Source organism: Anaerosalibacter massiliensis, assembly GCF_024623155.1.
Classification (GTDB): domain Bacteria; phylum Bacillota; class Clostridia; order Tissierellales; family Sporanaerobacteraceae; genus Anaerosalibacter; species Anaerosalibacter massiliensis.
Genome location: NZ_JANJZL010000010.1, coordinates 1 through 57,671, shown reverse-complemented (window position 1 = coordinate 57,671; position 57,671 = coordinate 1). Strand labels below are relative to the sequence as shown.

Below are 57,671 nucleotides of genomic sequence, written 5' to 3'. Positions count from 1 at the left end.
TTTTTTCAATTTCTTTAAATAATCTGCCCATATTTATATCTATATTTTTACTTCTGCTCAATATAAATTGGCATTTATCTTCATTTTCCATACCAAAAAGACAAATTATATTTTTATCTTCCTTTAGAATTGTAGTTATATAACTAATTTCTTTAAAGCTTTCCTCATTAAATATATTATATATGATTTTTACATTTCCAATATCTATTCTCTTTTTTAATAATTCCTTAGACATATATTTTAATAATTTTTCTTTTAAATTCCTATTTTCTTTCTTTAATTTTTCTTTTTCATAATATAAATTTTCCACTTTCTTATAGCTGTCTATATCTTTTGAGGATAAAAGAGTAGAAATATTATTTATACAATCATTTTTCCAAGTATAATCTTTTAAAGCTCTTTTTCCACATACAAATTCTACACGAATATTCCCTTTATATTTTTTCCAATTTCTTATTTTAATCATTCCAATTTCGCCAGTACTTCTGTGGTGAGTTCCAGAACAAGGGGAATAATCCATACCATCTATTTCTATAATTCTAATATCAGAATCTATATCTGGATCTTTTCTTATAGGAATTCTCTCCACGTCTCCCTTTCCCATAGTATAGGTTTTTATATCAAAATTAGAATATATAACATTATTTGCAAAGTTTTCTACTCGTATTACATCTTCTTTTTTTAGTTCGGCTATAGTAATGTCTATATAAACACAAGTTTTACCTATATAAAATCCTACTGTTTCAGCATTATATAATTTATAGAATATAGAAGAAATAAGATGTTGGCCTGAATGTTGCTGCATATAATCAAGCCTTGTATTCCAATCTATAGATAGCTGAACTCTATCACTAAAAATATTCTCTCCAATAACATGTACTATATCTTTTTCGTCTTCATAAACATCTATTACTTCTAACCCATTGATGGTACCTTTATCTCTAGGTTGTCCTCCTTTTAAATTTGGATAAAATATAGTTCTATCAAGTTTTAAATAAAATTTATTATCAATATATTGTTTATCTATAACTCTAGCATTAATTTCTCTTAAATAAGGATTTTCTAGATAAATTCTTTCTGTCATGATTTCACCTCATATACTTTTGATTTATTAATATTCTATCATTTTTTAAAAAAAAGAGTAGCTTTAAATCAATACTTCTATGATACAATTGAATTATATACTTATTTTTAAAAAGAGGATGAGGAAAATGGATATAAAATATAGTGGATATCTATATATAATAATTGGGATATTATTGCTTACATGGTCTTTAAATAGGACAAATAAGAGAAAAAAGAAATAAATATATATTTAATGACATACTATATTTTAAATTTTAGTTAAAGAGTATAATAAATGTGGAGAAGGGATATTCTTGAGAAGACCTTTTATAACCATTACTATTCCTATGGTTATAGGAATAGTATTTTTTTATTATTTCAAAATCCATATACATTTTCTATTAATTTTAATATTAGCAAGTATTCTATTATTTTTATTTTCTATTATATTTGGTTTTTTTAAAAGAGAATACTTAATCTTTATTTTTTTCATCATTGGTATATTTATAACTTATACGAGGTTTGAAAGTAGTGTATTAATAAAATTTGTTGATAAGAATATAGAACTAAAGGGAACTATAGAAGAAATTATATACAATGACGAAGATATGGACAAATATATTGTAAATGTGGAGAAGATAAAAAACTATAAATATAGTTTTTTTAACAATGAAAAAATGATTTTAAAAATTATTGGGAAAAAGGGATTTGAAATAGGTGATGAAGTTTCAGTTTTTGGAATATTAAAGGAACCTAAGAAAAATACAAATCCTAAACTTTTTAATTATAAATTATATCTTCAAACTAAGGGAATTTATACAACTATGACAGTTAAAGAACATGAAATAGAAAAATCAGGAGAAAAAGTTTTACCTTGGCATATGAAGATGAAATTAAACTTTAGAAATAATGTAGAATTAGTTTGCAATACATATTTAAAAAAACAAAATAGTTCTATTATGAAGGCTATATTATTAGGAGATTCTTCTTATTTAGAAGAAAGAGATTATAATAAATTTAGAGATTTAGGTTTGTCTCATATTATGGCAGTATCTGGACTACATATAGGTATTATTTCTATATTTTTAATTACATTTATTTCTTATATAGGGATAGAAAGAAGAGCAAATACAGTTTTAACTTTAATAATAATTTGGATTTATGGATTTTTAATTGGATATCCTCCTTCCGTTTTAAGAGCCCTGATAATGTTTACTATATTATTTTATTCTAAAATTGCTTTCAGAAGATATGATTCATTGAATACTTTTCTTTTTACTATGTTTATAGTTTTAGTTATAAACCCACTATGGCTCTTTGATATTGGTTTTAAGTTGTCTTTTGCAGCAACTTTTTTTATAACTTCTTTAACTCCAATATTTAGAAAAAAATTTTATCCCTATAATGGCAGGGTTATGACCTCTTTGTATGCAATATTGTCAGTACAAATAGGGTTAGCTCCAATACTTGTATATTATTTTAATAGTATATCTATAATTAGTATTTTAGGGAATTTTATACTAATCCCTTTATTATCAAAATCTGTAGTATTAGGATTTATATTACTATTGTTTTCATATTTTAGCAACGGAATTACATTATTTATTGGCAAATTATTAAATATATTATTAAATATAAATCATATTATATCAGAAGGGATATACGGACTTCCATTAGGTAAAATAAGACTTTTATCTCCTAGCATGACGGGAATAATTTCATATTATTTAATAATATTTTCTATGTTTAAAATAATTAAGTTAGATAAATTTAATTATTATATTAATAAAGTTATTATTGCTTATTTAATTTTTCTTATGCTATTTAATAGTGTTCTTCCCCTTGTAAATAACCAGATATACATTAGCTTTATAGATGTGGGGCAGGGGGATTGTATATTGATTGAAGATGGAAATAGTCATTATTTAATAGATACTGGAGGTAATGTTTTTGGTAATTTTGATATAGGAGAAAATATTTTATTGCCTTATTTAATTAAAAGAGGTATATTCACATTAGATGGAGTATTTGTAACCCATTTTCATGATGATCACTGTAAAAGTTTGCCTACGCTTATGGAAAATATAAATGTAAAAAAAGTATTTATAGGTCATGAAAATAAAGACAATAAATTATATAATAATATATTAGATGTTTCAAAGAAAGAATCTATTCCTATTTATAAATTAACTAAAAAGGATAAGATATATATAAATAAAAATTCATGTATAGAAGTTTTAGGTCCTACAGAAAAATTTTTGAAACAAAATGTAGGCGATGAAAACAATACTTCATTAGTACTTATGCTTAAAGCTTATGACAGAGAAGCTTTATTTACTGGAGATATTGAAGAAAAAGGAGAAATGCATTTATTAGAAAATAGTCAAAATAAAAAAGAAAAAATAGAATTTTTAAAAGTTCCCCATCATGGAAGTAATACTTCATCTAAAGAGGAGCTAATAAATTTTTTTAGTCCAGATTATGCTTTTATTCAAGTAGGTGAAAGTAATAGATTTAACCATCCTAGTGAGGAAGTTTTAGAAAGGTATGAAAAAAGAAATATTAAAATTTTTAGAACTGATGAATCAGGTCTTATTACTCTTAGTATAAGTCCTAAAAATTTTAATATATCTGTTTACAATAAAAATAAATTATCTATAGAAGATGTAATTCTAGAATATGGATTTGAAATTAATTATATCTTAATATATTTATTATTGAGTTATATTATTATAAAAAGAAATTCCTATTTATTTAAGGAGCTGAGTATAGATGAAATTTGAAGTTTTTTTAAAAGATATAAAGGAAGATAAATTAAAACCTGTTTATCTTTTTTATGGGGAAGAAGATTATTTAATGGACTATTCAATAGAAGCTTTAAAGCAGAAATATATTAATAAAGGGTTAGAAAGTTTAAATTATATATTATTGGATGGGGATATTATTGAAATGAAGGATATTTATGATGCTTGTGAAACATTGCCTTTCATGTCTGAAAAAAAGATAGTAATTATAAAGAATTTAGGTATATTCGGTAGTAAGACAAAAGGACAAGCAGCAGAATATTTTAATAATAAAAAAGATGAGTTGAAGAATTATATTCTAACATTAGAAGATTATATATGTCTTGTATTTTTAGAGAAGAATATCAATATTGATAAAAGAAAGGCTCTTATAAAAAGTATAAAGAAATCTGGAGAAATTATAGAATTTACAAAGCTTAAAGGCAGAGATTTAAATAATTGGATAAATAAAGCTTTCAAAAAGCATAAGAAGACTATATCATATCAAAATATAAATTATTTTATTCAACATTCTTCATATTTTGATAGGGATATGAAGAAGAGTTTATATGATTTAGAAAATGAAATAATTAAATTAGTTAATTTTACAGGAGATAGAAAAGAAATAACAGCAAAGGACATAGATGTAGTTATGGCTAAATCTTTAGATACGAATATATTTAATTTATTAAATAGTATTGGACAAAAAAATATAAATAATGCATTAATAGTTTTTAATGAAATGTGTATATCTAATGAACCAATACCTTTAATATTGCATATGATTATTAGGCAGCTAAGACTAATATTTATATTTAAATTATTAAAAGATAAAGGATATGATAGAAAGTCTACTATGGGTAAACTTAAAGTGGGTATTTATGAATATGAGAAGATTTCTAATCAAAGCAGGAACTTTTCTAATATTCAACTGGAAAAAGCATTGAAAATGTGCTTAGAATGTGATGAAAATATTAAAACTGGCATAATAGATGGAAAACTTGCTTTAGAAATGCTAATAGTAAAAATGTGTAGTTTATAAAATAAGATAAAAAAACTTCGGATCATAACCGAAGTTTTATATTACATAGCCTTATTTAATTTTTTTGTTAATTGACTGATTTTTCTAGAAGCAGTATTTTTATGGATAGTATTTTTATGAGTAGCTTTCTTTAATTTCTTATCCACAACTTTAAGTAATTTGCTAGCCTCTTCAAAATTGTTATTTTCTATTGCCTCATTAAATTTTTTGATATATGTTTTAATTTCTGTTTTTCTCATTTTATTTACTTCGGTTTTTCTTTGAGTAATACCAATTCTTTTCTTAGCAGATTTAATATTTGCCACAGTTTCACCTCCCAGCCTAACCAAAAATATTTTATCATGAAGATGGATAAAATGCAAGATAAAATAGTTTTTTAAATATTAGACATAATAAATATAATTAGGTTTTAAAGAGGAGGATGAAAAATGTTTCAAATAAGAACAGATTTAGCTATAGAATCTAGGGAACTTTATAAAGAAAAAACTAGTCAAGAAGTGCCAGGAGTTGAAGTAAATAAAGAAGAAAAAGATAATATTAGAATTACAAGAGTAAAAATATTGGATAAAATAGGAGCAGAAAAAATGGGTAAAGCTATAGGAAATTACATAACTATGGAAATACCTAAGCTAAAAAATCCAGATGAGGATTTAAAGGAAGAAGTAAGTATACAGTTAGCAAAGGAACTTAGAGATTTAATAAATAATGATAAAACGACTAAAACTTTAATAGTTGGATTGGGAAATTGGAATGTAACACCAGATGCACTAGGTCCTAAGGTAGTTGAAAGGGTTTTAGTTACAAGACATTTTTTTCTTGCATATAAGAAAGATGAAGATGAAACTATGGCAAATGTATCAGCTTTATCTCCAGGAGTTATGGGACTTACTGGAATAGAAACAGGAGAGATTATAAAAGGAGTTGTAGAAAAAACTAATCCAGATTTAATTATAGCTATAGATGCTCTAGCTTCTAGAAATATGGAGAGAGTTAGTACTACTATACAAATATCTGACACAGGAATAAATCCAGGTAGTGGTGTTGGGAATAAAAGACAAGGTTTAAATGAAGAATATTTAGGTGTTCCTGTGATAGCTATAGGTATTCCTACTGTAGTAGATGCAGCCACTATGGTAAATGACACTATGGATTTAATAATTAATTCTATGAAAAAAGAAGCAAAAATAGGTACTGAGTTTTATTCAATGCTGGAAGCATTGTCAGAAGATGAAAAATATGCTCTAATAAAAGAAGTATTAGAACCTTTTATGCCCAATACAATTGTTACTCCAAAAGAGATTGATGAACTTATAAACAATCTCTCAATAATAATAGCAAATGGATTAAATATATCTCTACATCCAGGAATAGATTTAAAAGATGTGAATAGATATATAAGGTAAGTCCTCAAGGGCTTACCTTATTTTAAATTTTTAAAAAACTTAAAAGCCGAGGAGTGCATTGATATGTGGGTGAAAACTCAAAAGACGAGAGTAGATTATTTAATATTTGCGTTATTATGTATGCTTATATTTTTTGTAGGTTCGACTATAGTTATGAAATTTGTAAAAAATAATAAGAAAAATTTAGCTTATAAAAATTTGGATAATGAAGAAGCAATTGAAGCTTTCAGTCAAGGGAAAGATATACTTAAAAATAAAGAAAAAGTTTTTTCAGCTATACTGTCTAATTCTAATTCTTCAATGGGTTTGCATTTTAAAGAAAATACTAAGAATAAAGAAGATATATCTTTCAATATAAAGGAAAATATTTCACAAATTTTTAATGTAGATGATTATATAAAGTCACAGTTTCCAGCTGCATTTACCTTTTTGGAAAAAGAAAAAGGTATATCTATGAAAGTTATGACAAAAATAGTTAGTAAGGATAAAGAAAAACCAGAAATTTTAGAAGATATTGTATTCATAGATGATATAATGGAAAAAGAAGAAGGAAAACTCCTAGAAGATGATAGTAAATTAAGTAAAAAGGATAAGGAAGGAATACCTGCTGCTGAGGGAATAAAGACTTTTAAAGTTAATAAAGAAGAGCCTTATATAGCAATATATCATACTCATGGAACAGAAGCATATTTGCCTATAAAAGAGAATCAATACCATACTCAAGATAAAAAATATAATGTTTTAACTATTGGAGAAATAATGGCTAATAATTTAGAAAAGAATGGACATAAAGTTTTACATATAGAAACTTTTCATGATATACCTTCTTATAATAAGTCTTATGCAAAATCATTAAATACTATAACTTCTAAAATGGAAGAACAGCAAAATTTAAAGGTAGTATTTGATGTTCATAGGGATGGAGTTTCAGATAATGCTAATTATAAAAATAAAGCTTTTTCTCAATCAAAAGTAAATATAGATGGAAAAGATGTAGCTACATTTTCATTAGTAATAGGACCTGAATCTCCAAATAAGGATGAAGTGCTAAAATTTGCTAAATATATAAAACAAGTTTCTGACAGCTTATATCCAGGTTTATGTAAAGGAATTATTGTGAAGCCTAAGGGAAAGTTTAATCAATTTGTATCAGATCATTCTGCATTGATAGAAGTGGGAAGCAATTTAAATACTATTGAAGAGGCAATGGAATCAGGAAATAAAATTGGAGAAATATTGAGTATAGTTATTGAGAATATTCAGGAATAGTTTTACTTTTTTAAAAAATGAAAAAGTGTTATAATATGATATACTGGATTTAGATTGGAGGTAATTTCATGGACGAAGATAAGAAAATGAAAGTAAAGAGGGAAGTTATGGAGTGGATAAAAAGTATAGTTTTTGCTATTATTGTAGCTGTTTTAATTAAAACCTTTATATTTAATACTACCTATGTTCTAGGAAATTCGATGTATCCTACCCTTCATGAAAGGGATAGACTTTTTACAAATAAAATAACTATGTATTTTTCTAGTCCAGGTAGAGGTGATATAATAGTGCTAAAGGCTCCAGATAATCCAGACAAAGACTATATAAAAAGAGTCATTGGTATAGAAGGGGATATAGTTGAAATTAAAAATGGTAAGGTATATTTAAATGGAAAATTGTTAGAAGAAAAATATATAGACAAAGATGCATATACCCATACCTATGATAAAAACTATTGGAGAGTAGAAAAGGGATATGTATTTGTATTAGGAGATAATAGGGAAGAAGGAGCAAGTAAAGATAGTAGAAGTTTTGGCATTGTTCCTGTAGAGACAATAAAAGGAAAGGCAAATTTTAGATATTATCCTTTCAGTTATAGATTTGGAAAGTTGAAATAGTATAAATTAGGAAAAATTGTTCATAATAATCATGGTGATTATTATGGAAACTAGAATGGAAAGAACAAAACGAAAGAAAAAGGAGAAAAGGAAAAGAATTTTTAAAAGATTAATTTTTTGCAGTTTATTTGTGCTACTTTATCTTGGACTAGTAGTAACGGAGAAATCAATTCAAGAATTGTCTGGTGAAAACAGTGGAAATATATTTTTTACTAAATTAAACAGTGGCGAATTTAATTTTAATTATTTCAAAAATATATTAAAAAAAATCTGTGAAAAATTGATTAAATGACCAGTTAAAACTGGTCATTTAATTTACATATGGTCGTTTTTTTGCTATAATTGTTTAAGATTATTTTCATACTCTAAGGAGGAAAATCATGCATAAAGATAAGCAGAAAAGAATAAGAAATTTTTCTATAGTAGCCCATATAGACCATGGAAAATCTACTTTAGCAGATAGATTAATAGAAAAAACAGGACTTATAACGGCTAGGGAAATTCATGAACAAATGTTGGACAATATGGAATTAGAAAAGGAAAGAGGAATAACAATTAAACTGAAAGCTATAAGGCTTATATATAAAGCTAAAGATGGAGAAGAGTATATTTTAAATCTAATAGATACTCCAGGACATGTGGACTTTAATTATGAAGTTTCTAGAAGTCTTGCAGCCTGTGAAGGTGCAGTTTTAGTTATTGATGCAACTCAGGGAATAGAAGCTCAAACATTAGCTAATGTTTATTTAGCATTAGATCAAGATTTAGAAATAGTTCCTATTATAAATAAAATAGATTTACCTAGTGCAAGGCCAGATGAAGTAAAAAATGAAGTTGAAGATGTAATAGGAATAGATTGCTCAGATGCTCCATTGATTTCAGCAAAAAATGGAATAAATATAGAAGATGTTTTAGAAAAAATAGTTTCAGATGTTCCAGCCCCAACAGGGGATATAGAAGGACCTCTTAAGGCGTTAATATTTGACTCATACTATGATAGTTATAAAGGGGTAGTAGCATATATAAGAGTATTTGAAGGTTCAATAGAGCCTGGTATGGACATAGAAATGATGTCTACTGGAAAAGTATATGAAGTTGTGGAAGTAGGTATTAATGCATCAAAACAAATATCGGTAGATAAATTAGAGGCAGGAGATGTAGGATATGTTACTGCAAGTATGAAGGATGTAAAAGATGCAAGAGTTGGAGATACTATTACAAGTCATAAAAATCCAGCAAATGCACCTCTTCCTGGCTATAAGGAAGTTGTACCCATGGTGTATTGTGGGATATATCCAGCAGAAGGAGAAGACTTTAATTCAGTAAGGGAAGCTTTAGAAAAACTACAGGTAAATGATGCAAGTCTCATATTTGAGCCAGAAACGTCTGTAGCTTTAGGTTTTGGTTTTAGATGTGGTTTTCTAGGGCTTCTTCATATGGAAATTATTCAAGAAAGATTGGAAAGAGAATTCAATTTAAATATTATAGCTACTGCACCAAGTGTAATATATAAAGTTAAAAAAAGTAATGGAGAAATATTGTCTATTCAAAACCCTACTAATCTTCCACCAGAATCAGAAATAGAATATATGGAGGAGCCTATTGTAGAAGCATCCATAATGACACCGTCAGATTATGTAGGTGCAGTAATGGAATTATGTCAAGATAGAAGGGGCACATTTAAGAATATGGAGTATTTAGAAGAAACAAGAGTGGTTATGCACTATGAGCTTCCGCTAAATGAAGTTATATACGATTTTTTTGATGCTTTGAAATCTAAAACAAGAGGATATGCATCTTTAGATTATGATCTAAAAGGATATGCACTATCAGAATTAGTTAAATTAGATATACTAATAAATGAGGAATTAGTAGATGCATTTTCAATTATAGTTCACAAAGACAAGGCTTATGAAAGAGGTAGAAGTATAGCTGAAAAATTAAAAGATGCAATACCAAGACATCAGTTTGCTGTACCTATTCAAGCGGCAATTGGCTCAAAAATAATAGCCAGAGAAACAGTGAGGGCATTAAGAAAAGATGTATTGGCTAAATGTTATGGTGGAGATATAAGTAGAAAGAAAAAGTTATTAGAAAAACAAAAAGAAGGCAAGAAACGAATGAGACAGATAGGAAGTGTAGAAGTACCTCAAGAAGCATTTCTATCTGTATTGAAATATGATGACAAGAAATGATGCACACAGCTTGTGTGCATTATATTTTGGAGGACTAGATATGGAAGAATTAGCGTTATATATTCATATCCCGTTTTGTAAAAGTAAATGTTATTATTGTGATTTCAATTCTTTTGCAAATAAGGACGAAATTATTTCAAAATATATAAAATACTTAATCAGAGAAATAAAATTATACTCAAGTACCATGAAAGATTATTATTTAAAGACTATATTCATTGGAGGAGGTACTCCATCTTTTATAGAAGGAAAATATATTTATGAGATACTAGAAGAAGTATATAAACATTTCAACATAGATAACTTAGAAGAATTGTCTATTGAGATAAATCCAAAAACAATAGATTTAGAAAAATTAAGAATATATAAGGATATAGGAATTAATAGAATAAGTGTAGGAGTTCAATCACTAAATAATAATATTCTTAAAAAAATAGGTAGAATTCACACAACAGAAGATTTTTTAAAAACTTATAAACTTTTAAGAAAGGTCGGATTTTCTAATATAAATGTAGATTTAATATCTGGATTACCAGATCAAACTGTAGAAAGTATCTTATCTAATTTAAAAATTGTAAACAATTTAGAAGTGGAGCATATATCTTTTTATAGTTTGATAATAGAAGAAGGGACTAAATTTTATACTTGGTATAATAAAGGTGAACTAATATTGCCAAATGAAGATGAAGAAAGAGATATGTATCACAAAGGAATTAAATATTTAAAATCTAAGGGTTATCATCATTATGAGATATCTAATTTATCAAAAGAGAAATATGAATGTATGCACAATTTGTTTTATTGGAAGCTAAAACCCTATATAGGTATAGGAATAGGAGCTCATTCTAATATTAGAGGATTAAGATATTGGAATACTGCAGATTTTAACAAGTATTTTGCTTATATAGATAAGGGGAGATTGCCTATAGAGGGAAATGAAACTATAGATAAAACTATGGAAATGGCAGAATATTTAATTTTAGGACTTAGATTAATAGATGGAGTATATAAAAAAGATTTTATCAATAGATTTAATATTTCTGTAGATGAAATATACGGAGAAGTTTTAAATAAACATTCAAATAATGGTCTTTTGACTATAGACGGAGATAATATAAGATTAACTGAGAAAGGCATAGATTTATCCAATCTAATCTTTGTTGATTTGCTTCCAGAATGAAAATAAATTTATAAAACCTATTGACAAAATTTAATAGTAATGGTAACTTTAAAACGTAAGCATTAGCACTCAACAAAGAAGAGTGCTAATAAAACCCTTTATTATAACTAAACCTTATTTAATTGGGGTGGTGAAATGTTAGATGAAAGGAAGTTAAAGGTTCTTAATGCTATAATAAATAGCTATATAATTAGTGCAGAACCTATTGGTTCTAGAACAATTTCTAAGAAATATGATCTTGGAGTTAGTTCAGCAACCATTAGAAATGAAATGTCAGATTTAGAAGATTTAGGTTATTTAAATAAACCTTATACATCTTCTGGGAGAGTTCCCTCAGATAAAGCTTATAGATTATACGTAGATACTTTGATAAATCAAATTAAATCTAAAAACTCATTAAATAATAATATAAGGATAAAAGTAAAGAAACATTTATTGAAAGAAGTAAGAGAAATAGATCAATTGATTCAAAATGCAGCAAAAATACTTTCAGGAATAACAAGTTATACTGCATTAGCTTTAGCACCACAGTTTAAGCAAAGTACTTTGAGACATATTCAACTTATATCTATAGATAACAATAAAGTATTAGTTGTTATAATAAGTGATTCTGGAATGGTTAAAAACACTATTTTTAGAGTAGAAAATAAAGTATCAGAAGAACAATTATCAATCATTTCTAATTTCTTAAATGACAAACTAAAAGGACTTACACTAGAAGAGATGAGTAATGAAATAGATACTGTAGTGTTTAAAGAAATATATGAATTTAAAAATATCATTAAAAATATTATACCTATTATCAATCAATCTATGGAGGAAATGGAAAGTGTAGAACTGTATGCAGATGGTATAACAAATATTTTTAATTTTCCAGAATACAGTGATCTAGCTAAAGCAAAGACTTTCTTATCATTTATAGAAGATAAAGATTCTGTAGCAAATATGATGTTAAATAATACATTTAAAGATTTTGAAATAAGTATAGGAAATGAAAATATTTGCGAAGAAATCAAGGATTGTAGTTTAATCACTGCTACTTATAAATTAAATGGTAAGACTATAGGAAAGATAGGTGTAATAGGCCCTACAAGAATGGACTATATTACGGTAATAAGTGCAGTTAAACTTCTTTCTATAAATTTAAATGAAATAATAGATAGTTTCTTTATGAAATAATAGGGTGTAAGTTTTCTTACACTCTATTTGGAGTTAAGAACTGAAAGTACATGAACAAAATTTTAATTATTAGTGCATAATAGTATGTAAGAGGTGATGAAATGGATATTAAAGAGGACAATCACAAGGAGGTATTAGAAGACGAAATAGAGCATGAAGAAAAAGATAATGAAAAAGATGAAGTAGTAGAAAATGATTATGAAAAAGAGTTAGAAAGTAAAGAAAAAGAAATAAAAGAACTAAATGACGGATATTTAAGGCTTCAAGCTGATTTTATTAACTATAAAAAGAGAATGGAAAAAGAGAGAGAATCAATATATTCTTATGCTTCAGAAGAGATTATTAATTCTCTTTTACCTATAGTTGATAATTTTGAAAGAGCTCTTTCAAGCAGAGAAGACAAAGAAGATGGATTTTATGAAGGAATGGATATGATATATAAACAGCTATTAGAAGTCCTTAAGGATAATGGATTGGAAGAAATAGAAGCCCTTCATTCTGAATTCGATCCTAATTATCATCATGCAGTATTACAAGAAGAATCTGAGGAATATGATGAAGGGGTAGTTATTGAAGTATTCCAAAAAGGATATAAATTGAATGACAAAGTCATAAGACCTAGTATGGTTAAAGTTTCTAAATAAAGCAAAATTCAAAATTAAGGAGGAATTTTACATGGGAAAAATTATAGGAATTGACTTAGGAACTACAAACTCATGCGTTTCTGTGATGGAAGGCGGAGAAGCTACAGTTATACCTAATGCGGAAGGAAATAGAACAACTCCATCTATAGTAGCCTTTACAAAAGATGGTGAAAGATTAGTTGGTGAAACTGCAAAAAGACAAGCGATTACTAACCCAGAAAGGACTATTATGTCTATTAAAAGAGAAATGGGTAGCGATACTAAAATAGAGATTGATGGAAAGAACTATACACCTCAAGATATTTCAGCAATGATTTTACAAAAGATGAAATCAGATGCAGAAAATTATTTAGGAGAAACAATAACAGATGCTGTAATTACTGTTCCAGCATATTTTACAGATGGTCAAAGACAAGCAACTAAAGATGCAGGGAAAATAGCAGGATTAAATGTTAAAAGAATTATAAATGAACCTACAGCTGCATCACTTGCTTATGGCATGGATAAAGAAGAAGCTCAACACAAGATAATGGTATTTGACTTAGGTGGAGGAACTTTTGATGTATCTATACTTGAATTAGGAGATGGAGTATTTGAAGTAATATCCACTAGAGGAAATAATAATTTAGGTGGAGATGATTTTGATCAAAAGTTAATAGATTATATGGCAGAAGAGTTCAAAAAAGAAAATGGTATAGATTTAAGAGATGATAAGATGGCTCTTCAAAGATTGAAAGAAGCAGCAGAAAAGGCTAAAAAAGAACTATCAAGTACTATGACTACAAATGTAAATCTACCATTTGTTACAGCTACACAAAGTGGACCATTACATTTAAATATGGATATTTCTAGAGCTAAATTTGAAGAGTTGACTTCAGATTTAGTTGAAAAAACCCTTGAACCAGTAAGATTAGCATTGAAGGATGCAGATCTGTCACCACAAAGCGTAGATAGAGTTATACTAGTAGGAGGTTCTACAAGAATTCCAGCAGTTCAAGAAGCGGTTAAAAGATTAATAGGAAAAGATCCTCATAAAGGGGTCAATCCTGATGAATCAATAGCTATAGGTGCTGCAATTCAAGCAGGGGTATTAAGTGGAGAAGTAAAGGATTTATTATTGCTTGATGTAACTCCATTATCTTTAGGTATTGAAACTCTTGGAGGAGTATCTACAAAATTAATTGAAAGAAATACTACAATACCTACAAGAAAGAGCCAAGTGTTTTCAACAGCAGAAAACAATCAAACAGCCGTTGACATACATGTACTACAGGGTGAAAGAGAAATGGCTCAAGACAATGTAACTTTAGGTAGATTCCAACTTACAGGTATTCCACCAGCACCAAGAGGAGTACCACAAATAGAAGTTACTTTTGATATAGATGCTAATGGTATAGTTAATGTTTCAGCTAAGGATTTAGGAACTGGAAAAGAACAAAAAATAACTATTACAGCTTCAACAAATTTAACTGATGAAGAAATTGATAAAAAAGTAAAAGAAGCAGAAAAGTTTGCAGAAGAAGATAAGAAGAAAAAAGAAGAAGTAGAAATAAGAAATAATGCAGATACAATGGTATATCAAACAGAAGATATACTAAAGCAAATGGAAGGAAAAATCTCAGATGATGAAAAATCTAAGGTTGAGGAAAAATTAGAAGCATTGAAAAAGTCACTTGAAGGTGATGATATAGAAGATATTAAAAAGAAAAATGAAGAATTGACAAATGAATTCCATACTATATCTCAAAAAATGTATGAACAAGCAGCACAACAACAAGCTAGTCAAGGAGATGCTAATACACAAGGTTCAAATAATAATGATGATGATGTAGTAGATGCAGACTATGAAGTTGTAGATGATGATAACAAATAAATTTAGAAAATCAAAGCTAAATGATATCATTTAGCTTTGATTTTTGATAATATATCCTTAATAGAGTTTGAAAGTTGGTGAAAGATTGTCAAAACAAGATTATTATGAAATTTTAAATTTGTCTAAAGATGCTACAGATGAAGATATAAAAAAAGCTTATAGAAGGTTAGCAAAAAAATATCATCCAGATTTAAATCAAGGAAACAAAGAAGAGGCAGAGCAGAAATTTAAAGAAATAAATGAAGCTTATGAAGTTTTAAGTAATCCAGAAAAGAGATCCAGATATGATAGATTTGGTCATGCAGGAGTAGATGGACAAACTGGAGGATTCAATGGTTTTGGAGATATATTTGATGACATATTTGATATATTTGGAGGGGGATTTTCTTCTTCTTCTTCAAGAAAACCTGGTCCAAGAAGAGGACCAGATATTAGATATGATATTGATTTGGAATTTGAAGAGGCTGTTTTTGGAGTTGAAAAAGAAGTACAAATAAGAAAGGTAGAAAATTGTTCTACTTGTAATGGCAGTGGAGTTAAACCAGGAAGTAGCAAAAGTACTTGTTCTAAATGTAATGGAACAGGAGAAGTAAGATATGCACAAAATACTCCATTTGGACAGTTTGTAAGAGTTGGAACTTGTGATGCTTGTAACGGAACTGGAGAGATTATAAAAGATAAATGCGATACTTGTCATGGAACAGGTAAAGTAAGAAAATCTAATAAGATAAAAGTAAAAATTCCAGCAGGAGTAAACAATGGTTCTATTATATCTCTAAAAGAAGAGGGACATGCAGGAGAAAGAGGAGGACCTTCTGGAGATTTGTATATTTATATAAGAGTAAAACCTCATGAATTCTTTGTGAGAGAGGGAAATAATATATACTGTGAAATTCCAATTACTTTTACTCAAGCGGCACTTGGCACAGATATAGAAATTCCTACATTGGAAGAACCAGTAAAATATCAAATTCCACCAGGCACTCAAACTGGCACTCAATTTAAGCTAAAAAATAAGGGAGTTCCAAATGTAAGAGGATATGGAAAAGGAGATTTTTACTTTAAAGTAAATGTAAAAGTTCCTAAGAAACTTAATGATAAACAAAAAGAACTTCTTAGAGAATTTGCTAAGGAAAGTGGAGAAGATACTACAGAAGTAAAAAAAGGATTTTTTGATAAATTTAAGGATGCTTTTAATTAAATAAGCAATCACTCGTTATTCAGAGTGATTGCTTATTTCAAAATATATGATTATTATTTAGTAAGGTAGACTAGTAGGGCTTTTTTAAAACTAGTTTATAGGGTATAATAGTGGAAGGTTGATTTTTATAAGGATGTGAATTACGGTGAAGTGGATAGAAGTTCAGATTAAAACTACAACAGAAGCAGAAGAAGCAGTATCAAATATATTATATGATTTAGGAGTTGGAGGTCTAGCTATTGAAGATTCAAATGATATATTGGCATTTACTAAAGATGAAAAAAATTGGGATTATATAGACCAAGATCTTTTAAAACAAGATTTTGAAGGTGTCATTATAAAAGGATATTTTCCAGAAAGTGAAGATTTAATAGACAAAATAGAATTAATTAAACAAAGTGTGGAAAAAATACCTAAGTATAATTTAGATAAAGGCCTTGGAGAAGTAACTGTAACGGAGGTATATGAAAAAGATTGGGCTGAATCTTGGAAAAAATACTATAAACCTAAAAAAGTAGGAAAAAAAATAATTATAAAGCCAACTTGGGAAGAGTATGAAGAAAAGAAAGGGGATATTATAATAGAGCTAGATCCTGGAATGGCTTTTGGAACTGGAACTCACGAAACAACATCTATGTGTATCAAAGAATTAGAAAAACATATTAAATCAGAAAATATAGTATTTGATATTGGTTGCGGTAGTGGTATATTAAGCATTGTGGCAGCAAAATTAGGTGCAGGAAAAGTTATAGGAGTAGATTTAGATGAATTACCTGTAAAAGTATCTAAAGAAAATGTAGCTTTAAATAAAGTCGAAAATGTTGTAGATATACGAAGAGGAAATCTACTAGATGTAGTAGAAGAAAAGGCGGATTTAATAGTATCTAATATTATTGCAGAAATAATAGTAGATTTGATTAAAGACTTGAGAAAATATTTGAATAGGGATGGAATATTTATATCTTCAGGTATAATATTGGAAAAAGTACCTTTAGTAGAAAATGCTCTTAAATATGAGGGATTTAATATTTTAAAAATATCTAAAATAAATGACTGGGCTTGTATAGTAGCTCAGCTGGAAATGGATGAATAGATATGAATAGATTTTTTATAGACAAAGAGAATATATCCAAAGAGTATATAACAATTGAAGGAGAAAATATAAAGCATATAAAAAATGTAATAAGACTTAAAGAAGGAGATAAAATAGAAATATCTTCTGAAGGAATTTTATATATATGTAATATATATAGAATTGAAAATAAAAAAGTGATAGCAAAAATCTTACATAGGGAATTTGGAAATCATGAGCCACCCATTTCTATAATTCTATATCAAGGGCTTCCCAAAAGTAGTAAAATGGATTTTATTGTTCAAAAAGCAACAGAAATTGGAGTGAAGGAAATATACCCAATTATAACAAATAGAACTGTTGTAAAAATAGATAACAATAAAAAAGAGAAAAATAAGGTTGATAGATGGAATAAAATATCTGAAGAAGCAGCAAAGCAAAGTAAAAGAGATATTATTCCAAAGGTTAATTCTGTACTTTCTTTTAAAGAAATGATAAATATTCTCAAAGATGAAGAGAATATATTAGTACCCTATGAAAATCAAGAAGGAATAGGTATAAAGGATATTATAAAGAAAATTTCAAACAAAAAAATTCATGTGATAATAGGTCCAGAAGGTGGCTTTGAAGAAGAGGAAATAGAAGAGTTGAAAGATATAGGAAGTAATACAGTTTCTTTAGGACCAAGGATACTTAGGACAGAAACTGCTGGTATAGTTGCTTTATCTATTTTATTATATGAACTTGGAGATATGTAGGAGTGGTAAATATGAAGACAGTAGCTTTTCATACTTTAGGCTGCAAAGTAAATCAGTATGAAACAGAGGCAATGGAAGAATTATTTGAAAAAGAAGGTTATAAAGTAGTAGAGCCTTCAGAAATTGCAGATATCTATGTAATAAATACATGTACAGTTACTAACTTGGGAGATAGAAAATCTAGACAGTTTATAAGAAGATCTAAAAAGCTTAATAAAGATTCTACTATAGCAGTAGTAGGTTGTTATGCACAAGTATCTCCTGATGAAATAGAAAAAATAGAAGGTGTAGATGTCATTATAGGAACTAGTGATAGAGAAAAAATTGTTCAGCTATGTCAAGAAGCTAAAAAAGACAATATAAAAATAAATAAAGTAAGAGATTTTAAAGAGTTAAAGGATTTTGAAGAATTAAAAATAGAAGATATAAAATTTAAAACCAGAGCTTATATGAAAATTCAAGAAGGATGTAATCAATATTGTTCATACTGTATAATACCTTATGCGAGAGGTCCTATAAGAAGTAGATCGTTGGAAAATATAATAAAAGAAGGAAAAAGGCTTTCTCAAGCAGGATTTAAAGAAATAATTCTTACAGGAATACATGTGGCATCTTATGGGAAAGATAGGGGAGATTATACTTTATTAGATGTAATAAAAGAAATAAATAAGATAGATGGAATTGAAAGAATAAGGCTAAGTTCTATAGAACCTACTTTAATAGATGAGAAATTCATGAAAACTGTATCTAATATGCCAAAAGTATGTGATCATTTCCATTTATCTTTACAAAGTGGAAGTGATAGCACTTTAAAGGATATGAATAGAAAGTATACTACTGATGAATATAGAAAGATAGTTTATTTAATAAGAGAATATATGCCTTATGCTGGTATTACAACAGATATTATTGTAGGATTTCCTGGAGAGGGAGATAAAGAATTTCAGGAAACTTATAATTTTGTAAGGGAAATAGAATTTTCTAGAATTCATGTGTTTAAATATTCTCCTAGAATTGGAACTCCTGCAAGTAGATTTAAAAATCAAGTCCATGGAAGTATAAAACATGAAAGAAGTGAAAGGTTAATACATCTTGGTGAAGAGCTAATGATAGAATTCAATAAAAAATTTATAAATAAAAAAATGCCAGTATTATTTGAAGAAGAATCAAAGATAGCTCCAGAATATATGGAAGGATATACTACAAATTATGTAAGAGTAAAGGCCTTAGGAGATTCAAAATTAGAAGGAAAGATAGTACCTGTAAAGATAATAGGAATAGATGGAGAAAATTTAATAGGTGAAATAGAGGAATTTTAATTCTTATGTAGAATATAGTTATTATAACTAATGTGTTTAAATGTGTATTAGGAGGTGAGTGGTATGAGTGATTGTATTTTTTGCAAAATAGTTAATGGAGAAATCCCTTCAGACAAAATATATGAAGATGATAAAGTATTTGTCTTCAATGATATAAGTCCACAATCTCCTGTCCATTTTTTAGTTATTCCTAAGGAACATATTTCTTCTATTAAATATATAGATGAGGAAAGTGTAGATATAATTAATCATATTATATTAGTCATTAACAAGATAGCAAAAGAAAAAGGATTGGATGACAAAGGCTATAGAATAGTGAATAATTGTGGTGAGTTTGGAGGACAAACAGTTGAACATCTCCATTTTCATGTACTAGGCGGAAGACAGTTAATGTGGCCACCAGGCTAAAATTCAGTTGCACAAATATTTTATATAATGTATAATATTTTAGTGCCTAGTTCCGCTTACTGCATATATTTGGGCAATATATATTTTGCAGTAGATGAGGGGAGGGAGAAATAAATGTCAGAAATCAAGGTAGGAGAAAATGAATCATTAGACAATGCACTTAGAAGATTTAAAAGACAATGTGCTCGCTCAGGTGTTCTACAAGAAGCTAGGAAAAGAGAACATTATGAAAAACCTAGTGTAAAACGTAAGAAAAAATCCGAAGCAGCTAGAAGAAAGAAGAAAAGAAGATATTAATAAGAAGGTGTATTTATGTCTCTTAAGAATAAGCTTATGGAAGATATGAAAACTTCCATGAAAAATAAAGATACTTTAAGAAAAAATACTATCACCATGATTAGAGCTAGTATCAAGCAAAAAGAAGTAGATGAAAGAATAGAACTTGACGACAAAGATATTATAGATATAATATCAAAACAACTAAAAGAAAAGAAAAATGTTATTGAAGAATTTGAAAAAGGCGGACGTCAAGATTTAGTAGAACAAACAGAAAAAGAAATTGAAATTTTATTAGAATATTTGCCAGAACAGCTAACAGAAGAAGAAATTGAAGAAATTGTTAAAGAAGTTATTGAAGAAGTAGATGCCAAATCTGTAAAAGATATGGGAATTATAATGAAAAATGTAATGCCAAAAATTAAAGGTAGGGCAGATGGTGGTGTAGTAAATAAAATAGTAAGGAAATACTTAAAATAAACCTAGGTTTAGCACCTAGGTTTTATTTTATAGAAAAAAATTGTAATTGTTGCATATAAATAATATAATATAAACACCACTTAATTTTTTAAAAAAGGAGGTGATTTAATGAAAAATAAAAGACGAATTTTATGTTTTTTAATATTATTTTTATTAGCAAGTTCCATTTCCTACTCAGAAAAAGAAGGAAATGTATATATAATTCCTATAAAGAGTGAAATAAATAAGGCTACATACCATTTTTTACAAAATGCTATTAATGATGCATTAAGTAAAAATCCAAAAGCTATTATATTTGAAATAGATACCTATGGTGGACTTATAAATGAAGCTGAAAAAATTAAAAATCTAATCATGGATATTAAAGTTCCTACTATTTCATTTGTAAATAATAAAGCTGAGTCTGCAGGAGTTCTATTAACTATATCTAGTGAGAAGGTTGTAATGGCAGAAAGTTCTACAATAGGTTCAGCGGAAACTATACCAAATGATGAGAAAACCATGTCTTTATGGCTAAGTTTCTTAAGGGATGTAGCAGAGATAAGAGGAAGAAATCCAGAAATAATTCAAGCCATGGCCGATAGAGATATAGAAATAGATGAGGTGGTTGAAGGTGGAAAACTTTTAAATCTAAATTCTAGAGAAGCTAAAGAACATGGTATATCCGATTTGGTTTCCAATAATTATGATGAAATTTTAGATTATTTTCATATTGAATATTCAGATATAGTGCATGTAGAAGAGGGAGTAGAAGTTAAAATAGCCAAATACTTATCTAATCCATATTTATCAACATTTTTACTTACATTAGGTTTTATCGGATTAGTTATTGAAATATTCACTCCAGGTTTTGGAATTGGAGGAACTTTAAGTATTGTTGCCTTTGCATTATTCTTTGGTGGAAATATACTGGCAGGAAATTCTGGATGGACAGCTTTGATATTATTTATTGCAGGACTTATACTTCTTATAATTGAAGGAATGATTCCAGGTTTTGGTCTTCCTGGAATAAGTGGTATAATTTTAGTTTCTGCTGGAGTTATATTGTCCATGAACACATTTTCCACTGCAATAATATCTTTAAGTATAGCTCTCATAGTTGCATTTTCATTAATTATAATTTTAATGAAATATGGATATAAAAGTCCAGTTCTTAACAAAATAGTATTGTCTACAGAACAGAAAAATGAGAAAGGATATACTAGTGCAAATCCACGCAAAGAGTATTTAAACAAAGAAGGAGTATCTATAACAGAACTAAGACCTAGTGGAGTAGTAGAAATAGAAAGTCAAAGAATAGATGCATTATCAGAAGGCGGATATATAGAAAGAAACAAAAAGGTAAAAGTAGTCAGAGTAGAAGGTTCAAAAATATTTGTAAGGAGGGTATAATATATGACAGGAGGAGCAGCTTTTACAATTGGAATTAGCATATTAATTATTGTATTAGTGATACTTTTTTTCACTTTTGTTCCAGTAGGATTATGGATAACAGCTCATTTTTCAGGCGTTAAAATAGGTATAGGCAATTTAATAGGAATGAGACTTAGAAGGGTAGTTCCATCTAGAATTGTAAATCCTATGATTAAAGCTACTAAAGCAGGACTAGACATAAGTGTAGATGAATTAGAAGCCCACTTTTTAGCTGGTGGTAATGTAAATGTACTGGTTGATGCTCTTATAGCAGCACAACGAGCTGATATACCATTAGAATTTGAAAGAGCAGCAGCTATAGACTTGGCTGGGAGAGATGTTTTAGAGGCAGTTCAAGTTAGTGTAAATCCTAAGGTAATAGAAACACCACAAATTTCAGCAGTAGCAAAGGATGGAATAGAAGTTATAGTTAAGGCAAGAGTTACAGTCAGAGCAAATATAGAAAGATTAGTTGGTGGAGCAGGAGAAGAAACTATTATTGCCAGAGTTGGTGAAGGAATTGTAACTACAGTAGGAAGTTCCGGAAGGCATAAAGATGTATTGGAAAACCCAGATAGTATATCAAAAACTGTACTAGATAAAGGTTTAGATTCAGGAACTGCTTTTGAGATACTTTCTATAGACATAGCAGATGTGGATGTAGGAAGAAATATAGGTGCAAAACTTCAAACTGATCAAGCAGATGCAGATAAGAGAATTGCTCAAGCTAAAGCAGAGGAAAGAAGAGCAATGGCTGTAGCTAGGGAACAAGAAATGATTGCAGAAGTTCAAGCGATGAAAGCAAAGGTAGTAGAAGCAGAAGCAGAAGTACCATTAGCAATATCCAAATCATTGAAGGATGGAAATATGGGATTTATGGATTATTATAATATGAAAAACTTATTGGCAGATACTGAAATGAGATCATCTATATCCCAAATGGGTGAAGATGGTGGAAAGATTGAAGAATAATTCTATCTTAGGGATGTGTTAAAATGCATATTCTAATTGTAATTTTAATATTATTAGGACCAGCAATTATTAAAAGCATTAAAGAAAAGAATAAAATTCAAGAAAAAAATAATTCTCAAGTTAGAAGAAAGTATACACCTAATAATGTGCCTATTGGAAGATTTAATGTAGAGGATAATACAGAAGTAAAAGAAGGAAAAAGAAAAGATACAGTAAGAACATATGAAATAGATAGTGGAATAGATAGAGCAAAAATAGAAACAGAATATGAAGAATTGAAATCAAGAGTGGAAGACATACCAGCATATAAGGAAAGAATAAAAAAGAAGGTTGAATCAAATAGGACTAAAAAAACTTCTTATACTTTAAATAAACTTACAAAAGAGGATATTTTAAGAGGAATAGTTTTAAAGGAAATACTTTCAGAACCAAAATCTATGCAAAATAGAATGAGATAAATAAAAGAGTGAATAACTAAAAGTTATTCACTCTTTTATTTATGATTGGCCATTAATCCCATAAATAAAGTAGTGTTTTTTGCCCCTCTTTGTAATACAGCAACTTTTTAAGGCATAAATTTTAATAAGAGAAGGAGGTTTTTTTGTGAAAAAACGAATAGATGAAATAAAATCAAATGTATCAGATGTATTTGAACTTCCAAAAGACATTATAATGGACCTGCCTAAGATAACAATGATAGGAAATATCCAAGTATTTGTGACTAATCACAAAGGACTAATTGAATATACAAAAAATATTATAAGAATTAACACAAATTGTGGAGTTCTAAAAATAACTGGTTCTGATATGTACATAAAAACTATTATAACAGAAGAAATAATAATATTTGGGACCATTGAAGGATTTGAATTCTTATACTGAGGGGTGTATATATGCTAGCTATAAAAATATGGAATTATTTTAGGGGATATGTTATTATTAGAGTTGAAGGATTAACATTGGAAAAGTTTTTGAACTTAGCTATAAATAAAGATATATACATTTGGGATATAGATAGAGTAGAGTATACAATTATAGAAGCAAAAGTAAGTATACAAGGTTTTAAATCTCTAAGGGATATAGTTAGAAGAGTAGGTTGCAGAGTTTATATTGTAGAAAAGAAAGGTTTCCCTTTTTTATTAGAAAAACTTAAAAAAAGGAAAATGCTAGGGCTTGGATTTATAATTTTTATGGTTCTAATCTTTTTTTTAACTTCTTTTATATGGAATATAGAAGTACAAGGAAATGAAAAAATAAAAGATGAGGATATTATAAATTTTCTTGAAGAAACAGGGGTATCTAAAGGAAAATATAAAAGTGAAGTAGATACAGGAAAATTAAGGGCTAATATTTTAGATAGATTTCAAAATCTATCTTTTGTAAATGTAGAGTTTAAGGGTACAAAGCTGCTTATAGAAGTCAAAGAACAAGATTTGCCACCAAAGGAAATAGATAAAGACACTCCTTGCAATATAGTAGCTAAAAAGAAAGGGATAGTTGAAAAGATTGTTGCTAAAAACGGAAAAGCTATAGTAAATAAAGGCGAAATAGTTAAAGAAGGACAATTGTTGATAACAGGAATAATAGAGGATGAACTGTTAGAAGATAATATAGTGGTTCATTCTGAAGGAGAAGTATTGGCAAGGACTAGATATTCTCACAAAAAGGAAGAATTTATAGAAAAGACAGTGAAAGAAGAAACTGGAAATGTATATACAATGAAGAAAATTAAATTTGGAGAAAAAGATATAAGGCTTTCAAAGAAAGAGATACCTTTTAAAGAATATACAGAAGAAATAGATGAGAAGCCATTAATTGAAAAATTTGGTGATGATTTTCCAATAAAAATCTGTATATATAAATATAGAGAAATAGAAAAAAGGAAAGTTAGAGAAAATATAGAGGCTTTAAAAAAGTCTACTCAAGTTTTAGCTACGCAGGAAATAAATAGGAAGTTGCCAAAAAAGGCAGAGGTAATCTCTAAAGATGTGAAATATCTTGAAGAGGATAATAAACTTATTACAGAAGTAATTATAGAAGTAATTGAAGATATTGGTAAGAAGCAAATCATTCATAATAAGGAGGACTAATTTTGGGAAAGGATGTACAAGAGAAAAGAATATCTATAGAGGATAGTAGTATTATTCCACCACTATTTGGACAATTTGATGAAAATATAAAATTAATAGAAAAAGAATTTGATGTAGAAATCCTTCTCAGGGAAGAGGGCATCAAAGTTATAGGGGATGAGATATCTATAGAACTAGTAGAAAGATTAATTTATAAATTAGGAGATATATTAAGAAAACAGAAAAAAATTACCAAACAAGAAATCATGTATACTATTCAACTTATTTATGAAGGAAAAGAAGAGAAAGTACAAGAATTATTAAAAGATACTCTTTGTATAACAGCATCAGGAAAGACAATTAAACCTAAAACATTAGGGCAAAAAAGATATGCAGATGCAATAAAAAATAATGATATAGTATTTGGAATTGGGCCAGCAGGTACTGGAAAAACTTATCTTGCTATGGCAATGGCGGTAAATGCATTAAAAAGCAATAAAGTTAAGAGAATCATATTGACTAGACCAGCAGTAGAAGCAGGGGAAAGTTTAGGTTTCCTGCCTGGTGATTTACAAGAAAAAGTAGATCCTTATCTACGACCAATATATGATGCACTATTTGATATATTAGGTTTTGAGACTTATTTAAGGTTTGTAGAAAAAGGAATTATAGAAGTAGCACCATTAGCTTATATGAGGGGAAGAACATTGGACTCATCCTATGTTATATTGGATGAAGCTCAAAACACTACAAATGAACAGATGAAAATGTTTTTGACTAGACTAGGCTTTGGTTCTAAAGCCATTATTACGGGGGATATAACTCAAGTAGATTTACCAAGAGGAAAGTCTTCAGGTCTTAAAACGGTTTCAAAAATTTTAGAAAAAGTAGATGGAATTGAATTTGTGCATTTCACAAAATTAGATGTTGTAAGACATCCACTAGTACAAAAGATAATTGAAGCTTATGAAGAGTACGAAGAAAAAGCTTAAATATCTATCCTATATGGAGGTATCCCATGATTAAAAAAAATATAAAGGAAACAAAGTTTTTTTCTTTATTTTCTCAGAACAAAAAACTTAGTCTAATAGTTCTACAAATTTTATTTACTATTCTATTATTTTTTATAATAATAGCTAGTATAGAACCAAAGAAAGTTAGCATGAAGGTTGGAGATATATCTCCTTATGAAATAAGAGCTACAAAGGATATTGAAGACAAAAGAACTACAGAAAAACTACAAAATGAAGCTATGGAAAGAGTTGACCCTATATATAGGATCAATCCCTCCATACAGATGCAAATGAAAAATGATTTGAGAATTTTATTTAATATTGTAAAAGATGTGAAATCCTATGATGATATGGACACAAATAGTAAAATATCTTTTTTAAAAGAACAATCTAATTTAAATTTGTCGGAGAAGGATTATAGTATATTTTTAAAACTTGAAAATAAAAGTATAAATGAATTAGAAAATACTATGCATGATATAATAAATCAAATAATGGGTAGTGGAATTAAAGAGGAAGAATTAGAATATGAGAGAGGAACTGTAAAAAGCATATTTAATTCTCTAGATATGACCAAAGAAGAAAAAGAATTGGGAATTAAAATCATAAATACAACTATTAAACCTAATAAATTCTTAGATGTAGAAGCTACTCAAAGAAAAAAAGAAGAAGAAGCAGAAAAAATTGAACCAGTAATTGTAAAAGAAGATCAGGTAATAGTTAGAAAAGAAGAAAAAATAACTCCTTATACTTATGAGCTAATAAAAGAATCAGGATTGTTAAAAGAGAAAGATGGATATGAAATTACTACTATTATAGGTACATTAATTATTATATTAATTATTCAATCTATTATAGGATTATATCTTTATAATTTTAACATTGAGGTATTAAATAGTTCAAAAATAATAATATTGGATATTATAGTTATTTCTATATTAATAATATCTTTGGGACTTCACAGCATCTCCCCTTATCTAATGCCTGTTTCTACTGCAGCTATGCTTATCACTCTTATTGTAAATTCTAAATTAGCATTAATAATAAATTTCATATTGACTTTTCTCATAGGAATGATAATAGGAGGAGATAATGGTATTATAGCTATGATGTTAGTAGGAGGAAGTATTGCTTCATTTAGTGTAATGAATTCTTCTCAAAGATATAATATATTTTTTAATGGTGTATTAGTAGGAGTAGCAAATATTTTAACTATATTATCTTTTGGTCTAATAAAAAATGCAGAAGTTTTAGATATATTATTAAGAAGTGGATATGGTTTATTTAGTGGAGTTCTTTCCGCTATTCTTACAATAGGTACTTTGCCACTATGGGAAAATATTTTTGAAATACTTACTCCTTTAAAACTATTAGAGCTATCAAATCCAAATCAACCATTACTTAAGAAACTTTTAATGGAGGCCCCTGGAACTTATCATCATAGTGTAGTAGTTGGCAATTTAAGTGAAGCAGCAGCTGAACTAGTAGGAGCAAATCCTCTTATAGCTAGGGTAGGAGCTTATTATCATGATATAGGCAAGTTAAAAAGACCTTATTTTTTTAAAGAGAATCAATTTGGAATGGATAATCCTCATGACAAACTAAATCCTACACTAAGTACTCTAATAATAACTAATCACACAAAAGATGGACTAGCTTTAGGAGAGAAGTATCAATTGCCAGAAGAAATAAAGGATATTATAGTTCAACATCATGGTGATACTGTCTTAACTTTCTTTTATTATAAGGCTTCAAAAGGTAAGAATGGAAAAGAAATGAAATTAGAAGATTTTAGATATAAAGGGCCTAAACCTAAAACTAAAGAAGCTGCTATAATAATGCTTGCTGATTCTTCAGAGGCAGCAGTAAGATCTATAAAATCTCCTAATAAAGGTAAAATTGAAGAAATGGTAAGAAATATAATAAAAGATAGATTGGAAGACGGACAGCTAGAAGAATGTAATTTAACTTTAAAAGATTTAAATATTATAGCCAATACTTTTAGCAATGTACTTTTGGGAATATTTCATGATAGGATAGAATATCCTAAACTTGATATAAAAGAAGTAAAGGGAGAGAGTTAAATGGAAGTGTATATAGATAATAGACAAGATAAATTAGAAATAGATGATGAACTTATAGAGTTAATAGAAAAGACAATGAGTGAAACTTTAAAAATAGAAGATAAAAGTCTAGATTGTGAGATAAGCCTTTCATTTGTAGATAATAATGAAATAAAAAATTTAAATAGAGAATATAGAAATGTAGATTCTTCTACAGATGTACTATCCTTTCCTATGGAAGATGATTTTGCATTAAACCATATACCTATTTTAGGAGATATAGTTATATCTTTAGAAAAAGCTTTATCTCAATCAAAAGAATATGGTCATTCTTTTAATAGGGAAATGGCTTATTTAACAGCACATAGTATGCTTCATCTTTTAGGATATGACCATATTGAAGAAGATGATAAAAGTATTATGAGAAATAAGGAGAAGCAAATTATGAAATCTTTAGGCATATTTAAAAAATAATTAGAATAAACTAGGTGATAAGATGAAGTCTAGAAATATAATAGATAGTTTCAACTATGCTGTTGCTGGAATAATATATGCACTAAAAACTCAGAGAAATATGAAAATTCACTTTGGTATAGCTATATTAGTTTTAATCACAAGTCTTTTTTTGGATTTTAGTAGATTAGAATTTTTAATGCTATTCTTAACTGTTTCTTTTGTAATGGTAGCAGAGATGATAAATACATCTATAGAGAAAACTATTGATTTAATCACAGAAGAGTATCACCCATTAGCTAAGATAGCGAAGAATGTAGCAGCAGGAGCTGTTTTGATTTCAGCCATAAATGCTGTAATTGTAGGATATTTGTTATTTTTTGATAGATTAAATTCCTATTCCAATATAATTCTTTTTAAGATAAGAAATTCTCCAGTTCATTTAACTTTTGTGGCTTTTTTATTAGTTATAATTATAACTGTAGTTATAAAAACTATAGCTCAAAGTGGCACTCCATTTAAGGGCGGAATTGTAAGTGGACATGCGGCAGTAGCTTTTTTGTTGGCTACTATTATTAGTTTTTTAGGAAAAAATGTTTTAATCACAACTTTAGCTTATTTTATGGCTATATTAGTAGGAGAAAGTAGAATAGAAGGGAAAATTCATACTGTCTTTGAGGTATTTATGGGTACAATATTAGGTATACTAATGGGGGTTTTAATCTTCCAAATAATTGGTTAGTAGGTGGATTTTATGAAAAAGGTAATTATTATATTATCTATTATTCTAATTGCAATTGTATTGGGACATAATATAATAAATAATGAAATATTAGAGAAAAAAGAAGATGAAATGATTATAATAGAAGATGAGGAAGAGAAAACTATATCACCAATAAGTGGAATTCATTCATCAATAGATAAAGTAGATAGAAGGCCTGTAGCAATTATGTTTGATAATCATCCAAATGCTAGATGGCAAGCTGGACTTAGTCAGGCAGAAATTGTATATGAGTTTTTTGTAGAGCATCCTTATACAAGATATATGGGAATATATCTTGTGAATGATCCAGAAGAAATAGGACCTATTAGAAGCTCTAGACCTTATTTTGTTACAACATTACTCCAATATGACCCTATATATGTAAGGGCAGGTGGCAGTGATGAAGCTAAAGAGTATATAAAAGAATTAAATATATCAGATATTGATGCTATAACTAATTCTCAAAATACTTTTTTTAGAAATGATAAAGTAGGGAAAAAAAGTCCTCACAATCTTTATACTAGTATGGAAAGTATCAGGAGAACTCAACTAGAAAAAGGTTATAACGCTAAGGCTATTTATGATGGATTTAAATTTTATGAAGAAGATACTAAGATGAAAGGTCAGGATGCAGTACAAGTGAATATAAAATATAATGAAGAAAACTCTACATCTTATATTTATAATGAAAAAGATAAAGTTTATGAAAGGTATAAAGACGGAGAAGCCCATATAGATGAATATTATAATATTCCTATTGTAGCTAAGAATATTATAATTCAGGAAGTAGATACTAAATCTATAGATGACGAAGGAAGATTAGAAATTGATTTAATAGGTAGTGGAAAAGGTCTATATATATCTAATGGGAAAACTAAGGAAATTAGCTGGACCAAAGAATCTAAACATGAAAAAACTATATATTATGATGAAAATTTAAAAGAGATAAAATTGAACCCAGGAGTTACATGGATTCAAATAACAAATAAAAAGTCGGACATAACCATTAAATAGAGGTGATGGCTTTGGACAAAAAAGAACTTATAAAAAAAGCATTTGAGGCAAAAGAAAATGCTTATGTACCTTATTCTAATTTTCATGTAGGAGCAGCTGTTCTAATGGAAGATGGATCTATTTATACCGGTTGTAATATCGAATCAGCTTCTTATACTCCTACTAATTGTGCTGAACGTACAGCTATATTTAAGGCTGTATCAGAAGGTAAAAGAAAAATAAAAGCTATAGCCATAGTAGGTGATTCAGGCTATACATATCCTTGTGGTGTTTGTAGACAAGTTATAAGAGAGTTTAATTCTGATGCTATTGTTATAATTGCTAAATCAGAAGATGAATATAAGGAATACACTTTTAAGGAATTACTTCCTTATAGTTTTGGACCAGAGGATTTAGAAAATACTAGAAAATAGGAGGAATTTATGTATAAATCAGGATTTGTAACTATAATAGGTAGACCAAATGTAGGAAAATCAACTTTATTAAACAGTATAATAGGTGAGAAGATTTCTATTATTTCAAACAAGCCTCAAACTACAAGAAATAAGATACAATGTGTATATACAGATGAATCTCATCAAATAGTATTTTTAGATACCCCGGGCATTCATAAACCTAAAAATAAACTTGGTGAACATATGGTTAGAGCATCAAAAGATACTTTGAAAGAAGTGGATCTTATTACTCTTATGATTGATGACAATAGAAATATAAATGATTTAGATAGATATATAATTTCTCAATTAAAAAACATAAATACTCCCAAAATACTCCTTATAAATAAAATAGACAAAGTAAAAAAGAAAGAAATTGCTAGACTAATAAATATGTATGAAAAGCTTAATATATTCAAAGAAGTATTACCAATTTCTGCAATGAACGGAACTAATATAGATGAATATTTAACTACAATAAAAAGTATATTGCCAGAGGGACCTCAATATTTTCCAGAAGACATGATTACAGATCAACCAGAAAAATTCATTATATCAGAGTTAATAAGGGAAAAAACCTTATATTATCTTCATGAAGAAATTCCTCATGGCATATTTGTAGGGATAGATAGTATGAAGGAAAGGGAAGATAAAGAAATAATAGATGTATATGCTACTATATATTGTGAGAAAACTTCTCATAAAGGTATGATAATAGGTAAAAATGGCAGAAAGTTAAAAGGAATAGGCAAGAGTGCTAGAATTGATATAGAGAAGCTTTTAGGTAGTCAGGTAAATCTTCAATTGTGGGTTAAAGTGGAAAAAAATTGGAGAGATAAGGAGAATAAAATAAAATATTTTGGTTATGAATAGTTTTAGGAGTGACTAAATGCTTGTAAAATCAGAAGGAATTGTTTTAAGAGAAGTAAAATTTGAAGAAACAAATAAGATTTTAACTATATTTTCCAGAAAATATGGAAAAGTTACTGCGATGGCAAGAGGAGCGTTAAGACCAAGAAGTCCTCTTATAGCAAGTAGCCAAGTTTTTTCATATAGTGATTATAATTTTTATAAGGGCAAAAGTTTTTATCATGTGAATCAAGGAGATATTATTGATTCTTTTTATTCTATTAGAGAAGATATGAATAGACTTCTCTATGGTGCTTATATACTTGAACTTGTAGATTCTTCTATAGTAGAGGAAGTACCAAATGAAAGACTTTTTGAATTATTAAAAAAAGGATTGAAGGTATTATCTAGTTTAGATAAAGATTTTTTAAAATTTATTATAGCTTTTGAAATAAAATATATATCATTTTTGGGTTATAGGCCATATTTAAATAAATGTGTACTATGTGACAAAGATATAAATAATACATTAAAATTTAGTATAAATTATGGAGGAGTAATATGTAAAGATTGTTTTAAGTTAGATCATTATAGTGAAAAAATGGATATACTCATGTTAAACTTTCTAAAAGATTTATTATATGCACCTCTTGATGAATTAGATGAAATAAAAATTCCTAAAGATGTCATGTTTAAATTACAAGACATTATGGTAAAATATATACTAAATAATATTGAAAAAAAGAAATTTTACTCATTGGACTTTATGAAATCTATTAAAAAAAATGGAGGGCTATAAAATGGATATATCTTTAGATAAAATTGATTTAATAGTTGAAAGAACTGGAGTTAGTTACAGAGAAGCTAAAGAAGCTTTGGAAAAAAGCAATGGAGATGTTTTAGAAGCTATTATTTATATTGAAAATCAAAATAAAAGTTTTACAGAAAATATGGGAAATAAAGGAGAACAGTTATTAGATAAATTAAAGGAATATATAAGAAAAGGCAATGTAACTAAAATTATAATAAAAAAAGATGGGGAAGTTATAATGAATATTCCAGTTTCTGCTGGAACAATAGGTACTATATTGGCTCCTCAAATAGCTTTATTAGGATTTAGTGCTGCACTTCTTTCAAAATGTACATTTGAAATAGTCAAAGAAGATGGAGAAACAATAAATATAAATGAAACAGTAGAAAAAGAAATCCATAAAAGCAAGAATCCTACTGATGAAAATAGTAGTAAATAGGCTAAAGACCATATTGACAATAAAGATTTTTTTTGCTAAATTATTAGTTATAGATGAATTAACAATCCCATGCTATGAAGAAGAGGGTAATCAATATATATTATTATAGAGAGCTAGGAATGGTGGAAACCTAGTATAATAAATTGATGAAGGGAGCTTCTGAGCATATACAATTGAGGGAATACCTATATAGGTATTAAATAGGGTGGAACCGCGGAAGTAGCCTTTCGTCCCTATAGGGATGTAAAGGTTTTTTTATGTTTATATTTAATAATGCTAATTTTAAGTCAGGAGGTTGGAAAATGTATTTTCAGGATTTGATGTTGACATTGCTTCAATATTGGGGAAGCAAAGGTTGTATAATATTAGAACCTTATGATATAGAAAAAGGGGCAGGAACAATGAACCCTCATACTTTTTTAAGGGCGTTAGGACCTGAACCTTGGAAGGTAGTCTATGTTGAGCCTTCTAGGAGGCCAGCAGATGCAAGATATGGTGAAAATCCAAATAGGGTATATCAGCATCATCAATTGCAGGTAATATTAAAACCTTCTCCAGAAGATGTTCAAGATCTTTATTTAAACAGTTTGAAAGCTATAGGAATTGAACCATTAAAACATGATATAAGGTTTGTAGAGGACAATTGGGAAGCTCCTACACTAGGCGCATGGGGCTTAGGTTGGGAAGTATGGTTAGACGGAATGGAGATCACTCAATTTACATACTTTCAACAAGTTGGCAGTATAAATTGTGATTTGGAATCAGCAGAACTAACCTATGGGTTAGAAAGAATAGCTATGTATCTTCAAGATGTGGACAATATATTTGATATTGAATGGTGTGAAGGAGTGAAATATGGAGAAATATTTAAGCAACCAGAGTATGAACAATCTGTTTATAGCTTTGAAAAGGCTAACATAGAAAATCTTATCACATTATTTAATATGTATGAAGAAGAAGCTAAGAGAGCAATAGAAGAGGATTTAGTATTTCCGTCTTATGATTATGTGTTGAAATGTTCCCATGTATTTAATATATTAGATGCTAGAGGAGCTATAAGTGTAACAGAAAGAACTCACTATATAGGTAGAGTCAGAAAATTAGCTAAATTAGTAACCCAAAAATATTTAGAAAAAAGAGAAAAACTAGGGTATCCTCTTTTAAAACAAGGAGGTGTTTCTAATGAATAAATATTTATTAGAAATAGGGGTGGAAGAGCTACCAGCTAGATTTATAAATAGTAGTTTGGAGCAGATGAAAAACTATACATCAAAAATATTAAATAAGAAAAGAATACCTTTTGATGAAATGAAATTTTATTCAACTCCAAGAAGATTGGTTTTATTGATAGAAGGACTTCCAGATAGACAAGAAGATTTAGAACAAGAAGTTAAAGGACCCTCCAAGAAAATAGCTTTTGATGAAAATGGCAGTCCTACAAAAGCTTTAGAAGGTTTTATGAGGGGACAAGGGATAAAGTTAGAGGATATTTTTGTAAGAGAATATAATAATGTGGAATATATATTTGCTAATAAAATAGAAAAAGGTAGGGCAGTTGAAGAAATTTTAAAAGATAATATGGCAGATATGATAAAATCCATTTCTTTTCCTAAGTCTATGAAATGGGGAGGAAAAAATCTACGTTTTGCAAGACCTATTAGATGGCTATTATCTATATTTAATGACAAAGTATTAGAATTTGATTTAGAAGGAATAATAGCTTCTAATATTACAAGGGGTCATAGATTTTTAGGAAGTAGCAATATAGAAGTAAATAATGTTGAGGAATATTTTCTTCTACTTAAAGATAATTATGTAATAGTAGATAGAGATAAGAGAAAAGAAAAAATAAAATATAGTTGTGAAAAGTTAGCAAGGGAAAAGGGAGGGAATTTACTATACGATGAAGACTTATTAGATGAGATAACTAATATTGTAGAGTATCCAACTCCTATGATAGGAAGAATAAAAGAGGAATATTTGAAACTACCTAAAGAAGCTATAATAACTCCTATGAAGGAACATCAAAGATATTTCCCTGTAATCAATGACAAAGGTATGTTACTTCCATATTTTATAACTATAAGAAATGGAAATGAAGAATATTTAGATATAGTAATAAAGGGTAATGAAAAAGTACTAGATGCAAGGTTAGAAGATGCTAGGTTTTTTTATAATGAAGATATAAAAGAGCCTCTAGAAAATTATGTAGACAATTTAAAGGATATAGTATTTCAAGAGAAACTAGGAACTTTATACGACAAAACTATGAGAGTACAAAAATTAGCAGGAAAAATAGGTAGTTATCTAGAAGTAGGAGAAGAGACTAAGAAAAATATTGAAAGGGCAGGATATCTCTCAAAAGCAGATTTAGTAACTAATATGGTAGAAGAATTCACAGAGCTTCAAGGTATTATGGGAAGAGAATATGCAGCTGAGTCAGGAGAAAATGAAATAATTAGTTTGGCTATATATGAACAGTATTTACCTAGATTTTCTAATGATGAGCTCCCAACAACAACAGCAGGTGCTATTTTGAGTATTGCAGATAAACTAGATACAATATCAGGTATATTTGCAATAGGTATTCAACCAACAGGCTCTCAAGACCCTTATGGATTAAGAAGGCAAGCTTTAGGTATTATAAACATAATACTAGACAAAAAGCTTAACCTTTCATTAGAGGAACTTATAGATTTTTCACTATACATTTATGTAGAAGAAAATGGATTAGCTTTTGATTATTATAAAGTTAAAGATGAGATCCTGAAATTTTTTGATGGAAGGATAAAAAATATGTTCATAGATATGGGCATAAGGTATGATATAGTTGAAGCTGTATTGGGGACAGCTAGTGATGATATTTTTGATTTGAAACTTAGAGCTGACAAATTGAATCTATGGCTAGATAAGAAAGGATTAGATGAAGTTTTATCAGCATTTAATAGAGTTAAAACTTTAGCAGATAAATCTGAAAATAATGAAGTTAAAAGAGAACTACTAGTAAAAGAAGAAGAATTAAATCTCTATGATACATTTAGTTCAGTAGAAGAAAAAGTTATAGATTTATTAAATAGAAAAGAATATGACAGTGCATTAGATTGTATGATTTCTTTAAAAGAACCTATAGATCAGTTTCTTGACAATGTAATGGTTATGGTAGAAGATGAGAAATTAAAGAATAATCGATTAGGTTTGATTAAAAAGATTTCTGATACTATGCTTTTAATTTGTGATCTATCTAAAATAGTAAATAAATAATATCTTAATTAATTAGGATATTATCTTAAGTTACCCAGGATATAAGGGTGGTGATTAATATTCAATTAAGTGAGAGACAGGAAAAGATAATAGATATAGTGAAAAATGATCAGCCTATTACAGGGGAGGCTATTGCAAGGCATTTAAAACTAACACGTGCCACACTAAGACCAGATTTAGCAATACTCACTATGTCTGGAATATTAGATGCTCGTCCTAAGGTAGGATATTTCTATACAGGGAAAACAGCGCTAAGCTTTGTTTCAGAAAAGATAAAAAAAATAAAGGTATCAGATGTAAAGTCTATTCCTGTAGCTATAGATGAAGAAACTAGTCTTTATGATGCTATAGTCACTCTTTTTTTAGAAGATGTAAGCTCTATATTTGTAACATCTGATGGTTATTTAACAGGAGTAGTTTCTAGAAAAGATTTTCTTAAAAATGCTATTGGAGGAATGGATTTAAACATGATACCTGTAGGAGTTATAATGACAAGAATGCCTAATATCATAACTATAGCTCCAGAAGAAAGTGTGTTAAATGCAGCTATAAAGCTAATCGATCATGAAGTAGATTGTATACCTGTAGTGGAGGAAGTAGAAGTAAATAAGAAGGAAAAAAAATATAAAGTAATTGGAAAAGTATCAAAAACTACTATCACCCGATTATTCGTAGAACTTGGGGAAAGTGACTAAGGGGGGAATTTAATGGATAGTAATATAGTAATTTATATATTATCAGACTCAATCGGTGAAACAGGAGAACAGGTAGCTAGAGCTGCTGCAAGTCAATTTAACTCAGGAAAATATGAAATAAGGAGATTTCCCTATATAACTGATGAAGAACAAATAGTGGAAGTATTTGAAGAAGCAAAAGAAGAGCAAAGTATAGTTGTTTTTACTGTTGTTATAGAAAGACTGAAAAAATTCATACTCCTTAAATCGAAAGAATATGATATTCCTGCTGTAGATTTAATGACTCCAGTTTTAAATTCTATAGAAAGTGTAGTAGGATTTCAACCAAAAAGAGAATCTGGACTTATAAGAAGATTAGATGAACAATATTTCAAAAAAGTGGAAGCTGTTGAATTTGCAGTTAAATATGATGATGGAAAAGATACAAGGGGTATAAAAAAAGCAGATATTATACTAGTAGGAGTATCAAGAACTTCAAAAACTCCACTAAGTATGTATCTAGCACATAAAAATTTTAAAGTAGCCAATGTCCCCTTAGTTCCAGAAGTACCAGCACCAGATGAGCTATTTGAAAAGGATACTAAGAGAGTTTTTGGTCTTATAGCCAATCCATTTAAGCTAAATGAAATAAGACAGGAAAGATTAAGATCTCTAGGACTTAGTAACAATGCAAACTATGCTAGTATTGAGAGAATAAAAGAAGAATTAGAATATTCTAAGAAAATAATGGAAAGACTAGAATGTAAGGTAATAGATGTTTCAAATAAAGCAGTAGAAGAAACGGCAGGTATTATAATAGAAATTATGAAAGAAAATTTTGATTAAAATTCATATAAAAAGGTGCTGTTATAGCAGCACTTCTTTTTATACTAAAATTATTATAAAAAAAAGTGAAAAAAATAAAGGATTATGAACAATTTTGTTGTATATATAATAACAGCACTAATTTTAAAGCTTTAAAAAAAAAGGGGTATATAATATATGAACATTAGGCTAGAAGCTGAAAAAAGGGAAAGAAAAACTCTTTCAAAATATGCTACCTTAAGTTCAGAAACAAATGGGAGGAAGATAAAAGAAGATAAATGTGAAATAAGGACTGATTTTCAAAGGGACAGGGACAGAATTATACATTCAAAAGCTTTTAGGAGGCTTAAACATAAAACCCAAGTTTTTATAGCTCCAGAAGGAGATCATTACAGAACCAGACTTACTCATACATTAGAAGTATCACAAATATCTAGAACTATTTCAAGAGCATTAAAATTAAATGAAGATTTAACAGAAGCAATAGCATTGGGTCATGATTTAGGGCATACACCTTTTGGTCATACAGGAGAAAAGATATTAAACAAACTTCATCCTAAAGGATTTAGGCATAATGAACAGAGTTTGAGAGTTGTAGACTTTTTGGAACATAGTGCTAAAAGACAAGGACTCAATCTAACCTATGAAGTAAGAGATGGTATATATTATCACACTGGTGAAAAAAAGCCAAGATTTTTAGAAGGTATAGTAGTTAGACAGGCAGATAGAATAGCATATATAAATCATGATATAGATGATGCTATAAGGGCAAATATTATTACTGCTGAGGATTTACCTAAGGATTGTATGGAAATATTGGGTAGATCTCATGGTGATAGAATCAATACTATGATATTGGATATAATTAGATATAGTAGGGATAGTTCTAATGTGTCTATGAGTGAGAATATAAATTATTATACAAATAAATTAAGGAAATTTATGTTCAATAAAGTCTATCTAGATGACTATGCAAAATCAGAGGAAGGTAAGGCAGAATATATTATTGAAGAGCTGTATAAATATTATTTAAAAAAACCAGAGGAACTTCCCTATGAACATAGAAAAATATACAAAGGCAGAGACTTTTCAAAAGAAGATATGGTTTGTGATTATATAGCGGGAATGACGGATAGGTATGCTGTAAATTTGTTTACCAATATTTTCATACCTAAACCGTGGAAAAAATATTAAAAAAAAGAAGGAAAACAACAAGATTTATCGAATATAGTCGAAAGTAGCCATTGGAAGTATAGGTGATTTGTGATGAGCTATTATATTGATGATGATACAATAGAAAGGGTTCGTTTAGAAAATAATATAGTGGATATTATTTCAGAGTATGTAACCCTCAAAAGGACAGGCTCCAACTACGTTGGCATATGCCCTTTTCATAGTGAAAAAACTCCTTCTTTCACTGTATCAGATACAAAACAATTCTATCATTGTTTTGGCTGTGGTGAAGGTGGAGATGTAATTTCTTTCATTATGAAGGAAGAAAATTTATCTTTTCCTGAGGCAGTAAAATTTTTAGCAGATAAAGCAGGAATTATATTGAAAGAAAAAGAAAATAAGAAATATAAAGAATTAGAGGATAAAAAAGAAAAGCTTTATGAGATTAATAAGGAAGCTGCTAGATATTTTTATAAAAAACTAAAAACAAATAATCAGGCATTATTTTATTTAAAGAAAAGATCTATTGACAGAAGAACAGCTACAATATTTGGTCTAGGATATTCTGACTGGAGCTGGGATAGTTTATACAATTATTTGATTAAAAAAGGTTATAATGAAGTAGATATTGAAAAAGCAGGTTTAATAATTGGCAAAAAAGGAAAAGATGGATATTACGATAGGTTTAGAAATAGAATCATGTTTCCTATCATAGATATAAGAGGTAGGGTAATTGGTTTTGGAGGAAGGGTTATAGATTCATCTAATCCTAAATATTTAAATTCTCCAGATACTCTTATATTTTCAAAGGGACATAATCTTTTTGGGCTCAATATTTTAAAAAAGTATTCTAACATAAAAAAAATAATATTAGTAGAAGGATATATGGATGTAATTTCACTATATAGTCAAGGAATTAACTATGCAGTAGCTAGTTTAGGAACAGCTTTTACCCAAAACCAAGCAAAATATTTTAAGAGATATGAAGATAAAGTATATATATGTTATGATTCTGATTTAGCTGGACTCAAAGCTACAGACAAAGCTTTAGAGATATTTAAAAAGGAAGGTATAAATGCAAAAGTATTAATATTGCCTTCAGGAAAAGATCCAGATGACTTTATAAAAGAAAAAGGAAAAAAGGAATTTGAAGAGTTATTCAAGGATTCTTTAAATTATATAGATTTTAAAATATATTTCTATAAAAGACAATATAATCTAAATGATCCAGATGAAAAAATTAAATTTACAAAAAATATATCAAATTTTATTAAAAATGTAAAAAGCCCTATAGAAGCAGATGTATATTTGGATAAAATCTCAAAAGAGACTAATATATCAAAAGAAGCTATAAAGAAGGAGATTATAGGAAAAAGTAGAATTATAGATAGGAAGAATACTCCTAAGGACAAGTATATAAATATTAATAATAGAAATAATAAAGATAAAATAACTCCAGTAAAATCTGTATTGGAACCAGGTCATTTAATTGCAGAAAAAACTATTATTAAATTGATATTTAAATATAAAAAATATTTTAAAAAGATTAGAACTCATATAAAACCAGAAGATTTCATGGATCATGAATGTAGACATTTAGCTAAATATATATATGAAAATTATGAATATGGAAAAGAGTTAAATGAAGAGGAAATTATTAATTATTTTAAAAACATAAAAGATGCAGATTGTAAAAAAGTATTGGAAATATTAAATTTAGATATTAGTGCTTCAGATGAAAATATAGATAAGGTCATAGAAGATTTAATAGAAAAACTAATTTCTTCTAAATTAAAAATCAGGAGAAAAAAAATAACAGAACAAATTCATAATATTGATATGAAAAAAGAAAAGGATGAAGAGGATGTGGAAAAATTAAAACAGTTATGCTCAGAGCTTGTAGAAATAGACAGAAATTTAAAATTGCACCAATAGTTTTGCTGAAAGGAGGGAGTGCTGGTGGGGCAAATGAAGAAAGGCAAGAAAGAACAAATAGAAATTGTAAAGAAATTGATGGATAAAGGTAAGAAGCAAGGTATGCTTACTTATAAAGAAATAATGGATAATTTAGAGGAAATAGATCTAGATTCAGAGCAAATAGATAAGATGTATCAGAGTTTAGAAGATATGGGAATTGAGCTTGTAGGAGACAAGGATGAAGATATACTACTGGAAAAAGATGAAGATGAAGATGAGGATGAGGATGAAGACAAAGGTGGAATCATAGCACCTCCAAAGGGAATAAATGTAGATGATCCTGTTAGAATGTATTTAAAAGAAATTGGAAAAATTCCTTTACTTAGTGCAGAAGAAGAAGTTGAACTAGCTAAAAGAATGGAATCAGGAGATGAAATAGCAAAAAGAAGGCTAGCCGAAGCCAATTTAAGATTAGTAGTAAGTATTGCAAAGAGATATGTAGGAAGAGGCATGTTATTTCTTGATTTAATTCAGGAAGGAAATTTAGGTCTTATGAAGGCTGTTGAAAAATTTGATTATAAAAAGGGATATAAATTTAGCACCTATGCTACTTGGTGGATACGTCAAGCTATAACTAGATCTATTGCAGATCAAGCAAGAACTATTAGAATACCAGTTCATATGGTTGAAACAATAAATAAGCTTATGAGAGTATCAAGACAATTAGTACAAGAGTTAGGCAGAGATCCAACACCTGAAGAGATTGCTAAAGAAATGAATATGGAAGTTGATAAAGTAAGGGATATTATGAAAATAGCTCAAGAGCCTGTTTCCTTAGAAACACCTATTGGAGAAGAAGAAGATAGCCATTTAGGTGATTTTATTCCTGATGATGAAGCTCAAGCACCAGCAGAAGCTGCCACTTTCACATTATTAAAGGAACAACTTCTAGATGTATTAGATACTCTTACTCCAAGAGAACAAAAAGTTTTAAGGTTGAGATTTGGTTTGGATGATGGAAGAGCAAGAACTTTAGAAGAAGTAGGTAAGGAATTTGATGTAACAAGGGAAAGAATAAGACAAATAGAAGCAAAAGCTCTAAGAAAACTTAGACATCCTAGTAGAAGTAAAAAATTAAAGGATTTCTTAGAATAGAATTAAAGGTTCGCATTATGCGAATCTTTAATTCTAATTTTATTTTAAGGATTAATAGAAAGGAAATAAATATGAAGCTATCATTGAGATTAATAACTATAAAAAATTTCGTAAAAGAAAATTCAATAGTTGCAGATATTGGAACAGACCATGGCTATATTCCTGGCTATTTAATAGAAAATAATATAAGTAAAAAAGTTATTGCAACAGATATAAGCAAAGGCTCTTTAGATAAGGCAATAGAATATATTGAAAAAATAGGATATAAAGAATATATAGACACTAGATTAGGGAATGGATTAGAAGTTTTAAAACCCTATGAAGTAGATACAATTATAATAGCAGGAATGGGCGGCTTATTAATAAAAGATATAATAGAAAAGGATTTAGAAATAACAAAGACTATAAATAATTTTATATTTCAGCCTATGGGAGCAGCTGAAGAACTTAGAAAATATTTATATGAAAATAATTTTAAAATAATAGATGAAAAAATAATAAAAGAAGATGGAAAATATTATGAAATAATATATGTTAGCAGGGGTAAAGACTATATCGAGGATGAAATATATTATGAAATTAGTAAAAAATTATTAGATAAAAAAGATCCTGTTTTGAGGGAATTTATAGAATTTAAAATAAATAAGACTGAAGAAATACTTAAAGAATTAGAAAAAACTCATACAGAAAAAACAGCTAAAAGAAAAGAAGATTTATCTTCTAGGCTTAAAAAATATAAGGAGGCTAAAAACAGCTATGAAGGCTATTGACATAATAAATATTATGAACAAATGGGTCCCACCCTATTTAATAGATAGCTGGGATAGTACAGGATTTCAGATTGGGGATCCAAATAAAGAAGTAGCAAAAATTTTAATTTCTCTAGATTTAGATAGAGAAACTTTTAAAAAAGCTAAGAAAGAAAATATAGACATGATCATTACCCACCATCCACTACTATTTAAACCTGTAGACAAGATCACAACAGAAGATTACAAAGGAAAGTTAATGTATGATTTAATAAAAGAAGATATAATAGTATATAATGCACATTCAAATTTAGATTTGGCTATAGGAGGAGTAAATGACACTTTAGCAAATATATTAGATCTAAGCGATTTAGAAATACTTGAAAAATCCTATGAAGAAAAACTATATAAATTGGTAGTATTTGTGCCTAGAACATATGCAGATAAATTAAGAAAGGCGTTAGGTGAATCAGGAGCAGGATGGATAGGTAATTATAGTCACTGCACATACAATATAGATGGCATAGGAACTTTCATGCCTAGAGAAGGTACTAATCCTTTCATAGGAAGTTTAAACGAAATTGAAAAAGTAGAAGAAACTAGAGTAGAAACCATTGTAGAAGAAAGTAAATTAAATAGAGTATTGAAAGAGATGTTAAAAGCTCATCCTTATGAAGAAGTGGCCTATGATATTTATCCATTATATAATGATGGTATCCAATACGGCTATGGAAGGATAGGGAATATAGAAGAAATGCCCCTATATAAATTTTTAGATAAGGTGAAGAAAAAATTAAGGGTAGACAAATTAAGAGTTTATGGAGATTTAGAGAAAGAAATAAGAAGAATAGCTGTATGTGGAGGAAGTGGAAGTGATTTTATAGAGTCTGCTTCCAAGAAAGATGCAGATGTATACTTAACAGGAGATATAAAATATCATGATGGACAGCTTGCTAAAGAATTGGGACTTATATTAGTAGATGGAGGTCATTTCCATACTGAAAAAATCATTCTACCAGTAATAAAAGAAAAACTTCAAGAAAACATAAAGGAAGATATAGAGATGATTTTACATGAAAAAAGTACAGCACCTTTTTCAATATACTAATTAATTTTTTAAAACTTCATCAAAACTTGGCTTTACCTAATAACGGAGGTGGAAGTGAGATATGGAGCAGTTAGAACTTTTGTGGGAATTGCAGAAACATGAGGACTATTTAAAAATTATAAAAAAGAAATTGGAAGATTTAGCAAAGACAAGTTATATAGAAACTATGACTATAAGAATTGAAACATTAGAGCAAGGGTTAAATGACAAGGAAAAATCTTTAGAGAGAAATAGTGAATTATTTAGAAAAAATAATTTAGCACTTAAGGATTTAAATTATCAATTAAGTAAAATAGAAAAAGAACTATATAGTGGAGTTGTTACAGATTTAAAACAACTTGATTATATGGATAAGGAAAGTGAAGTAATTAGAGATGATATAAATAAATTAGAAATAGATATGTTAAGCATAATGGAAGATATGGATGAAATTAGACAAGAAATAGAAAAAATAAAAATAGAACATGATAAAAATAAAGAAAGATTTAAAGAAAGTATTCTAGAGTATGAAAAAATAACTAATGAATTAAGAGAAGAAGCAAGAAAGGAAATGGATTTCATATATGATATATCATCGAAAATAGAAAAAGATATATATGAAAAATACAGTAGTATTAAAGAAAATAAGGGATATGCAATAGCGGTAATAAAGGAAGATGAATGTAGCGGATGTCATGTAATAATACCTATCTTTTTATTAGATAAAGTAAAAGCTAAAGAAGAAATAGTCCAATGTGAAAATTGCAGAAGAATATTATATTACTCCACCAATCCATAAAATACCTTTGCAAAATTTTATAGTTTATGTTATAGTTATAATGTTAAAAAACGAAATAAATGAGTAGGTCGGGTGGTCGCATGCTTAAAGCATGAGGAAAGTCCGAGCTCCATAAGGTAGGATGCTGGGCAATACCCAGTAGGGGTGACCCTAAGGATAGTGCAACAGAAAGATACCGCCTGATTTCGTCAGGTAAGGGTGGAAAGGCGAGGTAAGAGCTCACCAGCAACTAGGTGACTAGTTGGCTATGTAAACCCCATCCGGAGCAAGACCAAGTAGGGACAAAAGGTGACAGTTGCCTGCTGTCGTCCCAAATGGTAGGTCGCATGAGCCTATTGGTAACAATAGGTCATAGATAGATGACCATCTAAGACAGAACTCGGCTTACAGATCTACTCATCATTGAAAACTACGCCATTTTATATGGCGTTTTTTTATTTTGCTACTAAAAGAAATATCATTATTTGATATACAATAATACTAAAATTAAATATAAAGGTAGTAGTAGGTTATAATATTAATAATACTTTATCGAGGGTAGAAATAAATCATTATATAAAAAGAGTTTACAAGATTATAATGATTATATGTAATTAGTTACAAGCTAGTTGAATGTAAAAAATCAAGCTATAAATTGTTGTACTATTGTCAAAAGTTAGAAAGTATGATAATATGGGTATGAGTAAGGCAGAGTAAGCGGTTTGCGTAAAGTGCTAAGGGATGGGACGTTGCCCTTAGACGAAGAGCTTCAAGTAGTTTGCGATAAACCGTTGCGTTCGCTGTCACATTAACAAACGGACCTTTTTTTCGTTTGCTGTGGCAGACTGCACACTAGAATAAACGAAGAGGAGGTTTTTTTTATGAAAAAAGGAAAGATGTCCATTAAAGAAATGGCATATTATGCCATATTGATAGCTTTAAATGTTGTTTTAACTAGAGTTGGAAGTATTAGAATAGGTGGTGGAGGAGTAGAGATAGTTAGAATTGGTTTTGGAGGTTATCCTATAATATTTGCAGGATTAGTATTTGGGCCTTTAGCAGGAGGGATTGTTGGAACTATAGGAGATATAATAGGACATTTTGCAAGTCCAATGGGGCCATATATGCCACATTTTACTATGACAGCTGCACTTACTGGGATCATTCCAGGACTTATAATGATGCTCTTTAAAGAACCTAAAAATTCTTTCTGGAAATTAACAGTAGCCATAGGAGTTGGACAGATAGTCACATCTATTTTTCTAGTTCCATATTTTATGAAGACTTTATTTAGTGTTCCTATGATAACTACTGTACCTGGAAGAGTAATAGGTCAAGCAGTTCATATTCCACTATATGCTTTCATTACACGTGAAATTCAAAAGAGACTTTCCGTAATATATGCTGGTAACTATTAATCTTTAAATATAAAATTTATTTTCAAACTAGCCTAATTTTCAAGGGCTAGTTTTTTTCAGTCATAAAATATTATTAAATTAATAAATATAGAAAAAGGTTCTAAAGATTTATTATAATCAAATAATGGAGGTAAAAAAATGGATAACAATATTTTATATGAAAAAATTTATACAGCATTAATAGGAATGTCTAAAGAATATTCAGTGAACAAAGTGGAAGAAATAAATATGGTTGAAAATATAGGAATAGGAATTGATACAGAGGATTTAATTAAATATTTGAAATCTAAAAACAATCCTTTATTTGAAGAACTTAAAAAAATAAATATAAGAAAAGAAGAACTAGAGATAATTACTATAATTATAACAAATATTAAGGGAAAATAAATATGTTATTTCCTCTAATATATAATTAACTAAATTTTTATGGTATCATTGTATTATTCTACCATAGTAAAAAAGTCATATTTATTTTTGTTTTCAAAAATAAATAGTTAAATTTTTATCGAATATTAAATCATTCTAGGGAAGTTTAGGAAATATTTAAAAAATATAAAATAAATAATCAGAATATAAGGAAAAATCTGATTGACAAATTATTTTAAAAAAGGCAAAATAAATAATAAGAACTATATATTATCAAAGGAGGAGATATTAAAAAACTAATACATTAATAACAATGTTTTACATTTAGTTATTAGCAAAATAAAATAAGGAGAGGTGACGGGTAATGACAAAAAGGAGAATCTTTAGTTTGATATTAGTGCTATCAATCATGTTAGGTAATATGACAATAATGTCAAGAAATAGCGCAGAAGCAGCTGAGACACCACAATATAAGAAGTTTCATTCTATTAACAGAGGTAATGTAAAAGCACAAGGGGCAGGATATTTATTAGGTTATATAGATAGAAAAGTATCTGATAAAACCTATACAATAACTACAAGAATTAAGGAAGATGAAGATAATAAGCCTGCATATTGTTTAAATTATAATCTAGACAGTCCAAAGTTTAATGGAAATGAATTTAAAAAAACTAATGAAAAGCTAAATGCTAAGGAATATACAGCTCTAATGTACAGTTATGGTGGTCCTAAAGATAAGACAAGCAAAGCTTTAACTCCAGATGAAAGATATTATGTATCTCAAGTAGCCATGTATTCAATTACTGATGAAACTACAGAAATAACTAAGAATAACTTAGTTAAGCACATGGGAACTCTTATTGATCACAATAAGAGTGAAGAAATATTAAATAATATCAATAGTCTTATAAGAGAAATAGAAGAAAATACATTACCCTTACCGAAAGAGGAAGAAATATCAGTAAAAATTAATGGTGCAATCTCTCCAATGGAACAAAAAGGCAGTTATTTAGAATCAGGAATGATACAAATAATAAATTCAAATTTAAATGGTTTATTGAAAATAGATAAAAAGGATTTAGGAAAAGCATATTTTGTTGATTTAAATGGTAATCAGGTAGATGACAAATATGTTTTAGAAGGAAATGAAGTTAAATTAAGAATCGATACATCTAATGCAGGTGAAGGTGGAAAAATAGGATTTACAGTTAATGGACAAAGGAACTTTTCTGATGCCAATAAATATATTCAAAGGCATGCCAAAGATACAGGTGTAAATGGTAAGAAAATTCAAAGGATTGCTTGGATAGGAGAAGTTGAGAAAACTGCATCAGATTCTTTCTCTATAGAATATGATGGAATAAAGAGGGATATAGAGATTACTAAAACTGATTATAATGGAAAACCTTTGGATGGAGCAGAATTTATATTGCTAGACAAAAATGGAAATGAAATTCAAGGACCAATGGAAACCAAGGATGGAAAGCTCCTATTTGAAAATATTTCATTAGGTGAATATAAGATAGTTGAAACTAAGGCACCAGAAGGTTATGTTTTAAACAATGAAAAAAAATTAGTAATTGTTGAAGGAAATTCACCAGAATTAATTAAAGTAAATATTGAAAACAGGCCTATAATAGGCAGTTTGAAAATTACTAAAATAGATAGTCATTCTGGGGAAAAACTATCTAACTCTAAATTTCAAATTAAAAATGAAAAAGGAGAAATAATAAAGGAAGGAATTACTGATGAAAATGGCATTGCTATATTTGATGACCTAATATATGGTAAATATAAATATGTTGAAATCGAAGCACCAGAAGGATATGATCTTGATACAACAGAATATCCTTTTGAAATAAAAGAGGATGGTGAAATTGTTGAAATAGAGATAGAGAATAAAAAGACTGAGAAATTAAAAGAGATAATAAAAATAGACAAAACAGATAAAACTGATAAAAAATCAACAAGAGAAATAGCAAATATTAGTCCAAATATAGAGAAGAAAAATAAATATACTACTAAACAATCTGAAAAAATCGGAACAACAAATCTCCCTAAAACAGGAAATACAAACGATTTCATGTTGTATTTTTCAGGAATAATATGTATATTAATAGGATTATATTTTAAAAAGAGTAATATATAAAAAAATAAAATATCTTCGGTTACAATATTGTAGCCGAAGATATTTTTATATCCAAGATAAGTTTTTCATGCTTATATCCAATGAATAAATAGTATGTGTGAGCATGCCCAATGATATAAAATTAACCCCAGTATTTGCAACTGCTCTTATATTGTCTAAATTTATATTACCAGAAGCTTCTGTACTACATTTATTACCTATTATACCTACTGCCCTTTTCATCGTCTCAATGTTCATATTATCTAACATTATAATATCAGCACCTGCAGCTATTGCTTCTTTTACTTCTTCTAAAGTTTCAGTCTCTACTTCAATTTTGTTGCCCATAGGGAGACTTTTTTTAACTTTTAGAATGGCTTCCATTATTCCACCGGCAGCACTAATATGATTGTCTTTTATGAGAATGCCATCAGATAAATTAAATCTATGATTGTATCCGCCGCCAATTGTAACTGCATATTTTTCAAGTATTCTTAAATTAGGAGTAGTTTTTCTAGTATCCAATATTTTTGCTTCAGTTCCTTCAACTAGATTAACAGCTTTATTCGTAATAGTTGCAATTCCACTCATTCTTTGTAAAAAGTTTAAAGCAATTCTTTCTCCAACTAAAATATTATATGCATTTCCATATATAGTTCCAAGTACTTGTCCAGCATTAACAGAATCACCATCATTTGCATAGAATTTAACATCAACTTCATTAAGTATATGAAATACTCTTTTGAAAATTGGCAATCCAGCTATTATACCATTTTCTTTTCCAATTAGTTCAACCTTACATTTAGAATTAGATTCTACAATAGCAGAAGTAGTAATATCTTTAAAAGAAGAATCTTCTTCTAGTGCATTTTTTATGATATTGTCAACAATTAGCCAATTCATATTGTTCTCCTTTCCTAATCTCTTATCTTGTAGCTAATTCAAGCATATTTAAAAGGGATTTATTTGCTGCTACTCTCAATGATTCTTCAAGAACTATTTCATTTTTTTCTAATAATAAACTGTTATATAAATCTTTCAAAGTTATACATTTCATTGGATTGCAGATAATATTTAGACTATGAAATCTTTTATTAGGATATCTGTTTTTTAGCTCATACAAAATTCCATCTTCAGTTATTACTAAAAAATCTTTAGAATCACATTTTCTAATATAATCAATTATTTGACCTGTACTCCCAATAAAATTAGCTAACTTTCTAACCTCTTTTTTACATTCGGGATGTACTAAAACAATTAGTTTTGAATTAAATTTTTCTTTATAGTTTAAAATATCTTTAGCACTAATATTATCATGAACATCACAAGAACCATCCCATAGAATTAATTTTTTATCAGGAAATTTTTCTTGAACATGGTTTCCTAGATGTTTATCAGGAATAAAAATTATTTCATTGGCATCAATATTTTTAATCACATTATATGCGTTAGAAGATGTACAACAAGCATCAGAAACAGCTTTTACTTCTGTTAATGAATTCACATAGCTAACTACCTTAGCATTTTTATGTTTCTTTTTCATACTTATTACATCCTTTTGAGAAGCAAGTTTTGCCATAGAACATTTAGCTTCAGTATTAGGTAGTAGAACCTTCTTATTTGGAGAAAGAATTTTAGCACATTCAGCCATGAAGCTTACACCACAAAAAACAATTATTTCACAGTCAAGTTCAAGACCTATCTTACTTAAATAATAGGAATCACCTACATAATCAGCTAATTCTTGTATCTCGTCTCTAACATAATAATGTGCAAGTATAGCTGCATTTTTCTCCTTTTTCAATCTAAGTATTTCTTCTTTATAATTTTTCATAAATAATCCTTTCTAATAAATTAATATTATTTTTTTAATGCAATTGCGTCTATTTCCACATCAATACCTCTTAATTGAACCCCAATAGTAGTCCTAGTTGGAAATGGCTCACTGAACATTTTTCTATATACAGAATTCATTTCATCAAAATACTTAATATCAGATAAATATACAGTTGTTCTAACAACATCTTTTAATGAACAATCTGCCTCTTTTAAAATTGATTCAATATTTTTGATAACTTGATAAGTTTGATCTTTAATATCTTTTTTTATTTCTCCCGTAATAGGATCCTGTGGACGTTGTCCAGCTGTAAAAACATAATTTTCAGTTATAATACCCTGTGAATATGGTCCTGCAGGGGATGGTGCATTTTTTGTAGAAATATCTTTAAAATTATTAGACATTTTTAATCTCTCCTTATCTTATTGATTACAACCATTATAGCAAGTGTATATACACCTGTCAATACATATGCCGTTGGGACGCTAATGGCAAACTATTTTTTTATGAAAGCTAGTAATGATAATGAATAGAAAGAAATATATTAAATACATGTAGCAACCTAAAGGTTTTAAGTTATCTGACAAAAGTAAAAGAATATAGTAATATTAAGGTATCTAAGGTTATTAGCCTACCTATGAGGAATTTTAAATTTAATTATGATAAATTAATATTCCATATTATTGTAGTTTATTAAAGTATTATCTTAATAAGAAATTGTTGTCCTCCAATGAAGTGAAATTCTTGGAAACAACGATTTTTTTATTTTAAGAATTGGTTATTTATATTGAATATAGCAGAACTTAAATTATTCTCCATTGATTGACAAAAAAATAATAATGTAGTATTGTTAGAATATTAGGATATTTATAAAAAATTAAAACATATTTTATTTGTTATTGCATGTTTTTAACATATAAAACTATTAATCTACTATTTATCTAATTAACAGTTTTATATGTTAAAAACAGGTTATATATAACGGAAAGTTTTCATATAAATTATATAATAGTTTAACTTTCATTTGGACATGTTGTTTTTTATCTATACCCCGAATCATATCTAATTTTTAAATAGTTAAGGAGATTATAATATGAGATGGAACAGTTTAAAGTTTAAAATTCCTTTTACTATATTAATATTTTCACTTAGTTCAATTCTTATGATTACCATATTTATTCAAAATGTCACCTCAAAACATATAAAAGAAGATGTTCTAAAAAATAATATGACTTTATCAAATATGTTGTCTCAACATATACAGCTTTATGTAAAGGATGCTAAAGAAACTGTTATAACATTGGCCAACTTTGCTACAGAAAGTGGAGGAGATATAGAGGAAATAGAAAAAGAAATCTATAGAATCTATGACAATTTTAAATACTTTGATTTAATTTATTTATTGGATACAGAAGGAAATATGCTTGTATCAAAGCCTGAAAATGAAAAAGCTATGATTAAACATAATTATTCCGATAGAGATTACTTTAAAAAAGTTATGGAGGATAAGACACCTTGTATAAGTGATCTTTATGTAGGAAGAGTACTAGGACAACTTCATTTTGTCATTGCTGCACCTATATTTGATAAAAATAGTAATGTAATAGGATTAATAGGAGGTGGAATAAATCTATCTAATATTAAAAAAATTACAGAAGAAGTACAAGAAAAATTTGAAGGAGAAATATATGTAGTAGATCAAGCAGGAGCAATTATAGTTCATCCTGAAATAGATAATATGGAACGTTTTATAAAAATGGGAAATTATACTTTTTCAAAAGATGACAATGAAATTGAATTATATGATGTTATAAAAGATAGAGAGTCTCAACTACTAAGTTATGAAAAAAATAATGAAAAATATTATAGTACCACGAGCTTTGTAGATGAAGTTAGTTGGACAATAGCTGTGAAACAATCAGAATTTGCTATATTAAAGGAGATGATTTGGCTAAAAAAACAATTAAGAAGTATATCTTTTATGCTTATTTTTGCAACTATAGTTATTGGACTAATATCAGCCCAGAGAATAATAGGACCAATAGAAACTTTAGTCAAAGGTGTTAGAGTGCTAGGAAGTTCTTGTGAAAGTGTAATTCCCATTTCTATAAACTCCAATGATGAAATAGGAGAGTTAGCGGAAGTCTTTAATGATATGAGTGTTAAACTTAAGAATAATATGAATAGGCTTAAAGAATCTTATAATAGAGAAAACTATTTTAGACAGTATTTAGACAATATTTTAAAGAGTTTAGGAAGTGGGATATTAGTAGTAAATGAAAAAGGTAATATAACTTTATTTAACAAAGCAGCAGAAGAGATAACAGGATTTAAATCTAAGGATTACATAGGAAAAAATTCTCTTGATTTTTTTAAGAAAACAGAAATTTGCTTAGAAGATTTTGTGGAAAATATTAAAAATGATGAAGACATTCTAATTTTAGAAAGACAGCTAAAAAGAAGTGATAAAAAATACATACCAATAAATATTTCTATATCATTAGCTTTTGATGAAAATAAAAAGGTAATTGGCATAATTTATCTCTTTAATGATATTTCCAGGGAAAAGAAAATGGATAGAGAATTAAAAAAATTAGATAGAATGCATATTCTAGGAGAATTATCTGCAGCACTTATTCATGATATTGGAAATCCATTGGCTGGAATAAGTAATTTGTTAGAACTTTTAGACACTAATTGGGAAGATGAGAAACTAAGGGAAGAGATATTTTACTTTTTAGATAAAGAAATAAGAGAATTAAATGATCTTATTGTAAACTTCCTGAGTTTTTCAAGGGACACTAGTTTAAACAAAGAACCAACAAATATAGTTGAACTTATGAAAGAAGTCATAAATTTACTTAGGCCAGAAATTATCAATAAAAATATTAGACTTTCGGAAAATTATATGGATGAACAAAAGTCTATAGTAAATGTAAATAAAGGAAATATAAAACAAGCACTTATAAATATAATAATTAATTGTATACAAGCAGTAGGCAAAAGTGGAATAATTTTCATGGTAATCAAAAATTATGAGGAAAAAATAATTATAAATATTAAAGATAATGGCAAGGGAATAAAAAAGAGAGATCTAGGAAAAATATTTGAACCTTTTTATACTACAAAGAAGGAAGGTACTGGACTAGGTCTTTCCAGTACCTATAAGACAATTAAAGAACATGATGGCCATATTTTTGTTAATAGTGAGATAGGTAAAGGTACAGAGTTTGTTATAGAATTAAAAAAATAGTTGGCTAAATTGGAGGAATTCTATGAAGATATTAATAATTGATGATGAAGAGAGTATTCGTTTTTCATTAAAGGTAAGTTTGGGAAAACTTGGCTTTGAGTCATTAGTAGCGGAAACAGGCGAAGAAGGATTAGAATTATTTAAATCCCACTCTCCTAAATTAGCAATTGTAGATATAAAATTACCAGGCATAGATGGCATAGAAGTTCTTAAGAGAATTAAAAAGGTAGATCCAGACTGTATAGTTATAATGATAACCTATTTAAGTGAAGTTAGATTAGCAGTTAAATCTATGAAAATAGGAGCTTATGATTATTTTATGAAGCCCTTTTCTCTTGCAGAAATAAATAATGCTGTTAAAAAAGCAGCTAGATATATTGAAAAAAAACAAGAATTAGATAAATTGAATTATGAATCAGAATTTATAGGGGAAAGTGCTCCTATTAAGAATATTAAAGACATAATCGAAGTTATTTCTAAATTAGAAATGAGTACTCATGTTTTAATACAAGGAGAAAGTGGGACAGGTAAAGAAGTAGTAGCTGAACTCATTCATGAAAAAATGAGGAAAGATAAGGCTTTTGTGCCTTTAAATTGCAGTGCTATACCTAAAAATCTTCAGGAAAGTGAATTATTTGGATATGAAAAGGGAGCCTTTACAGGAGCTAGTGAAAGCAAGGAAGGATTAATAGGAAAATCTCATGAAGGAATTCTTTTTTTGGATGAAATCGGTGATATGGATTTAAGTCTACAAGCTAAACTTCTAAGGGTATTACAGGAGAAAAAATATAGACCTATAGGTTCTTTAGAAGAGAAAGAATTTGATACAACTATTATTGCAGCTACAAACAAAAATTTGCAGGAAGAAGTAAAGAAAGGAAATTTTAGGGATGATTTATATTATAGATTAAATATAATACCTATATACATTCCACCTCTTAGAGAAAGAAAGGAAGACATTCCACTGCTTATCTATTCATTTCTAGAAGAATATAATTTAAAATTAAATAAAGGGATTAAAAAAGTCGATAAAGAAGCAATGGATATATTATTAAACTACAATTGGCCAGGAAATATTAGAGAATTAAAAAATGTTATAGAGAGAATGGCTATTTTCAATAAAGGAGACTCAATTTATATAAAAGATTTGCCTAATGAAATAAAAAGTTATTTTTATGAAGAAAAAAAGAAATTATCTCCACTTGAAATTGCAGAACTAAAAGTAATACTGAGCTCTTTAGAAAGACATGATTGGAATATATCTAAAGTATCTGAAGAATTAAATATATCTAGACAGACTATAAGGAGGAAAATGGGAAAGTATGATTTGGAAAAGTAAATAGTATTTTGTTTAGTGGTAAGTTTTGAACGTGAAAGTTCAAGACTTACCATTTTTTATTTATGAATAAATAGAACATTAGTAAATTAGCATTTTATTGTAAAATAAAATTGGCACAGTTTGTGCAACAATTATATAATTAAATTACAGATTTGAATAATTAGAAGGAGGGGTTATGTTGACAAAGGAGAGAATAAGATGTGAAAAACTAAGGGATAGAATAATTTCAGCTGAAGAAGCTGCAAATATATTTAAAACAGGAATGGTTGTAGGAACTAGTGGTTTTACTCCAGCAGGTTATCCGAAAGCAGTACCTTTAGCTTTAGCTAAAAGGGCAGATAAAGGCGATAAGGTAGAGATAACTTTAATGACAGGAGCTTCAGTTGGAGATGAGCTTGATGGTGCATTATCAAGAGCTGGAGTAATAAAAAAGAGATTTCCCTATCAAACTAATACTTCTTGTAGAAATAGTATAAATAACGAGGAAATAGAGTTTTCAGATATACATTTAAGTCATTTACCTCAATGGGTGAAATATGGATTTATAGAAAAGATAGATATTGCACTTGTAGAAGCTATAGCTATAACAGAAGAAGGAGGAATAATTCCATCTACATCTATAGGAAATGCCAATGTATATGTACAAAAGGCAGATAAAGTAATAGTAGAAATAAATACTAGTCAGCCTTTAGGATTAGAAAGTATACATGACATATATAGTCCTGAAAATCCTCCAAATAGGAAGCCTATTCCAATACTAAAAACAGGAGATAGAGTTGGTACATCTTATATACCATGTGATCCTGAGAAAATAGTAGGTATAGTTATTACAGATATAAAAGATGCCAATAAGAAATTAGCTGCCATAGATGAAGATTCTAGAAAGATGGCAAATAATTTAATAGATTTCTTAGAAGGGGAAATAAGATTTGGAAGATTGCCAGAAAATCTCCTTCCATTACAATCTGGAGTAGGCAGTGTAGCAAATGCAGTATTAGGGGGATTAGTAGATTCGAACTATGAAAATTTAACTGTTTATTCTGAGGTTTTACAGGACTCGGTATTAGACTTAATAGATTGTGGAAAAGTGAATACAGCTTCTTCTACATCTCTTACCTTGTCAGAGGAAAGATTAGAAAATTTCTATAACAATATAGATCAATATAAAGAAAAAATAATACTTAGACCACAGGAAATAAGTAATAATCCTGAAGTAATAAGAAGGTTAGGAATAATAGCTATAAACACAGCAATAGAAGTGGATTTATACGGCAATGTAAACTCTAGTAATATAATGGGAAGCAGACTTATGAATGGAATAGGAGGCTCGGGAGACTTTGCACGAAATGCTTATCTTTCCATATTTGTAACACAGACAACAGCTAAAAATGGCAATATATCTTGCATAGTACCAATGGTATCTCACTGTGATCATACAGAACATGATGTTCAAATCATAGTAACAGAGCAAGGAGTTGCAGATTTAAGGGGATTGAGCCCTAAAGGTAGAGCTAAAACTATAATTGAAAATTGTGCTACGGGAGAATATAAAGAAATGCTAAAAGACTATTATAATAGAGCTTTAAAATGCTCCAAGTATAAGCATACTCCTCATATTATTGGTGAGGCTTTATCATGGCATAATAGGTTTTTAGAAACAGGTACTATGAGGATAAATCCTTAAAATTATAATATAAGGGGGTTTTGTAAGTGTTTAACGACAATGAAATAATTAATATTAAAGAATCTAAAAAGAAATGGGAAAGTGAAGTAGTAGATAAAGCAATTAAAAGATTTCCAGAAAGAAAAGAAAAGTTTTCTACAGTTTCAGATATTGAAGTAGACAGATTATATACTCCTGAAAATATGGAGAACTCCGACTATGAAAAAGATCTAGGGTACCCTGGAAAATATCCATATACTAGAGGGGTTCAACCTACAATGTATAGAGGTAGGTTATGGACTATGAGACAGTATGCAGGATTTGCTACAGCAGAAGAGTCAAATAAAAGATATAAATATCTTCTTGAGCAAGGTCAAACAGGTCTTAGTGTAGCTTTTGATCTTCCAACTCAAATTGGCTATGATTCAGATCACTCTCTAAGTGCAGGAGAAGTAGGAAAAGTTGGAGTAGCCATTGATTCATTAAAAGATATGGAGATTTTATTTGATGGAATTCCATTAGATAAAGTAAGTACTTCCATGACTATAAATGCTCCTGCCAGTGTTCTTTTAGCTATGTATATAGCAGTAGCTGAAAAGCAAGGTGTATCTCAAGATAAACTTAGAGGTACTATTCAAAATGACATATTGAAAGAATATATTGCAAGAGGAACTTATATTTTTCCTCCAGAACCTTCTATGAGACTTATAACAGATATATTTGAATATTGCTCTAAAAACGTTCCTAAGTGGAATACCATAAGTATCAGTGGATATCACATTAGGGAAGCGGGGGCTACTGCTATACAAGAAGTAGCTTTTACGTTAGCAGATGGAATTGCATATGTAGAGGCAGCAATTGAGACAGGATTAGATGTAGATGATTTTGCACCTAGACTTTCATTTTTCTTCAATGCTCATAACAATTTATTGGAGGAGATAGCTAAATATAGAGCGGCAAGAAGGATTTGGGCTAAGATAATGAAAAATAG

General features: G+C 28.5%; 54 protein-coding genes, 1 other RNA gene, 1 riboswitch and 1 other annotated feature (1 of these 57 running past the window's edge). Of the genes, 50 read left to right on the top strand and 5 right to left on the bottom strand.

Features of this window, described 5'->3' with window-relative positions; genetic code table 11:
- Positions 1 to 1,084: the 5' portion of an alanyl-tRNA editing protein gene (locus tag NSA23_RS12745; RefSeq protein WP_050069769.1), read on the bottom strand. 137 nt of this gene lie to the left of the window's left edge; 1,084 of the gene's 1,221 nt are visible here — the first part of the coding sequence; the start codon lies at positions 1,082 to 1,084; its stop codon lies off the left edge, out of view.
- Positions 1,085 to 1,379: 295 nt separating this feature from the next.
- Here NSA23_RS12745 and NSA23_RS12740 point away from each other — a divergent pair, with 295 nt between their 5' ends.
- Positions 1,380 to 3,848, top strand: coding sequence for a DNA internalization-related competence protein ComEC/Rec2 (locus tag NSA23_RS12740; RefSeq protein WP_257490592.1), 2,469 nt, complete (start codon positions 1,380 to 1,382; stop codon positions 3,846 to 3,848).
- Entirely contained in the window at positions 3,838 to 4,890 is a 1,053-nt protein-coding gene (gene holA / locus NSA23_RS12735) for a DNA polymerase III subunit delta (protein ID WP_042680800.1), read from the top strand. Before NSA23_RS12740 ends, holA begins: the two co-directional genes overlap by 11 nt.
- A gap of 41 nt (positions 4,891 to 4,931) precedes the next feature.
- On the opposite strand, the gene rpsT is transcribed toward holA, so the two are convergent.
- Positions 4,932 to 5,195, bottom strand: a complete 264-nt coding sequence (rpsT, locus tag NSA23_RS12730; protein ID WP_042680799.1) for a 30S ribosomal protein S20 — start codon at positions 5,193 to 5,195, stop codon at positions 4,932 to 4,934.
- A gap of 123 nt (positions 5,196 to 5,318) precedes the next feature.
- On the opposite strand from rpsT, the gene gpr reads away from it, so the two are divergent.
- The 44 genes from gpr (at position 5,319) to NSA23_RS12510 (ending at position 48,609) form a co-directional block, all read left to right on the top strand.
- On the top strand, positions 5,319 to 6,293 hold the full coding sequence (gpr, locus tag NSA23_RS12725) for a GPR endopeptidase (protein WP_042680797.1): 975 nt from the start codon (positions 5,319 to 5,321) through the stop codon (positions 6,291 to 6,293).
- A gap of 63 nt (positions 6,294 to 6,356) precedes the next feature.
- Positions 6,357 to 7,562, top strand: a complete 1,206-nt coding sequence (spoIIP, locus tag NSA23_RS12720; protein WP_042680795.1) for a stage II sporulation protein P — start codon at positions 6,357 to 6,359, stop codon at positions 7,560 to 7,562.
- A gap of 68 nt (positions 7,563 to 7,630) precedes the next feature.
- Positions 7,631 to 8,179: a signal peptidase I gene (lepB, locus tag NSA23_RS12715; protein WP_050069763.1), complete on the top strand. Its 549-nt coding sequence runs from the start codon at positions 7,631 to 7,633 to the stop codon at positions 8,177 to 8,179.
- A gap of 43 nt (positions 8,180 to 8,222) precedes the next feature.
- Entirely contained in the window at positions 8,223 to 8,471 is a 249-nt protein-coding gene (locus NSA23_RS12710; RefSeq protein ID WP_042680793.1) for a hypothetical protein, read from the top strand.
- An 88-nt stretch (positions 8,472 to 8,559) separates the two neighbouring features.
- On the top strand, positions 8,560 to 10,374 hold the full coding sequence (gene lepA / locus NSA23_RS12705; protein WP_042680791.1) for a translation elongation factor 4: 1,815 nt from the start codon (positions 8,560 to 8,562) through the stop codon (positions 10,372 to 10,374).
- Positions 10,375 to 10,414: 40 nt separating this feature from the next.
- Complete coding sequence (gene hemW / locus NSA23_RS12700) at positions 10,415 to 11,554, top strand: radical SAM family heme chaperone HemW (RefSeq protein WP_042680790.1); 1,140 nt, start codon at positions 10,415 to 10,417, stop codon at positions 11,552 to 11,554.
- Positions 11,555 to 11,689: 135 nt separating this feature from the next.
- Positions 11,690 to 12,733 carry a heat-inducible transcriptional repressor HrcA gene (hrcA, locus tag NSA23_RS12695; RefSeq protein ID WP_042680788.1) on the top strand — a complete coding sequence of 348 codons (1,044 nt, stop codon included), beginning with the start codon at positions 11,690 to 11,692 and terminating at the stop codon, positions 12,731 to 12,733.
- Positions 12,734 to 12,834: 101 nt separating this feature from the next.
- Positions 12,835 to 13,377, top strand: a complete 543-nt coding sequence (gene grpE, locus NSA23_RS12690) for a nucleotide exchange factor GrpE (RefSeq protein ID WP_042680786.1) — start codon at positions 12,835 to 12,837, stop codon at positions 13,375 to 13,377.
- Positions 13,378 to 13,408: 31 nt separating this feature from the next.
- Positions 13,409 to 15,250 carry a molecular chaperone DnaK gene (gene dnaK / locus NSA23_RS12685; protein ID WP_042680784.1) on the top strand — a complete coding sequence of 614 codons (1,842 nt, stop codon included), beginning with the start codon at positions 13,409 to 13,411 and terminating at the stop codon, positions 15,248 to 15,250.
- A 67-nt stretch (positions 15,251 to 15,317) separates the two neighbouring features.
- Positions 15,318 to 16,451 (top strand): molecular chaperone DnaJ, encoded by a 1,134-nt coding sequence (gene dnaJ / locus NSA23_RS12680; protein ID WP_276537076.1) that lies wholly within the window; start codon positions 15,318 to 15,320, stop codon positions 16,449 to 16,451.
- Positions 16,452 to 16,596: 145 nt separating this feature from the next.
- Positions 16,597 to 17,544, top strand: a complete 948-nt coding sequence (gene prmA, locus NSA23_RS12675; RefSeq protein WP_042680780.1) for a 50S ribosomal protein L11 methyltransferase — start codon at positions 16,597 to 16,599, stop codon at positions 17,542 to 17,544.
- Between the two features lie 2 nt (positions 17,545 to 17,546).
- On the top strand, positions 17,547 to 18,281 hold the full coding sequence (locus NSA23_RS12670) for a 16S rRNA (uracil(1498)-N(3))-methyltransferase (RefSeq protein WP_042680778.1): 735 nt from the start codon (positions 17,547 to 17,549) through the stop codon (positions 18,279 to 18,281).
- Positions 18,282 to 18,292: 11 nt separating this feature from the next.
- Positions 18,293 to 19,600, top strand: coding sequence for a tRNA (N(6)-L-threonylcarbamoyladenosine(37)-C(2))-methylthiotransferase MtaB (gene mtaB / locus NSA23_RS12665; protein ID WP_042680776.1), 1,308 nt, complete (start codon positions 18,293 to 18,295; stop codon positions 19,598 to 19,600).
- A 63-nt stretch (positions 19,601 to 19,663) separates the two neighbouring features.
- Complete coding sequence (locus NSA23_RS12660) at positions 19,664 to 20,008, top strand: histidine triad nucleotide-binding protein (protein WP_042680774.1); 345 nt, start codon at positions 19,664 to 19,666, stop codon at positions 20,006 to 20,008.
- A 114-nt stretch (positions 20,009 to 20,122) separates the two neighbouring features.
- Positions 20,123 to 20,305: a 30S ribosomal protein S21 gene (rpsU, locus tag NSA23_RS12655; RefSeq protein ID WP_042680772.1), complete on the top strand. Its 183-nt coding sequence runs from the start codon at positions 20,123 to 20,125 to the stop codon at positions 20,303 to 20,305.
- Between the two features lie 15 nt (positions 20,306 to 20,320).
- Positions 20,321 to 20,764, top strand: coding sequence for a GatB/YqeY domain-containing protein (locus tag NSA23_RS12650; protein WP_042680770.1), 444 nt, complete (start codon positions 20,321 to 20,323; stop codon positions 20,762 to 20,764).
- A gap of 108 nt (positions 20,765 to 20,872) precedes the next feature.
- Complete coding sequence (locus tag NSA23_RS12645) at positions 20,873 to 22,156, top strand: NfeD family protein (RefSeq protein ID WP_050069762.1); 1,284 nt, start codon at positions 20,873 to 20,875, stop codon at positions 22,154 to 22,156.
- A 3-nt stretch (positions 22,157 to 22,159) separates the two neighbouring features.
- Complete coding sequence (floA, locus tag NSA23_RS12640; RefSeq protein WP_042680768.1) at positions 22,160 to 23,149, top strand: flotillin-like protein FloA; 990 nt, start codon at positions 22,160 to 22,162, stop codon at positions 23,147 to 23,149.
- 23 nt (positions 23,150 to 23,172) lie between these two features.
- Entirely contained in the window at positions 23,173 to 23,607 is a 435-nt protein-coding gene (locus NSA23_RS12635; RefSeq protein WP_042680765.1) for a hypothetical protein, read from the top strand.
- Between the two features lie 145 nt (positions 23,608 to 23,752).
- Entirely contained in the window at positions 23,753 to 24,031 is a 279-nt protein-coding gene (yqfC, locus tag NSA23_RS12630) for a sporulation protein YqfC (RefSeq protein ID WP_050069666.1), read from the top strand.
- Positions 24,032 to 24,042: 11 nt separating this feature from the next.
- Positions 24,043 to 25,239, top strand: coding sequence for a sporulation protein YqfD (gene yqfD / locus NSA23_RS12625; RefSeq protein WP_042678537.1), 1,197 nt, complete (start codon positions 24,043 to 24,045; stop codon positions 25,237 to 25,239).
- A gap of 2 nt (positions 25,240 to 25,241) precedes the next feature.
- Positions 25,242 to 26,210, top strand: a complete 969-nt coding sequence (locus NSA23_RS12620; protein WP_042678539.1) for a PhoH family protein — start codon at positions 25,242 to 25,244, stop codon at positions 26,208 to 26,210.
- A 26-nt stretch (positions 26,211 to 26,236) separates the two neighbouring features.
- A complete protein-coding gene (locus NSA23_RS12615; protein WP_042678540.1) occupies positions 26,237 to 28,315 on the top strand; it encodes an HD family phosphohydrolase in 2,079 nt (692 codons plus the stop codon).
- Positions 28,316 to 28,768, top strand: coding sequence for an rRNA maturation RNase YbeY (gene ybeY / locus NSA23_RS12610; RefSeq protein WP_042678541.1), 453 nt, complete (start codon positions 28,316 to 28,318; stop codon positions 28,766 to 28,768).
- A 22-nt stretch (positions 28,769 to 28,790) separates the two neighbouring features.
- Positions 28,791 to 29,489, top strand: a complete 699-nt coding sequence (locus tag NSA23_RS12605) for a diacylglycerol kinase (RefSeq protein WP_042678542.1) — start codon at positions 28,791 to 28,793, stop codon at positions 29,487 to 29,489.
- A gap of 12 nt (positions 29,490 to 29,501) precedes the next feature.
- Positions 29,502 to 30,524, top strand: a complete 1,023-nt coding sequence (locus NSA23_RS12600) for a DUF3048 domain-containing protein (protein ID WP_042678544.1) — start codon at positions 29,502 to 29,504, stop codon at positions 30,522 to 30,524.
- Between the two features lie 11 nt (positions 30,525 to 30,535).
- Positions 30,536 to 30,937: a cytidine deaminase gene (locus tag NSA23_RS12595; protein ID WP_042678545.1), complete on the top strand. Its 402-nt coding sequence runs from the start codon at positions 30,536 to 30,538 to the stop codon at positions 30,935 to 30,937.
- A 9-nt stretch (positions 30,938 to 30,946) separates the two neighbouring features.
- Complete coding sequence (gene era, locus NSA23_RS12590; protein WP_042678546.1) at positions 30,947 to 31,831, top strand: GTPase Era; 885 nt, start codon at positions 30,947 to 30,949, stop codon at positions 31,829 to 31,831.
- 16 nt (positions 31,832 to 31,847) lie between these two features.
- Complete coding sequence (gene recO, locus NSA23_RS12585) at positions 31,848 to 32,606, top strand: DNA repair protein RecO (RefSeq protein WP_042678547.1); 759 nt, start codon at positions 31,848 to 31,850, stop codon at positions 32,604 to 32,606.
- 1 nt (position 32,607) lies between these two features.
- Entirely contained in the window at positions 32,608 to 33,057 is a 450-nt protein-coding gene (locus NSA23_RS12580; protein ID WP_042678548.1) for a DUF4342 domain-containing protein, read from the top strand.
- Between the two features lie 65 nt (positions 33,058 to 33,122).
- Positions 33,123 to 33,295: a binding site (T-box leader), on the top strand.
- 64 nt (positions 33,296 to 33,359) lie between these two features.
- The gene (gene glyQ, locus NSA23_RS12575; RefSeq protein ID WP_042678549.1) at positions 33,360 to 34,247 is read left to right on the top strand and encodes a glycine--tRNA ligase subunit alpha; all 888 of its coding nucleotides are present in this window, start codon (positions 33,360 to 33,362) and stop codon (positions 34,245 to 34,247) included.
- Complete coding sequence (gene glyS, locus NSA23_RS12570; RefSeq protein ID WP_042678550.1) at positions 34,240 to 36,318, top strand: glycine--tRNA ligase subunit beta; 2,079 nt, start codon at positions 34,240 to 34,242, stop codon at positions 36,316 to 36,318. Before glyQ ends, glyS begins: the two co-directional genes overlap by 8 nt.
- A gap of 50 nt (positions 36,319 to 36,368) precedes the next feature.
- Positions 36,369 to 37,013, top strand: coding sequence for a transcriptional regulator CcpN (gene ccpN, locus NSA23_RS12565; RefSeq protein ID WP_042678551.1), 645 nt, complete (start codon positions 36,369 to 36,371; stop codon positions 37,011 to 37,013).
- Positions 37,014 to 37,025: 12 nt separating this feature from the next.
- Entirely contained in the window at positions 37,026 to 37,838 is an 813-nt protein-coding gene (locus tag NSA23_RS12560; RefSeq protein ID WP_042678552.1) for a pyruvate, water dikinase regulatory protein, read from the top strand.
- A gap of 156 nt (positions 37,839 to 37,994) precedes the next feature.
- Positions 37,995 to 39,011 carry a deoxyguanosinetriphosphate triphosphohydrolase gene (locus tag NSA23_RS12555; RefSeq protein ID WP_042678553.1) on the top strand — a complete coding sequence of 339 codons (1,017 nt, stop codon included), beginning with the start codon at positions 37,995 to 37,997 and terminating at the stop codon, positions 39,009 to 39,011.
- 72 nt (positions 39,012 to 39,083) lie between these two features.
- On the top strand, positions 39,084 to 40,925 hold the full coding sequence (gene dnaG / locus NSA23_RS12550; RefSeq protein WP_042678554.1) for a DNA primase: 1,842 nt from the start codon (positions 39,084 to 39,086) through the stop codon (positions 40,923 to 40,925).
- Positions 40,926 to 40,958: 33 nt separating this feature from the next.
- Positions 40,959 to 42,062: an RNA polymerase sigma factor RpoD gene (rpoD, locus tag NSA23_RS12545; protein ID WP_042678574.1), complete on the top strand. Its 1,104-nt coding sequence runs from the start codon at positions 40,959 to 40,961 to the stop codon at positions 42,060 to 42,062.
- A 71-nt stretch (positions 42,063 to 42,133) separates the two neighbouring features.
- Positions 42,134 to 42,832, top strand: a complete 699-nt coding sequence (locus tag NSA23_RS12540; RefSeq protein WP_042678555.1) for a tRNA (adenine(22)-N(1))-methyltransferase — start codon at positions 42,134 to 42,136, stop codon at positions 42,830 to 42,832.
- A complete protein-coding gene (locus tag NSA23_RS12535) occupies positions 42,819 to 43,919 on the top strand; it encodes a Nif3-like dinuclear metal center hexameric protein (RefSeq protein ID WP_042678556.1) in 1,101 nt (366 codons plus the stop codon). Before NSA23_RS12540 ends, NSA23_RS12535 begins: the two co-directional genes overlap by 14 nt.
- A 61-nt stretch (positions 43,920 to 43,980) precedes the next feature.
- Positions 43,981 to 44,697: a zinc ribbon domain-containing protein gene (locus NSA23_RS12530; protein ID WP_042678557.1), complete on the top strand. Its 717-nt coding sequence runs from the start codon at positions 43,981 to 43,983 to the stop codon at positions 44,695 to 44,697.
- Between the two features lie 60 nt (positions 44,698 to 44,757).
- Positions 44,758 to 45,100: RNase P RNA component class A (gene rnpB, locus NSA23_RS12525), an RNA gene on the top strand.
- A gap of 283 nt (positions 45,101 to 45,383) precedes the next feature.
- A riboswitch (THF riboswitch) is annotated at positions 45,384 to 45,481 on the top strand.
- Positions 45,482 to 45,557: 76 nt separating this feature from the next.
- Positions 45,558 to 46,094 carry a folate family ECF transporter S component gene (locus tag NSA23_RS12520; protein ID WP_042678558.1) on the top strand — a complete coding sequence of 179 codons (537 nt, stop codon included), beginning with the start codon at positions 45,558 to 45,560 and terminating at the stop codon, positions 46,092 to 46,094.
- A 138-nt stretch (positions 46,095 to 46,232) separates the two neighbouring features.
- Positions 46,233 to 46,481 (top strand): hypothetical protein, encoded by a 249-nt coding sequence (locus NSA23_RS12515; protein WP_042678559.1) that lies wholly within the window; start codon positions 46,233 to 46,235, stop codon positions 46,479 to 46,481.
- A gap of 343 nt (positions 46,482 to 46,824) precedes the next feature.
- Positions 46,825 to 48,609, top strand: a complete 1,785-nt coding sequence (locus tag NSA23_RS12510; protein WP_147524959.1) for a thioester domain-containing protein — start codon at positions 46,825 to 46,827, stop codon at positions 48,607 to 48,609.
- 45 nt (positions 48,610 to 48,654) lie between these two features.
- Here NSA23_RS12510 and nadC read toward each other — a convergent pair whose 3' ends face one another.
- From nadC to NSA23_RS12495, 3 genes are read right to left on the bottom strand one after another with little or no spacing between them, the layout of a single operon-like run.
- Positions 48,655 to 49,491 carry a carboxylating nicotinate-nucleotide diphosphorylase gene (gene nadC, locus NSA23_RS12505; RefSeq protein ID WP_042678561.1) on the bottom strand — a complete coding sequence of 279 codons (837 nt, stop codon included), beginning with the start codon at positions 49,489 to 49,491 and terminating at the stop codon, positions 48,655 to 48,657.
- A gap of 22 nt (positions 49,492 to 49,513) precedes the next feature.
- A complete protein-coding gene (gene nadA, locus NSA23_RS12500; RefSeq protein WP_042678562.1) occupies positions 49,514 to 50,422 on the bottom strand; it encodes a quinolinate synthase NadA in 909 nt (302 codons plus the stop codon).
- A gap of 26 nt (positions 50,423 to 50,448) precedes the next feature.
- Positions 50,449 to 50,829: a RidA family protein gene (locus NSA23_RS12495; RefSeq protein ID WP_042678563.1), complete on the bottom strand. Its 381-nt coding sequence runs from the start codon at positions 50,827 to 50,829 to the stop codon at positions 50,449 to 50,451.
- Positions 50,830 to 51,518: 689 nt separating this feature from the next.
- Between NSA23_RS12495 and NSA23_RS12490 the strand changes: the two genes are divergently transcribed.
- The 4 genes from NSA23_RS12490 to NSA23_RS12475 all read left to right on the top strand — a co-directional run.
- The gene (locus NSA23_RS12490) at positions 51,519 to 53,678 is read left to right on the top strand and encodes a PAS domain-containing sensor histidine kinase (protein WP_042678564.1); all 2,160 of its coding nucleotides are present in this window, start codon (positions 51,519 to 51,521) and stop codon (positions 53,676 to 53,678) included.
- Positions 53,679 to 53,700: 22 nt separating this feature from the next.
- Entirely contained in the window at positions 53,701 to 55,017 is a 1,317-nt protein-coding gene (locus tag NSA23_RS12485) for a sigma-54-dependent transcriptional regulator (protein WP_042678565.1), read from the top strand.
- Positions 55,018 to 55,195: 178 nt separating this feature from the next.
- Entirely contained in the window at positions 55,196 to 56,701 is a 1,506-nt protein-coding gene (locus tag NSA23_RS12480) for an acetyl-CoA hydrolase/transferase family protein (protein WP_420841093.1), read from the top strand.
- A 26-nt stretch (positions 56,702 to 56,727) separates the two neighbouring features.
- A partial coding sequence (locus NSA23_RS12475; RefSeq protein WP_257490590.1) for an acyl-CoA mutase large subunit family protein occupies positions 56,728 to 57,671 on the top strand: 944 nt, incomplete at its 3' end.

What these genes read in the sequence shown, in the direction of transcription:
- holA (WP_042680800.1), top strand. Translation starts at nt 3,838, where the DNA reads ATGAAATTTGAAGTTTTTTTAAAAGATATAAAGGAAGATAAATTAAAA.
- gpr (WP_042680797.1), top strand. Translation starts at nt 5,319, where the DNA reads ATGTTTCAAATAAGAACAGATTTAGCTATAGAATCTAGGGAACTTTAT.
- spoIIP (WP_042680795.1), top strand. Translation starts at nt 6,357, where the DNA reads ATGTGGGTGAAAACTCAAAAGACGAGAGTAGATTATTTAATATTTGCG.
- lepB (WP_050069763.1), top strand. Translation starts at nt 7,631, where the DNA reads ATGGACGAAGATAAGAAAATGAAAGTAAAGAGGGAAGTTATGGAGTGG.
- NSA23_RS12710 (WP_042680793.1), top strand. Translation starts at nt 8,223, where the DNA reads ATGGAAACTAGAATGGAAAGAACAAAACGAAAGAAAAAGGAGAAAAGG.
- lepA (WP_042680791.1), top strand. Translation starts at nt 8,560, where the DNA reads ATGCATAAAGATAAGCAGAAAAGAATAAGAAATTTTTCTATAGTAGCC.
- hemW (WP_042680790.1), top strand. Translation starts at nt 10,415, where the DNA reads ATGGAAGAATTAGCGTTATATATTCATATCCCGTTTTGTAAAAGTAAA.
- hrcA (WP_042680788.1), top strand. Translation starts at nt 11,690, where the DNA reads ATGTTAGATGAAAGGAAGTTAAAGGTTCTTAATGCTATAATAAATAGC.
- grpE (WP_042680786.1), top strand. Translation starts at nt 12,835, where the DNA reads ATGGATATTAAAGAGGACAATCACAAGGAGGTATTAGAAGACGAAATA.
- dnaK (WP_042680784.1), top strand. Translation starts at nt 13,409, where the DNA reads ATGGGAAAAATTATAGGAATTGACTTAGGAACTACAAACTCATGCGTT.
- NSA23_RS12670 (WP_042680778.1), top strand. Translation starts at nt 17,547, where the DNA reads ATGAATAGATTTTTTATAGACAAAGAGAATATATCCAAAGAGTATATA.
- mtaB (WP_042680776.1), top strand. Translation starts at nt 18,293, where the DNA reads ATGAAGACAGTAGCTTTTCATACTTTAGGCTGCAAAGTAAATCAGTAT.
- NSA23_RS12660 (WP_042680774.1), top strand. Translation starts at nt 19,664, where the DNA reads ATGAGTGATTGTATTTTTTGCAAAATAGTTAATGGAGAAATCCCTTCA.
- rpsU (WP_042680772.1), top strand. Translation starts at nt 20,123, where the DNA reads ATGTCAGAAATCAAGGTAGGAGAAAATGAATCATTAGACAATGCACTT.
- NSA23_RS12650 (WP_042680770.1), top strand. Translation starts at nt 20,321, where the DNA reads ATGTCTCTTAAGAATAAGCTTATGGAAGATATGAAAACTTCCATGAAA.
- NSA23_RS12645 (WP_050069762.1), top strand. Translation starts at nt 20,873, where the DNA reads ATGAAAAATAAAAGACGAATTTTATGTTTTTTAATATTATTTTTATTA.
- floA (WP_042680768.1), top strand. Translation starts at nt 22,160, where the DNA reads ATGACAGGAGGAGCAGCTTTTACAATTGGAATTAGCATATTAATTATT.
- NSA23_RS12635 (WP_042680765.1), top strand. Translation starts at nt 23,173, where the DNA reads ATGCATATTCTAATTGTAATTTTAATATTATTAGGACCAGCAATTATT.
- yqfD (WP_042678537.1), top strand. Translation starts at nt 24,043, where the DNA reads ATGCTAGCTATAAAAATATGGAATTATTTTAGGGGATATGTTATTATT.
- NSA23_RS12615 (WP_042678540.1), top strand. Translation starts at nt 26,237, where the DNA reads ATGATTAAAAAAAATATAAAGGAAACAAAGTTTTTTTCTTTATTTTCT.
- ybeY (WP_042678541.1), top strand. Translation starts at nt 28,316, where the DNA reads ATGGAAGTGTATATAGATAATAGACAAGATAAATTAGAAATAGATGAT.
- NSA23_RS12605 (WP_042678542.1), top strand. Translation starts at nt 28,791, where the DNA reads ATGAAGTCTAGAAATATAATAGATAGTTTCAACTATGCTGTTGCTGGA.
- NSA23_RS12600 (WP_042678544.1), top strand. Translation starts at nt 29,502, where the DNA reads ATGAAAAAGGTAATTATTATATTATCTATTATTCTAATTGCAATTGTA.
- era (WP_042678546.1), top strand. Translation starts at nt 30,947, where the DNA reads ATGTATAAATCAGGATTTGTAACTATAATAGGTAGACCAAATGTAGGA.
- recO (WP_042678547.1), top strand. Translation starts at nt 31,848, where the DNA reads ATGCTTGTAAAATCAGAAGGAATTGTTTTAAGAGAAGTAAAATTTGAA.
- NSA23_RS12580 (WP_042678548.1), top strand. Translation starts at nt 32,608, where the DNA reads ATGGATATATCTTTAGATAAAATTGATTTAATAGTTGAAAGAACTGGA.
- glyQ (WP_042678549.1), top strand. Translation starts at nt 33,360, where the DNA reads ATGTATTTTCAGGATTTGATGTTGACATTGCTTCAATATTGGGGAAGC.
- glyS (WP_042678550.1), top strand. Translation starts at nt 34,240, where the DNA reads ATGAATAAATATTTATTAGAAATAGGGGTGGAAGAGCTACCAGCTAGA.
- NSA23_RS12560 (WP_042678552.1), top strand. Translation starts at nt 37,026, where the DNA reads ATGGATAGTAATATAGTAATTTATATATTATCAGACTCAATCGGTGAA.
- NSA23_RS12555 (WP_042678553.1), top strand. Translation starts at nt 37,995, where the DNA reads ATGAACATTAGGCTAGAAGCTGAAAAAAGGGAAAGAAAAACTCTTTCA.
- dnaG (WP_042678554.1), top strand. Translation starts at nt 39,084, where the DNA reads ATGAGCTATTATATTGATGATGATACAATAGAAAGGGTTCGTTTAGAA.
- rpoD (WP_042678574.1), top strand. Translation starts at nt 40,959, where the DNA reads ATGAAGAAAGGCAAGAAAGAACAAATAGAAATTGTAAAGAAATTGATG.
- NSA23_RS12540 (WP_042678555.1), top strand. Translation starts at nt 42,134, where the DNA reads ATGAAGCTATCATTGAGATTAATAACTATAAAAAATTTCGTAAAAGAA.
- NSA23_RS12535 (WP_042678556.1), top strand. Translation starts at nt 42,819, where the DNA reads ATGAAGGCTATTGACATAATAAATATTATGAACAAATGGGTCCCACCC.
- NSA23_RS12530 (WP_042678557.1), top strand. Translation starts at nt 43,981, where the DNA reads ATGGAGCAGTTAGAACTTTTGTGGGAATTGCAGAAACATGAGGACTAT.
- NSA23_RS12520 (WP_042678558.1), top strand. Translation starts at nt 45,558, where the DNA reads ATGAAAAAAGGAAAGATGTCCATTAAAGAAATGGCATATTATGCCATA.
- NSA23_RS12515 (WP_042678559.1), top strand. Translation starts at nt 46,233, where the DNA reads ATGGATAACAATATTTTATATGAAAAAATTTATACAGCATTAATAGGA.
- NSA23_RS12510 (WP_147524959.1), top strand. Translation starts at nt 46,825, where the DNA reads ATGACAAAAAGGAGAATCTTTAGTTTGATATTAGTGCTATCAATCATG.
- nadC (WP_042678561.1), bottom strand. Translation starts at nt 49,491, where the DNA reads ATGAATTGGCTAATTGTTGACAATATCATAAAAAATGCACTAGAAGAA.
- nadA (WP_042678562.1), bottom strand. Translation starts at nt 50,422, where the DNA reads ATGAAAAATTATAAAGAAGAAATACTTAGATTGAAAAAGGAGAAAAAT.
- NSA23_RS12495 (WP_042678563.1), bottom strand. Translation starts at nt 50,829, where the DNA reads ATGTCTAATAATTTTAAAGATATTTCTACAAAAAATGCACCATCCCCT.
- NSA23_RS12490 (WP_042678564.1), top strand. Translation starts at nt 51,519, where the DNA reads ATGAGATGGAACAGTTTAAAGTTTAAAATTCCTTTTACTATATTAATA.
- NSA23_RS12485 (WP_042678565.1), top strand. Translation starts at nt 53,701, where the DNA reads ATGAAGATATTAATAATTGATGATGAAGAGAGTATTCGTTTTTCATTA.